The organism is Neoroseomonas lacus, from assembly GCF_014644535.1.
In the GTDB taxonomy this organism is placed as follows: domain Bacteria; phylum Pseudomonadota; class Alphaproteobacteria; order Acetobacterales; family Acetobacteraceae; genus Neoroseomonas; species Neoroseomonas lacus.
In genome coordinates this window covers 1-56,512 of record NZ_BMKW01000019.1, presented here as the reverse complement: position 1 = coordinate 56,512, position 56,512 = coordinate 1, and the positions used below count along the sequence as shown (strand labels likewise).

At 65.8% G+C, this 56,512-nt stretch carries 54 protein-coding genes and 2 pseudogenes (1 of these 56 cut by a window edge); 26 read left to right on the top strand and 30 right to left on the bottom strand.

Going from position 1 to position 56,512, the window contains the following annotated elements; genetic code table 11:
* From IEY36_RS27425 to IEY36_RS27410, 4 genes are all read right to left on the bottom strand, one after another.
* Window positions 1–819, bottom strand: the 5' portion of a protein-coding gene (locus tag IEY36_RS27425; protein WP_188973019.1) for an alpha/beta fold hydrolase. 18 nt of this gene lie to the left of the window's left edge; the window shows 819 of its 837 coding nt (coding positions 1–819); its start codon is at window positions 817–819; its stop codon lies off the left edge, out of view.
* Window positions 820–1,326: 507 nt separating this feature from the next.
* A complete protein-coding gene (locus IEY36_RS27420; RefSeq protein ID WP_188972979.1) occupies window positions 1,327–1,767 on the bottom strand; it encodes a hypothetical protein in 441 nt (146 codons plus the stop codon).
* A gap of 40 nt (window positions 1,768–1,807) precedes the next feature.
* Window positions 1,808–2,224: a hypothetical protein gene (locus IEY36_RS27415; protein WP_188972978.1), complete on the bottom strand. Its 417-nt coding sequence runs from the start codon at window positions 2,222–2,224 to the stop codon at window positions 1,808–1,810.
* A gap of 160 nt (window positions 2,225–2,384) precedes the next feature.
* Entirely contained in the window at window positions 2,385–3,596 is a 1,212-nt protein-coding gene (locus tag IEY36_RS27410; protein ID WP_188972976.1) for an NAD(P)/FAD-dependent oxidoreductase, read from the bottom strand.
* A gap of 537 nt (window positions 3,597–4,133) precedes the next feature.
* Between IEY36_RS27410 and IEY36_RS27405 the strand changes: the two genes are divergently transcribed.
* The 11 genes and pseudogenes from IEY36_RS27405 to IEY36_RS27355 all read left to right on the top strand — a co-directional run bounded on the left by IEY36_RS27405 (window position 4,134) and on the right by IEY36_RS27355 (window position 17,354).
* Window positions 4,134–4,880, top strand: coding sequence for an SDR family NAD(P)-dependent oxidoreductase (locus IEY36_RS27405; RefSeq protein ID WP_188972974.1), 747 nt, complete (start codon window positions 4,134–4,136; stop codon window positions 4,878–4,880).
* A gap of 32 nt (window positions 4,881–4,912) precedes the next feature.
* Complete coding sequence (locus IEY36_RS27400) at window positions 4,913–5,338, top strand: hypothetical protein (protein ID WP_188972972.1); 426 nt, start codon at window positions 4,913–4,915, stop codon at window positions 5,336–5,338.
* 231 nt (window positions 5,339–5,569) lie between these two features.
* On the top strand, window positions 5,570–9,826 hold the full coding sequence (locus tag IEY36_RS27395; protein ID WP_229681625.1) for a PAS domain-containing protein: 4,257 nt from the start codon (window positions 5,570–5,572) through the stop codon (window positions 9,824–9,826).
* The gene (locus tag IEY36_RS27390; protein WP_188972968.1) at window positions 9,823–10,467 is read left to right on the top strand and encodes a response regulator transcription factor; all 645 of its coding nucleotides are present in this window, start codon (window positions 9,823–9,825) and stop codon (window positions 10,465–10,467) included. The genes IEY36_RS27395 and IEY36_RS27390 overlap by 4 nt, the downstream gene beginning before the upstream one ends.
* Complete coding sequence (locus IEY36_RS27385) at window positions 10,464–10,829, top strand: response regulator (protein ID WP_229681620.1); 366 nt, start codon at window positions 10,464–10,466, stop codon at window positions 10,827–10,829. Before IEY36_RS27390 ends, IEY36_RS27385 begins: the two co-directional genes overlap by 4 nt.
* A gap of 17 nt (window positions 10,830–10,846) precedes the next feature.
* Window positions 10,847–11,527, top strand: a complete 681-nt coding sequence (locus tag IEY36_RS27380) for a response regulator transcription factor (RefSeq protein ID WP_188972966.1) — start codon at window positions 10,847–10,849, stop codon at window positions 11,525–11,527.
* Between the two features lie 371 nt (window positions 11,528–11,898).
* Window positions 11,899–12,816 carry an MBL fold metallo-hydrolase gene (locus IEY36_RS27375; RefSeq protein WP_188972964.1) on the top strand — a complete coding sequence of 306 codons (918 nt, stop codon included), beginning with the start codon at window positions 11,899–11,901 and terminating at the stop codon, window positions 12,814–12,816.
* 245 nt (window positions 12,817–13,061) lie between these two features.
* Window positions 13,062–13,611, top strand: a pseudogene (locus IEY36_RS27370) (NADPH-dependent FMN reductase).
* 269 nt (window positions 13,612–13,880) lie between these two features.
* Window positions 13,881–14,852, top strand: a complete 972-nt coding sequence (locus IEY36_RS30870; RefSeq protein WP_229681619.1) for a DUF3489 domain-containing protein — start codon at window positions 13,881–13,883, stop codon at window positions 14,850–14,852.
* Window positions 14,852–15,571, top strand: a complete 720-nt coding sequence (locus IEY36_RS27360; protein WP_188972962.1) for a recombinase family protein — start codon at window positions 14,852–14,854, stop codon at window positions 15,569–15,571. Before IEY36_RS30870 ends, IEY36_RS27360 begins: the two co-directional genes overlap by 1 nt.
* A gap of 235 nt (window positions 15,572–15,806) precedes the next feature.
* A complete protein-coding gene (locus IEY36_RS27355) occupies window positions 15,807–17,354 on the top strand; it encodes a DUF1254 domain-containing protein (protein ID WP_188972960.1) in 1,548 nt (515 codons plus the stop codon).
* A gap of 181 nt (window positions 17,355–17,535) precedes the next feature.
* On the opposite strand, the gene IEY36_RS27350 is transcribed toward IEY36_RS27355, so the two are convergent.
* From IEY36_RS27350 to IEY36_RS27330, 5 genes are all read right to left on the bottom strand, one after another.
* Window positions 17,536–17,943 carry a hypothetical protein gene (locus tag IEY36_RS27350; RefSeq protein WP_188972959.1) on the bottom strand — a complete coding sequence of 136 codons (408 nt, stop codon included), beginning with the start codon at window positions 17,941–17,943 and terminating at the stop codon, window positions 17,536–17,538.
* Window positions 17,940–18,290, bottom strand: coding sequence for a hypothetical protein (locus tag IEY36_RS27345; protein ID WP_188972957.1), 351 nt, complete (start codon window positions 18,288–18,290; stop codon window positions 17,940–17,942). The genes IEY36_RS27350 and IEY36_RS27345 overlap by 4 nt, the downstream gene beginning before the upstream one ends.
* Before the next feature lie 34 nt (window positions 18,291–18,324).
* Window positions 18,325–19,554, bottom strand: coding sequence for a site-specific DNA-methyltransferase (locus IEY36_RS27340; protein WP_229681618.1), 1,230 nt, complete (start codon window positions 19,552–19,554; stop codon window positions 18,325–18,327).
* A gap of 340 nt (window positions 19,555–19,894) precedes the next feature.
* Window positions 19,895–22,768, bottom strand: a complete 2,874-nt coding sequence (locus IEY36_RS27335; protein ID WP_188972953.1) for a hypothetical protein — start codon at window positions 22,766–22,768, stop codon at window positions 19,895–19,897.
* 71 nt (window positions 22,769–22,839) lie between these two features.
* Window positions 22,840–23,394 (bottom strand): hypothetical protein, encoded by a 555-nt coding sequence (locus IEY36_RS27330; RefSeq protein WP_188972951.1) that lies wholly within the window; start codon window positions 23,392–23,394, stop codon window positions 22,840–22,842.
* 486 nt (window positions 23,395–23,880) lie between these two features.
* Between IEY36_RS27330 and IEY36_RS27325 the strand changes: the two genes are divergently transcribed.
* The 7 genes from IEY36_RS27325 (at window position 23,881) to IEY36_RS27295 (ending at window position 34,810) form a co-directional block, all read left to right on the top strand.
* Window positions 23,881–24,390 carry a DUF2924 domain-containing protein gene (locus IEY36_RS27325; protein ID WP_188972949.1) on the top strand — a complete coding sequence of 170 codons (510 nt, stop codon included), beginning with the start codon at window positions 23,881–23,883 and terminating at the stop codon, window positions 24,388–24,390.
* A complete protein-coding gene (locus IEY36_RS27320) occupies window positions 24,387–25,742 on the top strand; it encodes a recombinase family protein (RefSeq protein ID WP_188972947.1) in 1,356 nt (451 codons plus the stop codon). Before IEY36_RS27325 ends, IEY36_RS27320 begins: the two co-directional genes overlap by 4 nt.
* Window positions 25,739–26,128: a hypothetical protein gene (locus IEY36_RS27315; protein WP_188972946.1), complete on the top strand. Its 390-nt coding sequence runs from the start codon at window positions 25,739–25,741 to the stop codon at window positions 26,126–26,128. The genes IEY36_RS27320 and IEY36_RS27315 overlap by 4 nt, the downstream gene beginning before the upstream one ends.
* A gap of 502 nt (window positions 26,129–26,630) precedes the next feature.
* A complete protein-coding gene (locus IEY36_RS27310) occupies window positions 26,631–27,887 on the top strand; it encodes a metallophosphoesterase family protein (RefSeq protein WP_188972944.1) in 1,257 nt (418 codons plus the stop codon).
* A gap of 1 nt (window position 27,888) precedes the next feature.
* Complete coding sequence (locus tag IEY36_RS27305) at window positions 27,889–31,338, top strand: ATP-binding protein (protein ID WP_188972942.1); 3,450 nt, start codon at window positions 27,889–27,891, stop codon at window positions 31,336–31,338.
* Window positions 31,339–31,866: 528 nt separating this feature from the next.
* Window positions 31,867–32,988 (top strand): hypothetical protein, encoded by a 1,122-nt coding sequence (locus IEY36_RS27300; RefSeq protein ID WP_188972940.1) that lies wholly within the window; start codon window positions 31,867–31,869, stop codon window positions 32,986–32,988.
* Window positions 32,981–34,810, top strand: a complete 1,830-nt coding sequence (locus IEY36_RS27295) for an ATP-binding protein (RefSeq protein WP_188972938.1) — start codon at window positions 32,981–32,983, stop codon at window positions 34,808–34,810. The genes IEY36_RS27300 and IEY36_RS27295 overlap by 8 nt, the downstream gene beginning before the upstream one ends.
* Window positions 34,811–36,281: 1,471 nt before the next feature.
* On the opposite strand, the gene IEY36_RS27290 is transcribed toward IEY36_RS27295, so the two are convergent.
* From IEY36_RS27290 to IEY36_RS27270, 5 genes are all read right to left on the bottom strand, one after another.
* Window positions 36,282–36,581, bottom strand: a complete 300-nt coding sequence (locus IEY36_RS27290) for a DUF1971 domain-containing protein (protein ID WP_188972936.1) — start codon at window positions 36,579–36,581, stop codon at window positions 36,282–36,284.
* A 204-nt stretch (window positions 36,582–36,785) separates the two neighbouring features.
* Window positions 36,786–39,209, bottom strand: coding sequence for a recombinase (locus IEY36_RS27285; protein WP_188972934.1), 2,424 nt, complete (start codon window positions 39,207–39,209; stop codon window positions 36,786–36,788).
* A 41-nt stretch (window positions 39,210–39,250) separates the two neighbouring features.
* A complete protein-coding gene (locus tag IEY36_RS27280; protein WP_229681617.1) occupies window positions 39,251–39,580 on the bottom strand; it encodes an RrF2 family transcriptional regulator in 330 nt (109 codons plus the stop codon).
* Window positions 39,581–39,746: 166 nt separating this feature from the next.
* Window positions 39,747–40,826: a tellurite resistance/C4-dicarboxylate transporter family protein gene (locus IEY36_RS27275; protein WP_188972932.1), complete on the bottom strand. Its 1,080-nt coding sequence runs from the start codon at window positions 40,824–40,826 to the stop codon at window positions 39,747–39,749.
* Window positions 40,823–41,197 (bottom strand): hypothetical protein, encoded by a 375-nt coding sequence (locus IEY36_RS27270; protein WP_188972930.1) that lies wholly within the window; start codon window positions 41,195–41,197, stop codon window positions 40,823–40,825. The genes IEY36_RS27275 and IEY36_RS27270 overlap by 4 nt, the downstream gene beginning before the upstream one ends.
* A 109-nt stretch (window positions 41,198–41,306) precedes the next feature.
* On the opposite strand from IEY36_RS27270, the gene IEY36_RS27265 reads away from it, so the two are divergent.
* Window positions 41,307–41,966, top strand: a complete 660-nt coding sequence (locus IEY36_RS27265; protein WP_229681616.1) for a hemerythrin domain-containing protein — start codon at window positions 41,307–41,309, stop codon at window positions 41,964–41,966.
* Entirely contained in the window at window positions 41,963–42,499 is a 537-nt protein-coding gene (gene mog / locus IEY36_RS27260; protein ID WP_188972928.1) for a molybdopterin adenylyltransferase, read from the top strand. Before IEY36_RS27265 ends, mog begins: the two co-directional genes overlap by 4 nt.
* A 23-nt stretch (window positions 42,500–42,522) precedes the next feature.
* On the opposite strand, the gene IEY36_RS27255 is transcribed toward mog, so the two are convergent.
* The 10 genes from IEY36_RS27255 to IEY36_RS27210 form a co-directional block, all read right to left on the bottom strand.
* Window positions 42,523–42,828, bottom strand: a complete 306-nt coding sequence (locus tag IEY36_RS27255) for a DUF6522 family protein (RefSeq protein ID WP_188972926.1) — start codon at window positions 42,826–42,828, stop codon at window positions 42,523–42,525.
* Window positions 42,825–43,055 (bottom strand): hexameric tyrosine-coordinated heme protein, encoded by a 231-nt coding sequence (locus IEY36_RS27250; RefSeq protein WP_188972924.1) that lies wholly within the window; start codon window positions 43,053–43,055, stop codon window positions 42,825–42,827. The genes IEY36_RS27255 and IEY36_RS27250 overlap by 4 nt, the downstream gene beginning before the upstream one ends.
* The gene (gene ccoS, locus IEY36_RS27245; protein WP_188973012.1) at window positions 43,048–43,260 is read right to left on the bottom strand and encodes a cbb3-type cytochrome oxidase assembly protein CcoS; all 213 of its coding nucleotides are present in this window, start codon (window positions 43,258–43,260) and stop codon (window positions 43,048–43,050) included. The genes IEY36_RS27250 and ccoS overlap by 8 nt, the downstream gene beginning before the upstream one ends.
* Window positions 43,224–43,892, bottom strand: a complete 669-nt coding sequence (locus tag IEY36_RS27240; protein ID WP_229681615.1) for a DUF2189 domain-containing protein — start codon at window positions 43,890–43,892, stop codon at window positions 43,224–43,226. The genes ccoS and IEY36_RS27240 overlap by 37 nt, the downstream gene beginning before the upstream one ends.
* Window positions 43,893–44,038: 146 nt before the next feature.
* The gene (locus IEY36_RS27235) at window positions 44,039–44,203 is read right to left on the bottom strand and encodes a hypothetical protein (protein ID WP_188972920.1); all 165 of its coding nucleotides are present in this window, start codon (window positions 44,201–44,203) and stop codon (window positions 44,039–44,041) included.
* A complete protein-coding gene (ccoP, locus tag IEY36_RS27230; protein WP_188972918.1) occupies window positions 44,200–45,093 on the bottom strand; it encodes a cytochrome-c oxidase, cbb3-type subunit III in 894 nt (297 codons plus the stop codon). The genes IEY36_RS27235 and ccoP overlap by 4 nt, the downstream gene beginning before the upstream one ends.
* Window positions 45,090–45,260, bottom strand: a complete 171-nt coding sequence (locus IEY36_RS27225) for a cbb3-type cytochrome oxidase subunit 3 (protein WP_188972916.1) — start codon at window positions 45,258–45,260, stop codon at window positions 45,090–45,092. Before IEY36_RS27225 ends, ccoP begins: the two co-directional genes overlap by 4 nt.
* Window positions 45,261–45,275: 15 nt before the next feature.
* Window positions 45,276–45,992, bottom strand: a complete 717-nt coding sequence (gene ccoO / locus IEY36_RS27220; protein WP_188972914.1) for a cytochrome-c oxidase, cbb3-type subunit II — start codon at window positions 45,990–45,992, stop codon at window positions 45,276–45,278.
* A 4-nt stretch (window positions 45,993–45,996) separates the two neighbouring features.
* A complete protein-coding gene (ccoN, locus tag IEY36_RS27215; RefSeq protein ID WP_188972912.1) occupies window positions 45,997–47,628 on the bottom strand; it encodes a cytochrome-c oxidase, cbb3-type subunit I in 1,632 nt (543 codons plus the stop codon).
* Between the two features lie 75 nt (window positions 47,629–47,703).
* Complete coding sequence (locus tag IEY36_RS27210) at window positions 47,704–48,135, bottom strand: Rrf2 family transcriptional regulator (protein WP_188972910.1); 432 nt, start codon at window positions 48,133–48,135, stop codon at window positions 47,704–47,706.
* 83 nt (window positions 48,136–48,218) lie between these two features.
* Between IEY36_RS27210 and IEY36_RS27205 the strand changes: the two genes are divergently transcribed.
* Window positions 48,219–48,371, top strand: a complete 153-nt coding sequence (locus tag IEY36_RS27205) for a hypothetical protein (RefSeq protein ID WP_188972908.1) — start codon at window positions 48,219–48,221, stop codon at window positions 48,369–48,371.
* A 57-nt stretch (window positions 48,372–48,428) separates the two neighbouring features.
* The gene (locus tag IEY36_RS27200) at window positions 48,429–49,664 is read left to right on the top strand and encodes an NnrS family protein (protein WP_188972906.1); all 1,236 of its coding nucleotides are present in this window, start codon (window positions 48,429–48,431) and stop codon (window positions 49,662–49,664) included.
* 124 nt (window positions 49,665–49,788) lie between these two features.
* Here the strand turns inward: IEY36_RS27200 and IEY36_RS27195 are convergent, their stop codons facing one another.
* The 5 genes and pseudogenes from IEY36_RS27195 to IEY36_RS27180 all read right to left on the bottom strand — a co-directional run bounded on the left by IEY36_RS27195 (window position 49,789) and on the right by IEY36_RS27180 (window position 52,832).
* Complete coding sequence (locus tag IEY36_RS27195) at window positions 49,789–50,250, bottom strand: PAS domain S-box protein (RefSeq protein ID WP_229681614.1); 462 nt, start codon at window positions 50,248–50,250, stop codon at window positions 49,789–49,791.
* A complete protein-coding gene (locus tag IEY36_RS27190; protein ID WP_188972904.1) occupies window positions 50,247–50,963 on the bottom strand; it encodes a 5-formyltetrahydrofolate cyclo-ligase in 717 nt (238 codons plus the stop codon). Before IEY36_RS27190 ends, IEY36_RS27195 begins: the two co-directional genes overlap by 4 nt.
* Window positions 50,964–50,974: 11 nt before the next feature.
* A complete protein-coding gene (locus IEY36_RS31195; protein WP_268238203.1) occupies window positions 50,975–51,241 on the bottom strand; it encodes an XdhC family protein in 267 nt (88 codons plus the stop codon).
* A 73-nt stretch (window positions 51,242–51,314) separates the two neighbouring features.
* Window positions 51,315–51,791: pseudogene (locus IEY36_RS31460) on the bottom strand (XdhC family protein); the annotation flags it as partial.
* Window positions 51,792–51,911: 120 nt separating this feature from the next.
* Window positions 51,912–52,832 (bottom strand): LysR family transcriptional regulator, encoded by a 921-nt coding sequence (locus IEY36_RS27180; protein ID WP_188972902.1) that lies wholly within the window; start codon window positions 52,830–52,832, stop codon window positions 51,912–51,914.
* 167 nt (window positions 52,833–52,999) lie between these two features.
* On the opposite strand from IEY36_RS27180, the gene IEY36_RS27175 reads away from it, so the two are divergent.
* The 4 genes from IEY36_RS27175 to IEY36_RS27160 all read left to right on the top strand — a co-directional run bounded on the left by IEY36_RS27175 (window position 53,000) and on the right by IEY36_RS27160 (window position 55,978).
* Entirely contained in the window at window positions 53,000–53,698 is a 699-nt protein-coding gene (locus IEY36_RS27175; protein ID WP_188972900.1) for a CBS domain-containing protein, read from the top strand.
* Between the two features lie 56 nt (window positions 53,699–53,754).
* Window positions 53,755–54,114, top strand: coding sequence for a DUF488 domain-containing protein (locus IEY36_RS27170; RefSeq protein ID WP_188972898.1), 360 nt, complete (start codon window positions 53,755–53,757; stop codon window positions 54,112–54,114).
* 542 nt (window positions 54,115–54,656) lie between these two features.
* Window positions 54,657–55,511, top strand: coding sequence for a DUF3489 domain-containing protein (locus IEY36_RS30865; RefSeq protein WP_229681613.1), 855 nt, complete (start codon window positions 54,657–54,659; stop codon window positions 55,509–55,511).
* Window positions 55,511–55,978, top strand: a complete 468-nt coding sequence (locus tag IEY36_RS27160; protein WP_188972896.1) for a recombinase family protein — start codon at window positions 55,511–55,513, stop codon at window positions 55,976–55,978. Before IEY36_RS30865 ends, IEY36_RS27160 begins: the two co-directional genes overlap by 1 nt.
* A gap of 243 nt (window positions 55,979–56,221) precedes the next feature.
* Here the strand turns inward: IEY36_RS27160 and IEY36_RS27150 are convergent.
* A partial coding sequence (locus IEY36_RS27150; protein ID WP_188972892.1) for a succinylglutamate desuccinylase/aspartoacylase family protein occupies window positions 56,222–56,512 on the bottom strand: 291 nt, incomplete at its 5' end.

Here is a 56,512-nt window from a genome sequence, read left to right as displayed (position 1 = left end):
AAGCAGGTCCGGATTGACGATGTTGGCGTGGGTCGTGCACATGCCGTGCGGGAAGCCCGCGTAGACCTTCAACGTGCTGTTCTTGAGAAGCTGAACCGCGCGACGCGCCGAGGCATCGATTGGGACAACCTGGTCGTCTTCGCCGTGCATGACGAGGGCCGGGACGTTGATGCGTCGGAGATCCTCCGAGAAGTCGGTCTCCGAGAAAGCCTTGATCCCGTCGTATTGCGCCTTCGCGCTGCCCATCATGCCCTGCCGCCACCAGTTCTCCACGGCCGCGCGGTTCATCGCCACGCCCGGACGATTGAAGCCGTAGAATGGGCCGGCGGCGACTTCCCAGTAGTACGCTGGGCGGTTCGCCGCGAGGTTCTTCCGGAAGTCGTCGAGCACCGCGATCGGCACACCGTTTGGGTTTGTGGGTGAGCGCACCATCGCGGGCGTGACGGCCCCAATAAGAACCAGCTTGGCGACGCGGCCTTCGGGCTGTCCATGCCTGGCGACATAGCGCGCCGCCTCGCCGCCGCCTGTCGAATGGCCGATATGGACCGCGCTCCGTAGGTTCAGGTGCCGAGTCACAGCAGCGGCATCCGCCGCGTAGTGATCCATGTCATGCCCGTCGCTGACCTGCGACGAACGGCCATGGCCCCGGCGATCATGTGCGATGACGCGGTAGCCGTTCGAGACGAAGAACAGCATCTGATTGTCCCAGTCGTCGGACGACAGGGGCCAGCCGTGATGGAAGACGATCGGTTGGGCATCCTTCGACCCCCAATCCTTGAAGAAAATCTCCACACCGTCGGTGGTGGTGATGGTTTCCATGCTGCTCGTCCTTTCGCTGCGAGGGGTTGTGCCGGAGGCCGGCGTGGTGGCGAGCGCGATGCCCGGCGGGGCTGCCATGCCCGCTGCCAGGCCGCCGGCGCTGGCGAACATCAGGCCACGCCTCTTGGTCCGCTGAGCGTCGAGGTCGTTCATTGAGTTCTCCATTGGTGAATGACGGCGACGAGATCGACGGTGCCCACAAGCTGACTTCCGTCCGATGTGACAGCCGAGGATTCGACAGAGCGGACGCTAGCGAAGCGTCCTGAAGCGATCGATCTGTCGGAGGATGTGGCGCGCCTAGCCGAAGGTTTGGTTCAAGCCAGACGACCGGCGAGGAGGGGGCAAACTTCGAAGAAGCCGCAACGCCACCGTCGAAGCGCTGACGGCCGATTGCACACCACGGGGCCAGTGTAGCCTGGACGCGGGGCGACAGTAGTCTTGGGTAGCGGCGGCGCCGTTCCTGGTAATGGCGACACGACGGGCCTGCCGCAGGCTTTGGCCAAGCAGTCAGATCCGCTGCCGTAGCATCTCGTCCCGGCACGCCTCACTGAAGGCGGCCAGCGGATCGAGTTCTCCGTGATGAGTAATGTTGGAGAAATCGTGCAGCTCCCTGTTTGGCGCGAAGTACGCGGCGCCAATCCGATTGAGGACCCGCTCAGCCTCGTCAACCGTTCGAGGCGATCCAAAGAGCCTCATCGTACTCATCAACGCATACAGATTCACGAGCTTCGCAGGATCTTCGAGCTCATTCTCGAACGCGTCGACGAAAAGCCGGGATGCCTCCCGGATGAAGTCTCCGTAGAGCGCCTCTCTTCGCGAGCGGTCGAGCGCACGCTGGGCCGCACGGGTCTGCGTAGCCTGGTTCAGCCAGCTCGTCGTGATCGATGCCAGTGCGCCTATCGCAGACCCAGCCAACGCCGCCATCGCGGAGACGTAAGCCCCATCCATCGGCAACCTCCTTTTCGCTCGCATTCCGACTGATCGTCGATCACTGCCCGGCCGTCTGCCGGGAGTGAATCGGATGGACGCCATGACATGCGGGCGTCGGATCCGCCTCGTCGATGCTCACGAGGCGCGAGCGGCTGAAGGCCCAGAGCGCAAGCAGGGTGCTACCAATCAGGGGAGCGAGGCCTTCGAGGACTGAAGTGGCAGCACCAATGCTCGCGGCCTCAATCCCGAGGAGCGTTGCCGCCCCGGTCCAAAGCCGAGGAAGCATGCTGGGCCTGGTCAATCCCGCCGCGAATGCGGAGGCGATAGCGATATGCACGACTGCCCCGTCGCGCATCACGTCCGGATGGCGTCGAGGATCCAGCACATCGGGCGGCGCAGGCATGCCCAGCAGCATGAGGAATGCGGGCGCCAACAGGAGCCCGATGTTCAGTCCTGCCATCAGGAGGATCGCCATGGCAGTGGCAGGGCTCCCTACGGCACGCCTCAGGGCACGCATGCCCCGACGGTGCATGGCGGATCGACGGGCCACTCCATGCGCCTCCTTTGAATCCAGGCTTCGCTTTGGCTTCCCCTCGCCCCGGCAACTGCGAAGCGGCCGAGGAGAAGACCCGGAACTACAGGTCGGTGACGCGCTCGGGGTCGGCCGAAGCGAGCGCGGCAACCCGATCGGCGCGAGGTGGGTAGATCCAAACCGTGTTGATCTCCTGCTTCATCTTCTTGGCCTCCGCACCCACGAACTCGACCGTGCGGTCCCAGCCACGGGTGAACACCGCCCCTGCCGCACCGAGATCAAGGCAGGTCACGTAGGCTTCCTGGTGGTATGTCATGAGTGGCACGCCCAGCAGGTCGGCCGCGGCGTTGTTGCCGGCGAAAGCGCCCATCCGCGTGGCGTGCTGGCAGGACATAAGGGCGAAGTTGCCCTTGTCGTCACACGCGGCCTTCGCGGCGTCGCCGGTCGCAAAGACGCCGGGCACCCCGATGACTCGCAGCTGCCGATCCACAGCCAGACGGCCGAGATTGTCGCGTTCGCCTGGAATCCGAGCCGTCAGAGGCGCGGCGCGCATGCCTGCCGCCCAGATCACGGTCGCACTCGGTATGCGGGATCCATCCGAGAGCGTGATGCCTTGCTTCTCCAGCGACGCCACGCCCACACCGAGCCGCGTCTCGATCCTCAGCTGCTGCAGCGCATCGGTGATGATCGGTCGAGGGCCGGGCCCCATGTCGGGTGCGACCGAAGAGTTCCGATCGACGATCACGACGCGCAAGGCAGCGCCGGCGCCAAGGGCAGCACGCATGCGCGCCGGCAACTCGGTCGCCACCTCGATCCCCGTGAAACCGCCCCCGACGACGACGGCGGTGTTGCGCACCTCCGATTGCGGTTCGTTCGCCAGCGCCTGGAGATGCCGCTCGAGCGCGACCGCTTCCTCCACGGTGTCGATGCTGTGGCCATATTCCGGCAGGCCAGGCACAGGCGGGCGGAACAACTCGCTGCCGATTGCGATGACCAGGCGATCATACGTCAGCACACTGGTCGCGCGTCCCGACTGGGCGACCTCAATGGTGCGTGCGACAGAGTCCACATCGACGACCCGGCCCTGGACGTATTCGACCTCGATCGCGTCGAGCAGCTGGCCGAGCGGTGCCGTCAGCGTCTCGGGATGTGGCTCGTACATGCGCGGCCGCACCAGGAGTGTCGGCTCCGGAGACACCAGGGAGATCCGCAGTTGCCCCGGCGAGACGCCCTGCGCATCGCGCAGGCGCGCTGCCGAGAGTGCCGCGTACATCCCCGCGAAGCCAGCTCCGATGATGATGATCCGCTGCTGCATGACACTGCCTTCCATCCGTTGTGGCTGACCCTCGGCAGTCAGTCGAACGTGCGAACAGACTGCATGTGGCCTGAGACGGAGAATTGTGGGATCCAACGTCCGCCAGATACTGGTCGGCCGGATACATTGGCCTGGCCATTCGGCTGACGAACCTGGGCCGAGGGCCAGGGTCCGCTCCGATTCAGGCCGCTTGCCGGCAGCCAGGCCGCTGGTGATGCGGGGACTCCGAGCACTCGGGTTGCCGTACCGCGGGATAACGCTCGACCGCGGCTGGAGGTCATCATCTCAGGGTGGGATGCGGCCTAGACCTTCGCGCAATGCCGCGACTGGTGCCCGGAGAGCCACCTGAGCACCGAGAACCGGCGGCCCGCTTCGGCCCCGACCGGCAGGAGCGAGGTCCGCGATGACACCCTTCAGAGCCATATCCCGCAGTCCGCGACCGACGACCTGAGGGCTCGTCTCGGGAGTAGCCCGTAGGCGGCCGCAGCAACATTCCGGGCCAGGGCGTCCGGCGTTTGAACAGATGGAGTTCCCGGCATGAAGCTCATTGACAAGGTCGCCGTGATCACAGGCGCCAACAGCGGCATAGGCCTCGCCACGGCCCGCGCGTTCGTGGCCGAAGGTGCGAAGGTCCTGCTGGTCGGCAGGCGCGCGGACGCCGTTGCCGCCGCGGCGGATGAACTGGGTCCGCAGGCCGTTGCGGTCGCCGGCGACGTCGCAGAGCTCGCGACGCATGATCGTGTCGCCGCCGTGGTGCGCGACCGCTTCGGCGAGGCCGACATCTATCTCGCCAATGCCGGGGTCAACCAGATCCAGGCCACGCTGGACGTCTCGCCCTCGGACTACGACGCACAGTTCATGACCAACGCCCGCGGCACGTTCTTTGGCGTGCAGCGCATCATCCCGCTTCTGCGGAACGGTGGCGCGATCCTCGTGACGAGCTCCATCGCGGCGCGGAAGGTGCTCCAGGATCACGCGGTCTATGCCGGAAGCAAGGCTGCAATCGAGGCCTTCGCACGCAACTGGGCCCTTGAACTCAAGGACCGGCGGATCCGTGTGAACGTTCTCAGCCCGGGACCAACGAACACCCCGATCATCGCCAAGCTCGGTGTCGCATCGGAAGACCTGCCGGCCTTCGAGGCAGAGGTCGCGAAGTCGATGCCGTTCGGCCGCCTGGGCGAGGCCGAGGATCTGGCTCGGGCGGCCGTCTTCCTCGCCTCCGCTGACAGCACCTTCGTGACCGGCATCAATCTCGCCGTCGATGGCGGGATCAGCCTCGCCTGAAATTCCTAGCACCGGAAGACAAGGAGATCGAGATGCAGCCTCGACATGATCCCGAGATCGACACCTTTATCGAGAGGGTCGTCGACTTCGGCAGCCACTACGATATCGCGAAGATGGAGACTCTGTATTCGGCCGACCAATCCATCCTCTTCGTCAGCGGCGAAGGTCACGTCCGGCGCGTCCCTCGCAAGGCGATGCTGGCGGAGTTCGCGGCCCGGCGTGCCGGAGGCGATGCACCCCCGTCCACCGAGCCTCGTGTGTTGCACATAGAGCAGCAGGGCGAGCACGCGACGGCGCTCCTCTATCGCAGGATGAGCCCCATCGCACCGGCGGCGCTCTACGAGCTCCGACTGCGCAAGGAGAAGCATGGCTGGCAGGTGGAGGGCGAGACGGTCCTGGCCTTCCCGCGCGCCGAGGACGCCGCTGACTTCCTGCCCAGCCGCAAGCCGTCCAACTGATCCTCGGCTCGGAGGTGCGTCGGGCGCCGGCACCGCGCATGTCCGGGCCGACAGGACGTCAGATCGTCATCCAGTCACACGCGCCGGCAAGCAATGGATTTCCATAGGGTGTCGCCCCCCTGCCTACCGCCTTACGCTTGCATCGACTGAACTCTGCGCGCCAGAAGGAGATCTCGTGTGCTGCCACGGTTGCGGGCCTATGGAACGCGACCCCAGGAGGAGAGCGTGGCGATGCGGTCCTTCGGAACCGACACTGTCGACGAGGAGCCCGCCCGGGCGGCCAAGGTGCTTGAGGCTGTGCTCGGCAACGCGTGGGCAACGGACGCCAATGGCCGACTGGTCTATCTCTCGGAAAGCAAGCGGTCCCTATGGGGCATTTCCGGGGAGGACCTGAACGGCGGCGCCGGCGATCTTGCGATCCGATGGAAGCCCCTGGTGCATCCTGACGACTATGAGGCCACCGTCGCGACCTGGCGGCACAGCCTGCTCACCAGCAGTCCCTATGACGCGACCCCCCGCGTGCTGGCTCCGGACGGAAGCTACAGGCGGGAGCGCCTGTCGGGCCGGCCGCTTCGCGGTGCTCAGGACTGTGTTGTCGGTTGGTACGGGGCATTGGTGGTCCCCGAAGCTCAAGACGCTTGGCCGCTCGACGGCGAAGCGGAACTCCGTCAGCTCGTCGACATGCTCCCGAGCCATGTGTGGCGCCTCTCGCCGACCGGGGAGCCCATTTTCTTCAACAAGCGCATGGCGAGCTATCTGGGGCGCGAAGTCGCTCGTGGATCATCAGGCGGCCTTGAGGAGCTGGTCCAATCGGTCCACGTCGAGGATGCCGCGGCCTTCCGCGACACGCTCCGCGTCTGCCTGGCCACGGGCGAGCCCTTCTCGTCGCGCTACAGACTCCGCCGGGCCGATGGTGCCTACCGTTGGATGTCGAGCCGAGCCGAGCCGCTCCGCAGCCCGGACGGCGCCATCCAGCAATGGTGCGGCGTTTGTCATGACATTGACGAATACGTCCAGGCGGAACAGGCCCTCCAGTCCCGCGAACAGGAGCTCAAGAGGCTCGTCGACACCGTGCCGGCCATGATTTGGTGCGTCACGCCGGAGGGCGAGCCCTCGTACATCAATAAGCGGCTGGCCGACACTCTGGGGATTACCCTAGCCGACCTCACCGGGCCCGACGGCTCCCGCACGCTGGCAGATGTCCATCCGGAGGATGCGGCGGCCGTCGCGGCCGCGCTCGAACACGCCATAGAATCCGGCGAACCCTTCACCATGACATACCGCCAGCGACGTGCTGACGGTGGATATCGATGGACGGAGGGGCGCTCGGAGCCTCTCCGCAGTGAAGGCGGCGCCATCCTGCATTGGTACGGCGTGTGTATGGACGTCCATGATCGCGTGGTCACCCGAGAAGCGTTGCTGGATAGCGAGCGGCAGCTCCGCCACCTCGTCGACGCCGTTCCAAGTCTGACCTGGTGCCTCTCCCCTGACGGCCAGCCATCCTACTACAGCGAGCAGCTGGTCAACTGGATGGGCGTGAGCGTCGAGGATCTCGATACGACCCGCGGCAGCCGCCTGGACTACGCGTCCGCGATGCTCATCCATCCGGACGATCGGGCTGCAGTCTATGATGAGTTGACGCGCTGCGTGGGCACGGGTGATCCATTCCTGAAGCGATACCGCCTACGCCGCCATGACGGCGTGTTCCGCTGGATGGAGGGACGCGCGCAACCACTGCGCAATGCCGGGGGCGACATCGTCCATTGGTACGGCGTCTCGATCGACATCGACGACCTCATGCGCACGCAGGAGGTTCTGCGGGGGCGTGAGCAGGAACTTTCGCAGCTTGTCGACATGGTCCCAAGCCAAATCTGGCGGATGAAGCCAAATGGGGAGCCGATTTTCTTCAACAAGCGCATGGTCGACTTCCTCGGTATGGACGGGGACGATCCGTCCCCGCCGCACCAGAACCCGCTGCAGGCAATCGTCGGATCCATCCATCCCGACGACGCCGCTCAGTTCGAGGAAACTCTCCACCGCAGTCTCACCACTGGCGAACCCTTCGCCATGCAGTGTCGCCTACGCTCGGCCCGCGGTGTCTACCGTTGGATGTCGTGCCGCGCCGAGCCGCTGCGGGACGACCGCGGGGGCATCACGCAGTGGGTCGGACTGAACCACGACATCGACGAGCAGATGCGCCTCTACGCCGGCATCGCAGAACGGGAGGCCCGAATCCGGCGACTGGTGGACTCGGACATCATTGGTATCGTCATCTGGGATCTGGATGGGACCTTGATCGACGCCAACGACGCGTTTCTTCGCATGGTCCAGATGGATCGGGACGATGTGAAGGCCGGCATTCACTGGTTCGACATGACGCCCCCCGAGTGGCAGGCAGTGCACGCCCATGAGGAGGCCGAAGAGCTCTCGGCCACGGGAAAGATGCAGCCGCGTGAGAAGGAGTATTTCCGGAAGGACGGTAGCCGTGTGCCCGTGCTGATCGGTGCCGCATGCTTCGAGGGGAAGTCCCAGCAGGGGGTCGCCTACATTCTCGACCTTACGGAACGCAAGCGTGCGGAAGCCACTCTGCGCAATCGGGAGCGTGAACTCTCCCAACTCGTGGACATGGTGCCGAGCTATCTGTGGAGGATCACACCCGAGGGCATGCCGGTCTTCTTCAACAAGCGGCTCGTCGACTACCTCGGATTGGACGTCTCGGATGTCGAGCGGCCCGACAAGAGCCGTCTCGTCGCCATCACCGAGGCCATCATACATCCGGACGATGCCGTCGCCGTAGCAATGGCATTCGAGCACTCCTTGACCACTGGCGAACACCTTTCCATGCAGTGGCGCATGCGCCGCGCGGATGGCGCCTATCGTTGGATGTCCGCCAGTGCAGAGGCGATGCGGGATGAGGATGGGCGCATCCTCCAATGGTACGGCATGTGCTACGACATAGACGACCAGATGCTGGCCGAAGACGCCCTGCGACAGAGCAAGCGCCAGCTCGAGCAAATGATCGACACGCTGCCGATCAACATCCTGAGCTTTGACCCGGCTCGGAAGCTGACCTACGCCAGCAAGCGGTATCTCAACACCGCGGGGCTCCCAAGCGAGCACATCCGGGACTTCGAGGATCTCGCTCGAGAGGTCTCTCACCCGGACGATTTCCCGGTCATGTTTCGTCGGGCGACCGTGGGATTCGCGACAGGCGAGCCGTTCACCAATCGATTTCGTCGCAAATGTGTCGATGGCATCTATCGATGGATTGAGGCACGCGCGCAGTCCCTGCGCGATGCCGCGGGCGAAATCGTGCAGTGGTACATCGTCTCCATCGACATCGAGGAGGAGATGCAGGCGCAGGAGGCCCTGCGAGAGCGGGAAGCGTTCCTGTGGCAGCTCGTCGAGACGCTGCCGGCCATGATTGACTGCGCGGCACCCGACGGCGGACCGGTGTACCGCAGCCAGCAGCTCCGGGAGTTCCTGGGTTACCAACTCGAGGACCTTCAGGAATCGGGCGGCTCACGTCTTGGGCAGACCTTGGACTCCGGCGTCCACCCGGACGACCTGGCTGCCGTGAAGAAGCACTACGGCGAGTGCCTGCTCTCGGGTGAGCCCTACGCACGCCGGCACCGTCTACGGCGTCACGACGGCGAGTATCGCTGGATCGAAACCCGCGCCGCGCCAATGCGCAAGACCGACGGGACCATCATCCAGTGGAACGTCATCTGCCTCGACATCGACGCCGAGGTGCGAGCGCAGGACGATCTCCGCCTGGCGTTGGAGCGGTTATCCCGTGCCAGTCAGGCGGCCAGCCTCGCCGAGCTGTCCGCGTCCATCGCGCACGAGGTGAACCAACCCTTGGCGGCGGTGGTTTGGAACTCGCAGGCCTGCCAGCGCTGGCTCGCAGCAAACCCCCCGAACCTGGACCGAGCCCAGACCACGGTCGAGCGGATCATCAAATGCGCCAACGCCGCTGCTGATGTCGTGAGTCGGATTCGGGCCCTGTTCCAGCAAGCCATCGTACCTCGGCAGCAAGGCTCCATCGGCCAGCTTATAGCCGATGCGATTCGGCTGCTTGCCGATCGGACGTCGCAGACCCGCGTCGAGGTTGAGACCGCCATCCCCGCACACCTTCCGCCTGTTCCTTTCGATTTCGTCCAGATACAGCAGGTGGTGGTCAATCTCGTCTGCAATGCGATCGAGGCGATGGAGGGCCATACGGCCGATCCTCACCTCGGCATCCGCGCCGATAGCGACGGTGAATTCCTGCGCATCGAGATCAGCGACAACGGACCAGGCATCCTGCATCCCGAGAAGATCTTCGACGCCTTCTTCTCAACAAAGCAAAGCGGAATGGGAATGGGCCTTGCGATCTGTCGGTCGATTGTCGAGTCCCATGGCGGACGCCTGTCGGTCGAACAGAATGACGCCGGAGGAGCGACCTTCGCCTTCACCTTGCCGATCAGGGATATCGAGACGGCATGATTTTACCGACGCCCATCGTTCTGATCGTGGATGACGACCCGAATGTTCGGGACGCCTTGAGCGAACTGCTGGAATCGCACGGCATGCGAGTTGCTGCCTATGCTTCGGCAGGGGAGTACGCTGCGGCGGGCAGGCCCGATGGACCTGCGTGCCTGCTCCTCGATGTAGAGCTTCCGGACATCAACGGGTTGGACCTGCAGGCACAGCTGGCGGGCGCCGTTCATCCACCGATCGTGTTCATCACGGGCCACGGCGACATCCCCTCGTCGGTGCGAGCGATCAAGCACGGCGCCGTGGACTTCTTGACCAAGCCCTTCGGCGACGCGGAGCTGATGGCGGCGGTCGAGGCTGCCGTGGTCCAGGACACGCACGCACGCGCTGAGCGCGGTGACCTCGAACAGCTCAAGGCGCGCTACGGATCGCTGACGCCACGCGAGCGCGACGTCCTGCCCCTGATCGTGAGTGGGTTGCTGAACAAGCAGGCCGCGGCGCAGCTCGACCTCAGCGAGGTGACGCTTCAGGTCCACCGCCGGAACGTGCTGCGGAAGATGGGCGCTGCGTCGCTGGCCGACCTGGTGAGGATTGCCGAGAAACTGAAGATTCCCGTTACGCATTCGCGTCGCGGAGAGAGGGAACCGTGAGCACCCCCACGCGTACGATCGCTATCGTCGACGACGACATCCAGCTTCTGGAGTCTCTTGAGAACCTCCTGGAGTCTGCGGGCTACGCGGTTCGGACATTCTCCTCGCCCAGGGCACTACTGCGGGCGGGCCTGTCCCATGTCGATTGCCTGATCACGGACATCGGGATGCCCGAGATGGATGGCCTCCAACTGCGTGACGCCGTCGGGAAGGCACGTCCGGGGCTCCCGGTTCTCCTGATGACCGGCCGGCACGAGATCGCCGATCAGCCAGGCAGGGCAGCCCTGGCGCCCGCCCTATTCCGCAAACCCATTGACGGCCGGTTGCTGCTTGCCGCGGTGGAAAGGACCTTCGCCGACTAAACCTGGGAGAGGTGACCATGTTCCAGCAACCATTGAACCAGACGCGGAAACCGAGGGATACGACCGTCCCCGAGGACCCTGTCGTACTGGTGGTGGATGACGACGCCTTGGTTCGTGACGGGTTGAGCGAACTCATCATGTCGATCGGACTGCGCGCAGTCTGCTTCGCCTCGACACAGGAGTTGTTGGCTTCAGGCGATCTGGACCGGCCGGGCTGCCTCATCCTCGACGTACGATTGCCTGGCTCGAGCGGGCTAGACCTCCAGCATCGCCTGACTTCTAGCGGCAACGAGAAGCCGATCATATTCCTGACCGGTCACGGGGATATCCCGATGACAGTCCAGGCGATGAAGGCGGGGGCGGTCGATTTCCTGATCAAGCCGGTTCGCGATCAGGCACTCCTCGATGCCATCACCGTGGGGATGGAACGCGACCGCTCGCAGCGGGAGACGGCTGAGATCGCGAAGCGCAACGGCGAACGCATCGAGCTTCTGACGCCACGGGAGCTTGGCGTTCTCGCGGAGGTCGTTCGCGGCCGCCTCAACAAGCAGATCGCCTACGATTTGAGTATCAGCGAGGCGACAGTGAAGCTCCATCGGAGCAACGCCATGCGGAAGCTGGAAGTCAGCACGGTCGGGGCACTCCTCCGGGTGTGGGAGACCCTGCCGGAGCGCCAGCGGGCAGCATTGGCACGCTAGCCCACCCCAGCTATCGCCCTCGACGAATGGCTTTGCGTGTTCGGACGCTGCAGCATCGGCCCTGCCGGACGCGGCCCATCGTTTGACCTTGCCCGCATCGGCCGTGCAGGCTTGAAGGCCAGGCCACGCACGTTATCGGCCGGGCGTCACGCAGGTCCAACCTCGCCCGTTGCATTCCGACCGGGGGTGATGTCCGATTGGGCCTTCGCCTAAGCCTGAGAGCATCGCGGCCAGTTCGGGCCGGCTCCGCGGATTGCACGGCCTAGACGCAGGTCGGGCGCAAACTCTCCCTCCGTCCAATCGACCGGGAGCCTGCCTCCACCGTAGCGTCGGCCATGCCTCGAGCAGGCTGAAGTCCACAGGAGACAGACATGAACCTAGCCATCATCAATCAGGCCGGCAACCATCGCCCTGAGGAGCTGGTCCCCTCGCGTTACGCGGTGCGGATCGGCGCGATCGACGTCCTGATCATCAGCGATGGGGTGCTGCCCCTGCCGACCCAGATGCTGGGACATAATGCCGACCCGGTTGTGCGGGCGGCCTGGGTGAAGGACCGCTTTCTGCCGCCGGACGCGTTCGACTGGTCACTGAATCAGGTCCTGGTCCGCAGCGGCAAGCAGACCGTTCTCATCGACGCGGGTCTCGGGATGGATCCGAACCTGAACCTTCCACGCGCTGGCCAGCTCCTCAAGCGATTGGACGGTGCCGGCATCGACCTCGGCGCCGTCACGGATATCGTTCTCACCCACATGCACATGGACCATGTCGGCGGCTTGATCGTCCCGGGGGTGCAAGAGCGACTGCGTCCGGATCTGCGCATCCATGTCGCGGCCGCGGAGGTCAAGTTCTGGGAATCGCCGGATTTCACGCGTGTCGCCATGCCCGAGGGCTTCCCGGACGCACTTCGGGCCGCCGCCAAGCGGTTCGCTGAGATGTATAGCAGCAACCTTCGGCTCTTCGACGCGGAGAAGGAGGTGGCGCCAGGCGTCATCGCGCAACGCACCGGGGGCCACACGCCGGGGCATTGCATTGTCCGCATCGTGTCCGGTGGCGACCGGCTGACTTTTGCCGGTGACGCCATCTTCGCGGTCGGGTTCGAGCACCCCGACTGGTTCAACGGCTTCGAGCATGATCCGGAGGAGGCGGCTCGCGCCCGGGTCCGCCTGTTGAAGGAACTCGCGGAGACAGGCGAGCTTCTGGTGGCCACCCACATGCCATTCCCCTCGGTCGGCCATGTTGCCGTCGACGGTGACGCCTTCCGGTTCGAGCCCACCTTCTGGGACTTCTGACCTGCCGAACTTCGGATGACGAGATCGGACTGCGAGGCCCGGCTTCGCGTCCGGCGCGTTGGTGACCCTGCCTGTCTTCGTTCTCCCGTCCAGACTTTGACGGGCTCCGCCCCCGAGGAACGACGACGTCTCCCGAGGCAGGGTCACCATCCTCAAAGCATCGGCCGCAGTTCAGTGCCGACATTCTTTGGCAGAACTGACAGGCCGTTCAAACACCCACCCCGAAAAAGCATTGGAATACCACCATGGCCAAGTATCGTATCGCCGTCCTTGTGGGCAGCTTGCGGAAGAAGTCCTTCAACGCGAGGCTCGCCGACTCTCTGGCGAGCCTCGCTCCGCCTGACATCCGTCTCGCTCGCGTCCAGATCTCCGATCTGCCGCCCTATAGCGAGGATGACGACGGCAACCCTGCTCCGGCGGTGGTCCGCCTGCGGAAGGAAGTCGCCGCGGCACAGGGGGTCGTCTTCGTCACGCCAGAGTACAATCGATCCTTACCGGGAGTGCTGAAGAACGCGATCGACCTAGGCTCACGGCCGTATGGGCAGAGTGTGGGCGCGCAAGCCTGCGGGGGTCCTCGGAGTCTCCCTGGGAGCGCCCGGTACCTCCATGGCGCAGCAACATCTGCGCAATGTGCTCGCCTTTCTCGACATGCCGACGCTCGCCCAGCCTGAGATCTTCCTACAGTTCGAGGACGGACTTTTCGATGCCTCCGGCGGCATTGGTGAGGCCAGCAGAAGCTTCCTGCAGACCTGGATGGACCGCTACTCGTCATTCGTAAGGACAAATGCCGCATAATCCCGGTCCGACAAGTCGGACCTTCAGGCCGTCTATGGCGGCCCTCCGCGACGGGCGTGCCAAGCACCCGGACTAAGTGGTTCCAGAACCTGCACGTAGGACCGTGGGCTGATCCGATCGACTACGGCCCTTGCCGCTTGGCTTCGCGCCGCTTCGGAGCGAATGGTTGTAGGGGCGATGCAGAACGCCGCGCTGCCCCGCTGAGGCTCAAACCGCGGGGCTCGGGCTGGTAGCACCCGGATCATCGGGTGCAACACCGGAGCCCAACGATGACGAAGCTTTCCGAGACCCAGCGTGTGATCCTCAGCAAGGCGAGCCAGCGTGATGACCGGCTGGCGGTCCCGCCCGAGCGCTTGCCGGCCGCTGCGCGACAGACTGTGGCGAAGGCCCTGATCAAGCGAGGACTGGTCAGCGACGAGCATGCCAGCGCCATGGACGCTCGCAATGCCTGGCAGATCGAGGGTCGGACGCGGCTGCTGCACATCACCGACGAGGGCCTGCGCGCCATCGGCATCGAGCCGGAGCCGGCCAACGCGGTGGACGAGGCGGAACTCGGCGGGCTGACGCCGGCTGAGTACGAAGAGGAGCAGACACTGGCCCAGGCCGCCCTCGACGCAGGAATAGAGCTGAGCGCCGAGGCCGCAGACGTGGAGCATCAGTCGACAGCAGGGCACACCGATCTGAAGCCCGACGCGGCCCTGCTCCTCGGAGCGGGCCTGGGAGACTCACTGGCGGCGTTTGCTCTGGCCCCGCCGCTCACCAGCGCCGAGGCCGCAGAGCGCCATCAGCGCCCGTCCGTGAGTCAGCACGGGGCTATCGGCCGCGTGGCCGCCCTGCACATGGCCGCGGCGACGGTCCTGGCAGCCTGGGACGCACCGGAGCGCGACGGGCTAGACGATGCCCTGGCAGCCCTGCGTGAGGTCCTGGCAGTCATCCCGCGGCCCGCGCGTGCCCCTCGCCCGCCGCGCGACGCTGCCGCCCCGCGCCCATCCCGCACCGGCACCAAGCAGGAGGCCGTCCTCACCCTGCTGCGCCGTGACGAAGGCGCGACCATCACCCAGGTCATGGACGCGACCGGCTGGCAGCAGCACACCGTCCGCGGCTTCCTAGCCGGCCTCAAGCGCCTCGGCATCGCCGTCGAGGTGCTGGAGCGCGTCCGCCAGGTCGGGCCGAACAAGCAGGGCGCGAAGGGTTCCTATTCGATCTACCGGATCGTGGCCGCTCCGGTGGAGGCCGGCTGATGCGCCTCCGGGCACAGGCGCCCCGTCTCGCGGTCGGGCTCACCCGGGTCTCGACCGCCGAGCAAGGGCAGAGCGGGCTGGGCCTGGAGGCCCAGCTGGCCAGCATCCGGGCCTTTGCTGCCGCGCAGGGCTGGACCTTGGTGGCGGAGTATTCCGACGTCGCGTCTGGAAAGGACGACAAACGACCTGGTTTTCAGGCGGCATTGGCTCGCTGTCGGCAACTCGACGCCGTGCTAGTCGCAGCGCGGCTCGATCGCATCACCCGCCGCGCCCACACCCTGTCGCAGCTGCTGGAGGACGGCATCTCGATCCGCGCAGCCGACATGCCCGGCGCCGATGACCTGATGCTGCGGATCTATGCGGCCATGGCGCAGAAGGAGCGCGAGTTGATCAGCGAGCGGACCAAATCTGCGCTGGCGGCCGCCAAGGCGCGAGGGAAGGTCCTCGGCGGTGACAGGGGCTACCGGCCACCAGCAGGCCCCAACGCGACGGCAGCGGCCCAGACGCGACGCGAGGGCGCTCAACGTGCCGCGCATCGGCTGTCGCTTGAACTGGAGCGCCTGCGGCTCCTAGGGGTCCAAGGCCATGCCGCCCGCGCTCGGGCGCTCAACGATCAGGGTGTCCCCACCCCGCGCGGCACCGGCGCGTGGACGCACACGACTGTCGCGAGGATCCTGGAGCGGATGGCTCAGGCGGCTGTTGCCGCGGGCGGATCGTGAAGAGCCGATAAGGGCGGGAACGGGAGCTTTCGCGTTGGTAGCATCCCCCGACGTGGGAGAGATACGCAAAGGGCGATCCTACCCGACTCGCCGCTTCCGGGCCTTCTCCGCTCGCCTCTGACCGGCCCGTGCGAAGCGATTCGCCTGCTAGCCTGACCCGGGTTGACCTGCGTCAACGACGAGGCCGACGTTTGCCGATACGCTTTTCTACTCGATCGACCGTGGGGAGCGCATTATGACCACCAGACGCGAGCTTGCCGCGCTTGTCGCCGCCGCCGCCGCTCTTCGAGGAGCATTCGGGCCCGGCGCGGTGCTGGCGCAGCCCCTCACCGGCACACCGGCCCCGCCGGTGTCCCGCTACACCACGCCGATGCCGTCCGGTGTCGTAATGCCCGCCACGGCCGAGACCGGTTTCGGCCGTCTGAACTTCTTCGACGGCGTGCCGGATGCCGACAGCACGCGCCTCATCTACGACAATCTCGATCGGCAGCGCGCCCTCCAGGCTTACCTGCTCGCCCTGCCTGCCGTGAATCAGGCGGCAAACCGGGACGCCATCCTCAGCGTCGGCCCGATCAACCTGACGGTGCCGATCTGGGAACGGCTGGTGGACAGCCGTACGGTCGAGCTGACCGCCAACAACAACACGCCCTACACTTGGTTCTGGGCAGACCTTCGGAATGGCCCGCTTGTCGTCGAGGTGCCGCCGGGCGTTCTCGGCCTGATCAACGACATGTTCTATTCCTGGGTCGCCGATGTCGGTATCACCGGCGCTGATCGCGGCCGTGGGGGCAAGTACCTCCTGGTGCCGCCGGGGCACTCTGGCCGCCTGCCGCAGCAGGGCTACACCATCGTGCGCCCGAAGACCTTTCAGAACTGGTTCGCGTGGCGCAGCTTCCCCGTCAACGGCGACTTCCGCCCCGCTGTGGATGCGGTGAAGCGCCTCACCAAGATCTATTCGCTGACCCGCGCCGCGAGCCCCCCGCGCCTGACCTTCGTGGACATGTCCGAGCGGCCCTTCAACATGGTCGGCCCGTCCGATTTCCGCTTTTGGGAGATGCTGAACGACGTGGTCCAGGTGGAACCGAGCAACGCCTCCGACCCGGTCACGCTCGGCTTCTTCGCCTCCATCGGCATCCAGAAGGGCAAGCCCTTCCAGCCCGACGCCCGCATGCGCCGCATCCTGACGGAAGCAGCGGTGTCCGGTGATGCGACCGCCCGCGCGCTGGCCTATCGGGCACGCGATCCGGAGGCGCGCATCTTCAACGACCGGCGCTGGCGCTTCGCGTTCCAGGGCGGCTACCAGTTCCTGCATCAACCCGGTGTCGCCAACCTCGACGCGCGCGCGTTCTTCTTCTTCCTGGCGACCGGCGTGACGCCAGCGATGGACACGCAGATCGTTGGCGAGGGCTCGACCTATCCCTGGACGGCCGAGGATGCGCAGGGCAACGCCCTGGACGGCGGCAAAATCTATCGCCTGCACCTGCCCGGCCCGGTGCCGGTGCGGACCTTCTGGTCCACCATTGTCTACGACACCCAGACCCGGTCCATGCTGCAGACCGACAACCGCTTCCCCTCGGTCAGCAGCCAGAATCCGGGCCTGCAGGTGAACCCCGACCGCTCGGTGGATGTTTGGTTCGGCCCGACCGCGCCGGCGGGGAAGGACAGCAACTGGGTGCAGACCATCCCGGGCAAGTCGTGGTTCATGATCCTCAGGCTCTACGGCCCGCTGCAGCCCTGGTTCGACAAGAGCTGGAAGCCCGGCGACATCGAACTCCAGGGCTGAAGCGGGCGCGGCGGCGGGCAAATGCTACGGGCGGCGCCGTTGGGCCGAAGCCGTCGCTGAGGGTATGCCCGCATAGGGTCGAGAGCGGACCATCTTGTGCTGACAGGTCGTGATCGCCTCCCCTGTTCACCACCGACCAACGGTCGTTGCTCGGTGTTGAACAGATGCGATTGGCGGCTGGTCAGAGGGCAGTGCCACGGATGAGGCGCTGGTACTGGCGCGACGCCTCCACCGGATCGTCCGTGGTGATCGTCAGTTCCGCGATCGCGATCGGCCCGTCGTCCTTGCCCGTCACCTCAAGCTGCTGCTTCTCCTGCCAACCACCGCGCGCCTTCATCCAGAATATCGCCGCCGCGACGTTGTTCTGCTTCGTCGCCATGGTGAACAGCGCCCGCGCCACCTTGCTGATCGCCTCGACCTCCGCCTGGTCGAGATCATCGCCCAAGCTCGCCTTCAGCGTCGTCTCATCCGTGCGCAGATAGACCGCGATCTGTCGGCGTGACACGCCCAGCCCAGCCATCGCCCGTGCCGTCCGCTGCTGCTCCTCCGAGAACGGCGGAATGGGATCGGGGGCTGGCTCGGCTATCATTGACCTTCCACCCCCGGCGTCCCTTCGATGATCCGATTGTAGGCCCGCCGCGGCGACTCTCCCTGGCGGATGATCGCCTCAAGCTCCGCGTCGGTCAGCGATGCGTGAGGCGTCACCTCGGGCCGGATCTCGATCTTCTCCCGCCAGCCCGCCCTGGCCTTCATCCAGAATATCGCAGCCGCGACGTTCTTGCCCTGCGTCGCCATCTGAAACAGCGACTGCGCGACCTTGGCATTGGCCTCCGTCATCCCTCGGTCGAGCTCCTCTCGGAAATGCTTGCGCAATGTCTTGGTGTCGATGCCGATGAACGGCGCGATGTCCGTGTGCGGAATGCCGAACCCCGCCATGGTCTTCACCGTGCGGCGCTGATCCGGCGTGGGTTCAAACCGACGCATGGGACGCCTCCCCGAGGCTGCTGGGGGCGTCGCCAGCCGGTCCGGGGCCGAGGCCGCTGAACGAGGCTCCGTCGCGCTCCCTGACCGCGTCCAGCCCCGTGAACGCCTCCCAGCGGGCCACCGCCACGTCGACATAAGCGGGCGAGAGTTCGATGGCGTGGCAGGACCGCCCCATCGTCTCCGCCGCGATCAGGGTGGTGCCGGAACCCGAGAACGGCTCGTACACCGCCTGGCCGGGCGAGGAGTTGTTCTCGATCGGCCGGCGCATGCATTCGACTGGCTTCTGCGTGCCATGGGGGGTCTCGGCATCCTCGCTGCGGCCGGCGATCTGCCACAGCGTCGTCTGCTTGCGATCGCCCGACCAATGGCCCTGGCCGCGCACCGCATACCAGGCGGGTTCGTGCTGCCAGTGGTAGTGGCCGCGGCCGAGGACCAGGCGGTCCTTCGCCCAGATGATCTGCGCGCGGATGTCGAAACCGCAGGCGGTGAGGCTCTCCGCCACGGTGGTGGCGTGCAGGGCGCCGTGCCAGACATAGGCGACGTCGCCGGGAAACAGCGCCCAGGCCTCCCGCCAATCGGCGCGGTCGTCGTTCTCGACCTTGCCGGTGCGCCGCGTGGTGCTGACGCCGGCGCGGTTGCGCCATTCGGGGTCATAGGCGACGCCGTAGGGCGGATCAGTGACCATCAGGTGGGGGCGGACGCCGCCCAGCACCGCGGCGACGACGGCGGGGTCGGTGCAGTCCCCGCAGGCGAGGCGGTGACGACCCAGCAGCCAGATGTCGCCCGGCCGACTGACGGGCGTCTCCGGCAGGGCGGGAATGTCGTCGGGATCGGTGAGGCCGGTGGTGGGACCGGCGAGAAACCCGGCGATCTCGTCCTCGTCGAAGCCGGTCAGGCCGAGGTCAAAGCCGAGATCCTGCAACTCGGTCAGTTCCAGCCGCAGCAGGTCGGCGTCCCAGCCGGCGTTCAGAGCCAGTTTGTTGTCGGCGAGGACATAGGCGCGGCGTTGGGCGGGCGTGAGATGCGCCAGCTCGATCACCGGCACCTCGGCGAGGCCGAGCTTGCGCGCGGCCATCACGCGCCCGTGGCCGGCGATGATGCCGTTGGCGCCGTCAGTCAGCACCGGGTTGGTGAAACCGAACTCGCGGATGGAGGCGGCGATCTGCGCGACCTGGGCGTCGGAGTGAGTCCGCGCGTTGCAGGCATAGGGCAACAAGTCAGACGTTCTGACTGTCTTGTAGGCCGGGAAGTCTCTCGGCTGAGGAGCGGGCGGCGGCATTGTGACCTCCGATAATGACGATGACGGTGTCCAGGTGTTGTCATGCCATCAGCGTGGCGGCGCCCGCGCCCGGGAGGAGACCCAGCGACGGTTCAGGGGGTTAAGGGGGTTATTTGGGTTTCTGGCGGCCCTCCCCATAAAACTGTCAACACACACACGCAGGCATGTTCGGGAAGAGATAACATCTGACAGTTTCCCCGCGTCGACTGAAAGAAACCCAAATAACCACCTTAACCACCTAACAGGACGCGGTAATTCGGATGGGGAGCTGGCGCGGTCACGCATCACGGCGACCCTCCGGCTTGATCGCGCTCAGACACCACGTGGCCACGCCACCAGTGTCCGAACCGCGTTCCAAGCGCCAGCGCCCGATAACACGGCCATTAAGTCCGGCGATCCACCGGCCGAGACTTCGACTATTGATGGCACCGGCCGCGCCGGCAACCGTCAGCAGAGCTTCCCGGAAATCAGGCCGAATGAACTCAGGTTTCGCATAGAGCGAAGCAATTGGTGTTTGCTGCTCCGACGCGAACTCGATGATCTGGCGCACAGTGACTGTCCGGTCGGCAAATACGCCCCACCACTGCGTCAGCACCGCGGTGATGGATTCCAAGCGAGGATCATCAGCGCGAATGGACTCCATGCTGGCGACCGGATCGGCCTGGCCAAGCCAGATCAGCGCGCCGCGCACCCAGTCGCTCCAGACGACGAAGGAGCCCAGCGGATCCACCTGACGCGGTCGGCCTGCGACATGGAACGCGCGCAGTACCGTCAACGCCGCCACGAGGTATGGCGCGCGGCTGGCAAGCAGCGTCGCCACCGGGTCGCTGCTAAACCGCCGCAGTTCGGGCCGCTCACAGTTCGGGTCCAGCCGGCATAGAACGGCGCGGCGGGTCATGTCTCCGATCAGCGTGAGGTTATTACCAGTGGCGGTCACCAACGCGCAGGTGGACAGCTCGGGCATTTCGGAGCGGCCGAGGATCCGCATTCTCAGGCTTGTCTGCGTCAGCATCTGGCAGACCATTTGTCCGCCAAGCGGGGCTTCGCAGTTGTCGATAGCGACAACCCGTTCACCTGCCAGAAGCAAAGCACCAAGACGTTTTTCGAGTTCCTCCTCGTTTCGACCCTGGGCTATGACGGCCGCTTCCTGACCGGTGGAAATCAGGGTCGCGATATCGACCAGTTTGGACTTGCCGGACCCTGCCACCGGGGCGTCGAAGGCGTGCAGCGGCGCGGTGGGAAGGCTCCAGCGAATTACCGCGGTCAATATCGCCGACAGCGCTACGGCCCGGTCCGTTCCGCTCACGAAGGGGAAGTCGTCAATCAGGCCGTTCAGACAACTTAGGGCGATCCGCGCGTCGTCCTGGGTCGGGTATTCCGGAACCATCGGTATTGGCAGCCGGCGTGGCTCAAGCAGCAAGCCCGTAGCAGCATCGTAGCCCGGAGCGGCGAGAATCGTACCGTCGGGGCGAAGAGTGGGCGAATTCAGGATCCCCGCGAGGACTGGCAGGCGCCAGCGCCCTACACGTTGAAGATAGGTGGTCGCCACAGCCAGCGGTGCGTCTATGTTGACCCATTCCTCGCTGCGCCCGTCGAACCGAAGCCAGATGGCAGCCCCCGTCATGGCCTCGCCAATTGCGCGATCGCCCTGCGGGATGATTTGCCGTCGCCCCGCCTGAGCCGCGGATCCGCCGTTGACGCGGACGAGGCCCGTACGAACGATGAATGCGCCGCGCTGATAGAGGCCGAGATCCGCTTGGAGCAGCGCCTGCTCGGCTTGGTCGACGACCCAGGGCAATTGGCCCGCGATGTGACGAATGGTCGGCCTGGTTGGTCTCGCCTCGCACAGGAAGCTCAGGTCGGTCAGATCAGCGATGCTGAGCCAGCGCTGCTCCAGCATCTGCTTGAGGAACAATAGGTGATCTCGGCCATCACAGTGGCTGTGCCGGCAGTGGTGAACGAACCAGCCCTTGTCGGACTGGCTGGCATTCATCACGAAGGTCGCCTGATCGTCGTCGACAGTGGTGTGGGCGCCGGCGTTGACGCACCGGAGATGGTGCTTGCCGTCCACCGACTTGCCGATGAAGGCGTCGGGCTTGCGGGCCTGGAGCGCTGTGACGATTTCGAAGCGGCGAGCGTTGTCTCTGGCCCATGAGCGCAGATCAACGATCTCGCCCGTTTCAGGGTCGGTGAAGGAGATCGGATCCGGCTGCTCCTGCTGGCCCCGGCGGCGTGATCGGCGGCCCGCGCCATCCTCGCTAAGCGTTGAGCTCTCCGTGCCTGCGCGCCTTCGGGCCTTTGGCGCCGGGGGCAGGGCGAAGAGATCGCATGGCGATCCTTCGAGAACGGCAGTCTCGGCCGGCGGCCCGTCAACGGGCCGACGCGGCAGGTAGAACAACCGCGAGGTGTCCGTGCAGGATTGGTCGTGCCGCAGGTTCAGCGCGCACGCCAGCGCCTCGATGCGTTCCTTCCAGGCGGCATTGGCAACAGCCTGGCTATCGTAGCTCTCAGCCCGCCAAGGTCGCTCCAGCGGTATGGCGATGCGAAACTTCGGGCAGGGCTGGTGCTGGAAGGTGACCTGATCGGATGTCTCGGAAGCGACGGTGGCGCCGTCGGCAACGGCCGGCAGGTAGCCCTTATCGGCGATGAGGTAGGCCTCGGCAGCACCATCGGGATAATCGTGACCGGCGCGGAACTTGTCCCAATTGCCCCGCTTAATGGTGGTGGTGCTGGCGAGATGGCTGTGGGTGGAACTGATGATCGCTGACCAACCGCGTGCGGCAATGGCGGTCTCGATATCCTCCAGCGTCGCGCCGGTGTCGCTGTCCAGGAAGGCGACATCGATTTGGTCGGCATCGGATTTGTGGCGGCGCGTGCCCCGGAAGACGGCGGGGACGATGCAGGTGCCGACCTTTGCTCCCACCGAGTGCTTAGTCAGCAGCGCGAACAACTCGTCCCATGTCAGCCGCTGAACGTCGGTCCACGCCGTATTCTGGTTGTGCAGGCCGAAAGTGAAGCCGTGCCGGGGCGGCGCCTCGGGCGTGGGTGGCGGTGCGATGTCATCGCGCAGCCCGATCCCGTCACCGTTAGATGGCGAGAAATCTGGGGCGTTTGATACGCCTGACGCTGGGGGAAGCGACGTCGTGTCCATGCCAATGGCTGTGGCATGCGAAAGCCGCGCGTCGCCACACCGCTAATCCCGCGCTTCCCGTTGTACGGGTTCTACGGGTTTAGCGGGCACGCATTTTCCGCGGCGAGTTCGTAAATCTCCGAGACATGATCGACGACCGTCCGATACGCCGGCACTTTGCGCCCCCTGTACAAACGCTTGAACTCAGCAATGAGGGCTTTAGCCTCGCCCTTATTGCTGGCATCGCGGGCGCGAGTCCGTGCGATGACAACCATCTCTGCCATCGGAAATCGCCGCCGCCCGCCATCCAAGCGTGCGGACCTCACACCCTTTGTCTCCGTGGCGGAGAGCGCCTCCGGCGGGCTGGCAGCTGGTTTAACCGTCACGTCAATGAGCAGCATATCCTTGCCGAACTTGATGGCGTTCTTTGCCCAGTCGAACTCGACGTGGTCCGCCCAGACCGACGGAACCGCGCTCAGGCTCTCGGCCGGAACCGGCTTCATGCTCAACCCCACGAGCTGAAGGCGTCCATCCGCGATGCGGCAGCGAAAGTCCGCCTCGAGAGCCTTACGCGCTCTCACAAAGGCGCCCCATCGAGACCGATGATGCTGATTCTCATCGAGCACGGCATTGATCCCGTCCTGCATATCGGGAAATGCGTGGGGAGGGCGCGGACGCCAATGCTGACGATACGTCAGCCCGGTCTTCAGAAGCCCTTCAACAAGTTCGGGGTCACACCAAGCGAGAGCGCCCTGGGTCAGGGGCAAGCGCTCTGGCGCTGCAGGGGACTCGACCGATGATTCTGTGCTCATTCTCAGCAAGAGCCCTTGTGGCAGCCCGGCCAATCTCAATGCGTTCTCATACGGCGGTCCCTCGGGCGCAGGCAAACGCGATCTGGCCCTCACCTCGTCGTTACGAAGGCGAGGTAATGAGATGACTGCGCCGCCTTCGCTTAACCCACACCTCCCGCCCCACCTGCGCGATGTCTGCGACATCCTCGCTCGCGGCCTGCTGAGGCTGCGCCGCCGCGCTGCCGAGGACTTCGACCGCGACCTCGGGGTTCAGGGAGAGAGTTCGCTACACTTCTCCGCCCACCAGAGCGTGCATGCGGACCCCTTGGAGAGGAGTTCCGCATGACCCGCCGACAGACCGCCGCTGACGCCATCGAGCCTGTTGCTGTCCCGATCACCAGCTTCCCGCGCGACCAGGTGCTCGGCCGCCTCGCCTGGATTCAGACCGCGCCCATCGCTGAGCTGAAGGACGAATGGCGCCGGCTGTATGGGAAGGAGCCACCGCCGTTCAGCCGCAGCTACATCACCAGCCGGCTGGCCTATCGGATCCAGGAACTGGCCTATGGCGGGTTGAAGCCGGAGACCCGGGCGCGCCTGGAGGCGCTGGGCGAGCAGCTGGACGGCGGCAATGTCGTGCTGCGGCGGATCCGTGCCGATAGCCGGCCGCTGCCGGGCACGCGACTGATACGCGAGCATGATGGCGTGCAGCATGTCGTCACCGTGCGGGCCGATGATTTCGAGTATGAAGGGCGGCCGTATCGGTCGCTGTCGGCCATCGCCCGGCACATCACGGGGACGCGGTGGAATGGCTGGACGTTCTTCGGGCTGCGGCCGACTGGGGGTGCGGCATGAGCCGGAAGAAGGCGCCGGCCGACATCATCATGCCGGCTACCACGAAGAAACTGCGCTGTGCCGTCTATACGCGGAAATCCACCGACGAGGGGCTGGACCGCGAGTTCAACACGCTCGACGCGCAGCGCGAGGCCTGCGAGGCCTATGTCGCCTCTCAGAAGGCCGAGGGCTGGCTCCTGGTCCGTGACGGCTACGATGATGGGGGCTTCTCCGGCGGCACGCTGGAGCGGCCAGCGCTGCGCCGCCTGCTGGCGGACATCGAGCAGGGCAGGGTCGATGTCATCGTCGTCTACAAGATCGATCGCCTGTCCCGCTCGCTGATGGATTTCGCGAAGCTGGTCGAGACTATGGAGGCGCATGGCGTGACCTTCGTCTCAGTCACTCAGTCGTTCAACACGACCACCAGCATGGGGCGACTGACGCTGAACATCCTGCTCAGCTTTGCCCAGTTCGAGCGCGAGGTCATTGGCGAGCGAATCCGCGACAAATTCGCCGCCTCCCGCGCTCGCGGGATGTGGATGGGGGGCAAGGTACCGCTCGGCTACGACGTGGTCGCCAGGAAGCTGGTGGTGAACGAGGCTGAGGCGCCGCGGGTGCGGCGCGTGTTCGAGATCTTCGCCGAGACGGGATCGGGCATCGAGACGGTGGCTCGCCTCCGGGCGGAGGGCGCCACCAGCAAGACTGGTCGGCCGCTGGACAAGGGCGACGTCTACAAGCTGCTGAACAACCGGACCTATGTAGGCGAGGCGGCGCACAAGGGGCAGATCTATCCCGGCGAGCACCAGGGGATTGTGCCGCGGGAGCTATGGGACCGCGCACACGCCGTGCTGCAGGTCAGTCCGTGCACGCGTTCCGCACAGAACCGGCAGCAGGCCCCCGCACTGCTGAAAGGCATCCTCTACGGCATCGACGGCCGCGCGCTCTCGCCGACGCACACCAGGAAGTGCGGCAGGCTGTATCGCTACTACGTGGCGCAGCGGGTGATGAAGGGGGATGCCGCTGGCGATGCCAGCATCGTGCGCCGGGTGTCGGCGGCGGAGATCGAGACGGCGGTGGTGGACCAGGTCCGGGCGCTGCTGCGGCAGCCCGAGATCGTGGTCGGCACGTGGCTCGCGGCGCGGTGCGAGGCGCCCGACTTGACGGAGCGCGAGGTCCGCGACGCGCTGCATCGGCTCGATCCGCTGTGGGAGGAACTGTTCCCGGCCGAGCAGGCACGGATCATACGGGCGCTGGTGGAGCGGGTGGTTGTCGGGCCTTCCGGTGCCGACATCCGGCTGCGCGTTGAGGGCCTGGCCGGCTTGGTCCGGGAACTCGGCGTTGTCGCGCACGCGGCACTGAGCGCAGCGGCATGACTGCCGCGACCAGCATCACGGTTCGGGTGCCGCTGAAGATCCGGCGGCGGCCGGGCAGGAAGACGGTGGTGTCGCCTGCGTTTCCGGCGAGCGATGACAACGTGATGCCGACGCGAGCTGACCCAGCGCTGGTGAAGGCGCTGGCGCGGGCGTTCCGATATCAGAAGCTGCTGGACGAAGGACGCTACGCGTCGATCACCGAGATGGCTGCGGCGGAGAAGATCGAGCGGGGGTACCTTGGTTCGCTAATCCGCCTGACGCTGCTCGCTCCTGCATTGGTAGAGGAACTGATGGAGGGAAGGGCGCGAACCGCCCCAAGCCTTCCCAAACTGCTCCAGCCATTTCCCGAGATCTGGGAACATCAGCTTGAGGCTTTGGCGCAGTAGCGTCGATGCCCGCTCGTCCGCTTTGCTCCCATGCAAGAGTTGATCGGCAACTACCATGTTGTCGTAAGCGGAACTTTGGTCGAGCGTGCCGCGCCTTGCGTGGCCGTGCGCACCAACGGCATCTCCAGGGCGCGCATGAAGATCGGTCTCGCCACACTTGCCCTAAACCCGACGCGGGTCGTCTGGATTAGCAGCAAAGCCGCGACGGCATAGGATCTGGAACCGCCGCGCCCGACACACCGGCGCCCCCAAAAGCCTCCATCAGCAGCGTGATCTCTGTGATCTCGTTGTACACGGCCGGACCATGTGCCGATCCACCGCAATAATTACCGAAGCTCGGGTTTCTGGAGGCGTCCAGTTTTGTCCAAAGTAACAGGCGTGGCGACTGTTGCGTTGCCCGCTCGCCGCAAGGGTCCCTGCGCGATCTGCACTTGACGTATTGGTGCGCAGGTAGACCAATTCTGGCTAAACTGCAGGACCACCTACAGCCCGGGGGGAGCTTTTGGCGAGCTTTAGATTTCTGCACGCGGCGGACATCCATCTGGACAGTCCGCTGCACGGCCTCGCCCGTTATGAGGGGGTGCCCTTGGATGAGGTCAGGGGCGCCACGCGGGCGAGCTTCGATAACCTGATCCAGACCGCGATCGACGAACGCGTCGCCTTCGTGATCATCGCGGGAGACCTGTTCGACGGCGACTGGCGCGACATGAGCACCGGTCTCTATTTTGCGCGCGCGATGGGCCGGCTCGAACGGACGGGGATCCTGGTTTTCATCCTGACCGGGAACCATGACGCCGCGTCAGTTGTGACGAAGAGTGTCCCGTGGCCCAAAAATGTAAGCGAATTCGGATCAAGGAAGGCGCAGACCCATCTCATCGAGAGGCTTGGCGTCGCCGTTCACGGCCAGAGCTTCGCCAATCCTTCGGTCAGCGAGAACATGGTGACTTCCTACCCAACGGCCCACAGCGGCTATTTCAACATCGGCGTGCTTCACACCTCGCTGTCTGGGCGAGAAGGGCACGCCCGCTACGCTCCCTGTGATGTCGCGGACCTGCGCGCGAAGCAGTACGACTACTGGGCCTTGGGGCATGTCCACGGCTTCGAGATCGTGTCGCGCGAGCCGTATGTCGTCTTCCCCGGTAACATCCAGGGCAGGAGCGTTCGGGAAACCGGCCCTAAGGGGGTGGTCATCGTCGAGGTTGTGGACCGTGAGGTCGTGGCCGTGGATCCGGTCGAGGTCGACGTAATTCGCTGGGCAACCGTCGACGTGGACTGCGCGGGCGCCGACAGGGACGGCGTGGTGTCCAGGATGCGCGATCGCCTGGTCGAGGCCCATGCGAGCACCTCAGGCGGTCGTCCCTTGATCGTCCGGTTGGTGCTCACCGGAGCCACTGAGTATGCGGCCCGGATCCGCGAGGATGCCTTGTCGCTGCGAGACGACGCCCGAGCGGTAGCAGAGGCGATCGGCTCTGGAATCTGGATTGAGAAGGTCCAGGTTGGACTGACCGGCGCTGCCACTCAGTCAGGCGGGCATCTCCCGGATGACCTGACCTCGCTTATTGAGGAGGCGATCCACTGCGAGGCATTGGCGACAGAACTACGCGAGGATCTAGAGGCTTTCCTGTCATCCGCTAAGGGATCGCTCGGCGGTGACGGTGATGAAGACGAAATGCGCCATGCGGCAGGAAGAGGTGAGTGGGACCGGTTGATTGCTACTGCTGCGGCGACGCTGCGCTCCCGGCTGGCCGGGGAGGCCTGAGATGCGCTTCTCGAAGCTCCACCTTGAGAAGTACGGCCGGTTCGAGAACTGCGAACTCGAGTTCCCTGCGCGCGCGGCCGATATCCACATCATCTCCGGTGGAAACGAAGCCGGAAAATCGACGTCACGATCAGGTGTGAGCGACCTCCTGTTCGGCTTCCCAGTCCGGTCGCCTTACAACTTCCGCTTCGATTACCCGATGCTGCGCATCGGTGCAGTGGTCGAGGAGGGCGGACGGGTCTTGGCGTTCCGGCGGCGCAAGGCAGCCAGCAACAGCCTGGTGGATGCCGCCGATAACCCGATCGCGGAAAGCGACCTATTGGCCATGCTCCGCGGCCAGACGCGCGAGACATTCCAGCTCTCCTTCAGCCTGGACCAGGAGGCCCTGCGAAACGGTGGGCGGGCGATGGTCTCGGCGAGGGACAACGTCGGACAGGCGTTGTTCGCTGCTGGATCGGGGATGGTCCGCGTTTCCGACGAACTGAAGCGTCTCCAGGACGAGGCTGAAGCGATCTGGGGGCCGCGAGCAAAGCAATCGCGGACCTACACGCGCGCGGAACGCGAGCTTGAGGTTGCCCTGAGGGCTATTCGGGACGGAAGCCTCAGGCCTAAGGCATGGAAGGATGCCCGCGACGCCCTCGATGCCGCGAAGGAGCATCTTGATGCCATCGAGAAGCAGCGCTCACAGCTCATCGGCGAGAGGCAGCTGACGGACAGGACGCGAAGGGTCGCCGGCAACGTCCAGCTTCGGGAGAGCCTTCTACGCCAGCTCTCCGAGGCTGCCGACGTCGTCGAGTTGGCCCCGGCAATCGAGGCGGCGGTGCTTTCCAGCATGGAGGCGGCCAACGCTGCATCCCGCGCCAAGGCCGCGGCCGAGCGGCTCCTGGTAGAGATCAACGATCGCAGGGGGCAGCAAGTGCCAGACCCTGCAGTCCTTGCCGAAGTGGAAGCGATTGAGGATCTCGTCGCCGCCTCAGGCGCCGTCGCCAAGGGGCTGAAGGACGTCGTCGATCTGCGAGACAATCGGGACGCTGTAAGCCGTAAGCTTGATGCCTTGCAGGCGGACGCAGGCACCGCATCGGGCACGATCCTCTCAGCCGAGACGGTCGAGGGACTGAGGAAGCTCTCGGCCGCGCACGCCGCCGATGTCGCTGCCCTCCAGCAGATCCGTTCGCAGCAGGAGGAGCTCGAGCTGCGGCGGGATCGGTTGGAGGCGAAGCTTGCGGCCGAGACAGACGATGGCGATCCTAGCGCCCTGATCATTGCGGTCGATGCCGCCCGTAAGCTCGGGGCGGACGTCGATGATCGCTGCTCGGCGCTCCGTCGCGCGGTAGCCCGCGCTGGCACCACCCTTAAGACGGCTCTCGCTCGGCTCTCCCTATGGACCGGTGATGCCGACGGACTCGCACGGCTCGGTGTTCCAAGTTCTGAGGAGATCGAACGGGCGAAGCTCGCCTGGGACCGTGAGCGAGAGGCCATCGCCGCCGATGACAAGACGGCGAGGCGCCTGGACGGCGAGGTGGCGCAGCTGACCCTGCAGATCGAGGCGGTCGGAACCGGCGCAGGCATCTCGCATCAGCAGTTGTTGGATAGTCGTTCCGATCGGACAGCGAAATGGCGGCCCATCCGGGCCCATTTGTGCGATGAAGGGGCCCTTGACGATCCGGCTGCGCAAGCTGCGATGTTCGAAGGTGCTGTTACCTCGGCTGATGACCTGGCCGATCACCGCTTTGCCCTCGCCGAGGCGTCGGCGCGGCTGGTGGGGCTTGAGGCAGACCGTGCACAGCGGGCGAAGGCGGCTGAGCAGGCCCGGAGTGACAAGATGGCAGCGGCAGAGCGCCTGGCCGTCCTCCAGGACGCGTGGCAGACCCGCCTTCAGGCGATCGGGCTTCCTGACCTCGATCCTGTCCAGATCGGGACCTTCCTGGAGCTGCGGACGGCGGCCCTCGGCGCCAAGGATGACCTAGACACAGCAGAGGCTGAGGCGGACCACATAGAGAGCCGGCGGGCCACCGCCATCGCAGCCCTGGTCCACGCCATGGGGGAAGTGGGCTCGCCGGACGTGTCGGAGATCGCCAGTCCGCTCGCCCGTGCCGAGCGTGCGCGTAGCGCGGTCGAAGCGCGAAGCGCGCAACGCAAAGCGAATCGGGAGAGCCTCGCGCAGATCGGGGATGACCTTGCGGCGCTCGGGCGTCGTCAGGAGACGATCAGGGCCAAGGCGGCCCTTCGTTCGCAAGCCTGGGACACGTTGTTGACGGGCACGGACCTGATGCTCGACATCGCAACCGCCGGCGCCCGCCTCTCGGCCTTCGACGCCGTGCGCCAGGCGAAGGAGGTGCTGAGCGGTCTGAACGAGCGCATCGATGGGATTACCCAGGATGCGGAGCGCTTCCATGAAGATGTCGCCGCGGTGTCGGAACGCCTCGAGGCGGACACCGCCCCTGACGATGCGGAGCTCGTGAAGCGTCTGCGTGCGCGGCTGGAGAAGGCCAACGCGACGGCGAGGGTCCTGGCGGAGCAAGACAAGGACCGTGCAGCGCGGCAGAAGGAGATCGATGAAGCGAGCGCGAAGCACGCCGCCGCCACCGAAGCGCTGCTGCCGGTTATGGAGCAGGTTGCCTGCGATGATCCGCTGAAGCTGCCGGAGGTTATCGCTCGATCGAGCGCGCGGCGCGAAAAGCGGGAGAACCTCGCGCGGGTGGAAGAAGCGATCCTCCGGGACGGGGACGGCAAGCCGCTTTACGATCTGGTCGCACTGGTGATGGCGGCCGATCTCGACTCCCTGACCGTGCGGTCCGAGGAAATCGAACGGCAGATCAATGACCTGAATACGCAGGCTTCCAACGCCGCCGCGGCGAACGGCGAGGCGAACCGTGCTTTTGCCGATCTGGAACGGGCGACCACGGCGGCCCCTGACGCTGCGTTCGATGCTGAGCAGGCCCGCGCGGAGATGGCTACGCAAGCCGAGGCCTACATCCTGAAGCGAACCCAGGCCCTTACCCTCCGTTGGGCGATCGAGCGGTACCGCGAGAGGCACCAGAACCCCCTGGTAACGCGGGCCAGCAAGATCTTCTCGACGCTGACCCTTGCGAGGTACTCGGGGCTGCGGGTGGATCTCGACGAGGCGTCGCCCCGGCTCCTGGGCATTTCGGAGGATGGCCGCAATGCGGTCGAGGTCGACGCCATGAGCGAGGGCACCACTGACCAGCTCTTTCTTTCACTGCGCCTGGCTGCGATCGAACAGACGGTTGATGCCGGCATCCGCTTGCCCTTCATCGCCGACGACCTCTTCGTGAACTTCGACGACGACCGGGCCCGGGCCGGGTTCCAGGTGCTTGCGGACCTCGCCCGGAAGACGCAAGTTCTCTTCTTCACCCATCATGCCCATCTCGCGGACATCGCGAAGTCGGTCTTGGGCGACGAGGCCTATTCGGAGTGCAGGCTCAGCTAGGCTGCGGATCGACGATGTTAGATCGGCACAAGATTGGCGCGACGAAACCCCGACGATTAGTCCTCGGGCCGCCGTTCGCGATAACTCGGCAGCCGTCGTCGAGGCGCATGCGCGCAGCGCGGGCATCAGTCTATTCATCCAACTCGGTCTCGATAACTCGTTGGAACTACGGCTACTCCGACCATCTACCCATTTCGCTCGCGTTGAGAGATACTCGCTAAACAATCCGCTCGCTGATCCGACGACGCTCGACTCGACACGATGATCGAAATACTGAGCGAGGCTGCAAACCGCATGGCCGGGCATCCTGCTGACTCACCGTGATCGCGCGTTCTGGCTTGTGGCAGGCAACAGGCTTGTAGTGACGGCACCATAACCCCCTTCCTCTTCGATCGCCGGTTTGAGGTTGCTTGACGCAGAACGGGCCGCCGATCACTCTCGTGGCAGAGGGGTGGTGATGTGGCCAGGACTGCGGAATATTCGATCAAGGGATACCTTTACCAATTCCTCCGTTACCTTTCGGAGATCTTGGTCGCTGGCGCCGACACCAAGATAACTATCGAAGGCGCGATTGAAGATATCGATGTATGTGCGTCCGGTTTCACGACCGCCGTGCAATGCAAATATCATGAGCAAGCGGACAAATTCACACTCGGGAAAATATACAAGCCGATCCTACTTATGCTTGAGCATTTTTCGAAAAATTTCACTATCACGCCAACAGTTTATTATCGCCTGTTTTGCCATTTTCCTAACCAGAGTGGCAGCCAGACATTGACCAATTCAGAACTGAAAACAGTGCTCGCAACAGAGTCTGATCCGCTCAAGACGATTATCAAACGCATCGCGCCCGGCTTCGATCGCGACGAGTTTCTCAAGCGGTTCACGATCGAGTTCGGGCAATCGACCGACGCTCTACAGCAGACGGTTTTAGAGGCGCTACGTGCCAAGGGGTTTTCAGCCGAGGATGTTGAAGCGATCATCTATCCCAATGCGATCCATCGCATAGTCGAGCTCGCGACCAAGCCCAGCGTAACAGATCGTACCGTCGACCCACTGATTTTTCTTCGCGATCTTCAAGATGTCCGGCAGGTTACTTTTACAAGGTGGACCCGAGAGCTCGCGACGCGTGCGCAGATCTTCAAGCGGTTGCGCGGCGACCTCAGGCCATCGCTTGGGCATAATGCTCGCGGCCGCACCTTCGTCCTTGACCCCTCAACGATCGAGAGGTTCGATGAGGATGTCGTGCGCTTCATTAAGAAGTTCGTCGAGCGTTACTGCTGTAAGTATCTTCATTCGAACCCACCGCTGTTCATGATCGTGGGGAACTATGACGTCAACGGATTGGAAACGAGACTTCACGATGCGGGTCTGCGTTGCGCCAATGGGTTCGTTGGTACTTCTTTTCGGTCCGAGGAACTCTTCCGTCGGCCGATGGTGAAGCGGTCGCCCTTCGCCATTGAGTTCAGCCTCCGGCTCGCGGGTCGGGCCAACGTGACCGAGAATCCACCGAAGCGACCAGATGAGCTGTTCCTGGTCAATGTAACAAATGACCCTTGGGAGAACCCCGACGTCAACATCCATCGCTTCGAAATCGAGCACCTCTCCGACCTAGAATATGTTCTGCAGTTGAGGAATAATTATGCCTGACCTTGGGAATCCGATCGGGAGTGTGACCGACAGCTCACCGTCCCTAGTGCGCATCGAGATAAGCAGCGCCGAAGAGTTCGAGAAACATAAAGCAAAGCTCGGCGTTGGGCAGTATCTGCTCATAGCTTCGGGTAACAATCTCTATCTTCTCGCCACGATCGTAGCGGTCAGGGCGTCCCACATCGATCGCTCGAAGCGCTGGGACGCCGAGGCCGGCGGTAGCGGGGACGCTGACTCCGTGGCCTTCCGTTTCCAGATCGACACCCAGCCGATCGGCACGCTCTCGGAGGAGGGTAAGTTCACCCGCGGAACACCCGCTCTGCCTGTGCCTACCGAATATGCGTACGTGACGCCAGCGGCAGTTCTGAGCGACATCTTCTCCAAAGGCATCAAGTCACCGTTCTCGTTCGGTACGCTTAGCGTCGCCCCCGACGTGAAGTTCGAAGTGGATGGCGACCGCTTTTTCAGCAAGCATGTCGCAGTGGTCGGATCGACCGGGTCGGGCAAATCCTGCGCCGTTGCAAAGATTCTACAGACCGTTGTCGGCATCGAGGGGAAAGCGAACGCGAACAAAGCGGCGCAGAATAACGCGCACATCGTGATTTTCGACATTCACGCCGAATACGCCGCCGCATTCAGGCTCGCCGAGACCGAGAATTTCACGCTCAATCTTCTCGACGTCGATACACTCCGGTTACCGTACTGGCTGATGAATGCCCAGGAACTCGAGGAGATGTTCATCGAGAGCCACGAGATCAATTCGCACAACCAGGTATCCCAGTTTCGGCATGCCGTCGTGCGCAACAAGTGCCGCCACAATCCGGAGTTGGGAAACATCTCCTTCGACACGCCCGTCTACTTCTCGATTGACGAGGTGGTCACCTATCTCGAAAACATGAATGCTGAGGTGATTGGGAAGCTCGCGGGCGAGGGGAAACCTAAGCTTGCTAACGAGACCTTGGTCGTCGATCGCGACAGCTGCTATTTCGACGCTATCCAATCATTCGTGGTCCAATCGACGGCCAGGGAAACGAAGGCCAGCAACGGCCCGTTCCATGGCGAGTTCGACCGCCTGATCCTGCGGCTGCGCACGCGTCTCGCGGATCCTCGACTCCGCTTTCTGTTCTATCCCGTCAAGCACGACGGGGCGCCGCTTGCAACGAGCGATTTCGCGGACGTTGTGCGCCAGTTCATTGGCTATCTAACGAAGTCGAACGTCTCGATCGTCGACCTGAGCGGCATCCCGTTCGAGGTGCTCAGCATCGTGGTCAGCCTGATCTCTCGAATGATCTTCGACTTCGGCTTCCATTACTCGAAAAACCGTCATGTCGGGGGCAATGTCAGTGACGTGCCGGTCATGCTAGTCTGCGAGGAAGCACACAACTACGTCCCCCGCGCGGGCGGGGCACAGTATGACTCATCCCGCAAGTCGATCGAGCGAATCGCCAAGGAAGGCCGCAAATACGGCGTCACGCTCATGGTTGTGAGTCAGAGGCCGTCCGAAGTCTCCGAGACGATTTTCTCGCAATGCTCTAACTTTATCTCACTCCGGCTGACAAACGCAGTCGACCAGAGCTACATCAAGTCGCTGCTTCCCGATCTATCCGCTGGGATTGGCGACCTGCTCCCCAATCTCGGCGAAGGTGAGTTCCTCACTGTTGGCGATGCGCCGCTAATGCCAACCGTCGGTCGATTCGAGCGTCCAGTGCCGGAGCCGCATTCGCGTAGCGTAAACTACCTTCAGGAATGGAACGCAGATTGGCGCGAGGTGAATTTCGATGATGTGATCAATCGCTGGCGCGGTAAGATACTTACCAGCTGATAGGGGACGCCCCTGGACCTTTGCTGCAAGCTCCCGCGGGCCACGCCGTAATCCGCGCTCACGCGAGTGTTTACCGAGAGTTGCTCTCGACTGACGGCCAATTCAGACCATCCCACGACTCGCTCGAGTAACGTCTGTTTCTCGGCCCGCCCGCCCGTAAGCCGCCAGGCAGCTATTGGCCGATTTCCGACGTTGCAGAGCGGTCCGCCCGATCTACCCGCAGCCTGAGCACGTCATAAGCCCGCGCTTCTCCCGCGCCGGCTCGATCGCATAGCCGCAGCGCATGCAGTTCGCGCCGTCGTCGGAGGCGTCGAATGGGTTTGCAACGCGCCTGGTACGCGCGCTGGTCGGCTGTTTGCGAGGCCGCCCTTGGTCATCGACCGACACGACGACAGGCTCCTCAGCGCGCGCTGCGCCGGCCGCTGCCGCTACTGACTTGCGAGGCCGCCCGCGGCCCCGGCGCGGCGTGGCAGGCTCTTCAGCGTGCGCTGTCTCAGCCGTTGCCGCGACGGGCTGCCCAACTGGATGCTTGCGAGGCCGCCCTCGACCGCGACGTGGCGCAACGAAAGGCTCCTCAGCAGGGGCCACATCAGCCTCCGTCGCCGCTGGCTCCCAGGCAGGCATGACGTGGGTGACCGGCTCTGCGGCCTCAGGGGCTGTCTGCTCGATCAGCATGGACGCGCGGGGCGTCTGCCTTGTCGGGAAGCCACCGTCCCAGGACGCCGCGCGGACGTACTGATCCTGGCGCTGCGGCCTGTCTCTTACGGCGCCGCCCGATCGCACGTGCACCACCTCAACGGACCTGCTTCCCGGTGCGCCAGCGCGTCGGGGGATGTTCAACGTCTCACGCCGATCAGCCGACGCCGGCTTGTCGTCCTTGAAGCGGGCGAAGACGTGGTCTTTGTCGTCCATGTCGATCCGGTCTCTGAAATACCTGCGGCGGTGCTGCAATTTGTTGATTGTAAGGATGGGGGCGGATCAACAGTTTGCATTAACTAAGCATTGAGAGGCGATCGGGTTACTGAAATCTGAAGATAACCCCGGGAAAAGACCGCCTAATATCAATAGTTTAAGCTTGAGGGTAAAATCGGCCTACCCTCAAGGTTCGGAGACCTTCCGCTCTCTGCGGCCCGAATTCGGCGGTAGTTGCGGTATCGAACCATCAAGGTCCACGCGCAAACCCCGGCCAAACCTGCGCCTCAGCGCGGTGCACCGTGTGGGAGAGACAGGTTGTGAGAGAGAAGATTGGAGCAGCGGTGGGAACCGGAATCCAACCTTCTCTGGGGCGTAGACGCGGCCGCGGGGCGGTCTCGGGATCGAACTGTTGCAGTGGCGCCCGGTAGATCGATGCAAGACGGAGACTATGCCGTAGGAGTTCCGGCGTGCCACGTCCTGGCCGGATACCTAAAGTTCTGGCACTGACGGATCCCAAGCAGCGCCGCGCGTGACGGCCGGCCCATTGCTGGCACAGCTACGCGTTCGGTGTCGGATGGCGCTCCGGCGGATAATGGAATTCCAAGTAGAAGCGGACCACGCCGAGTGGCTCCACGCGGTGCTTCACCTCCGGTTCGATTTCGCCCGGCCGGCCCGGTTCCAGGACGGTCTCCGAGGCGGGGCTGATAGTGCAGTAGCGCAGCCTGCCCTCCAGCACATGGATGACCACCCAGGTGTCATGCGTGGTTTCATGTGCCTGCCGCAGCGCAGGCGGAATGGTGTCCTGCGTGAACTCGGGACTGCGTCGGGTAGAGACGTGTCCTTCGGGAATCGGCATTGCTGGCTCCGTCTGCGTCTGCGTCTGCGTCTGCGTGTGTGTGTGTGTGTGTGTGTGTGTGTGTGTGTGTCGGCCTGCACCGCGCCCGGATAATCTGACATTCTGGCACACCAAGCGGTGCGGCCGTCGGTCATATCGACCGGGGCGCTGCTGGATTGCCGCGTGCCGCTCGGCTGGACCCGAGCGACACGCTCACGATGGCGCTCAGAGCGGACACACACCCGATGCGCAGGCCAGGTGCGTCATGTCCACCGCCTCGTGCAGCGCAGCATCCCTGATACCGTCGACGATCGCCGCGAAGCGCGCGGCATGCACCTCTTCCTCCGGCAGGTATTCGTAGCCGAGTTCCTTGTCCGGGCGGCTCGGCAGGATGGCGCAGCAGCGGATCTCCGGCTGGTGGCGCAGCACCAAGTCACGGAACGCATCGAGGTCGTGCCGGTCGGTGAAGATCTTCAGCGTGTAGCTCACCTGGTTGCCGCGCGCCGCACCGATCCAGTGGCGTTCCAGCAGGCCAAGCCAGCGGTACTGCTGCGCCGGGGTCGCCTGCGGCGCGGTCACCAGGCGATCGCCGATGCCAAGGCGCTGGATCAGCGGCAATGTCGGGAAGCCGACAATGGACATCCCCGGGAAGCTCTGCAGGCCGCGCACCGGATACCCGCGCGCCTCGTAGTCGCCCAGCAGCGGGTCGGCGTCGCGCGCCCAGCCGGCCTCGGCCTTCACGCCCTTGAACTGCACCCAGCGCAAATACTGGCGGCGCGCCGGCAGATGCGCGCCCTCGGTCAGGCCGAACAGCTTGCTGGTGGTCCCGGCCGGCTTGACGGTCGTGACCGTGAAGGGCGCCGGCATGCCGAGTTCCGCGGCATAGGCTTTGCCTTCCTGTTTCGCCGCTTCGGACAGGCGCGCGAGCGCCTCCCAGAAGGGGGCGCTGCACGCCTCGTCCAGCAGGTCCTCGAAGCCGAAGCCCCAGCGCATCCAGGCCCATTCGTGCAGGCCGGTCGGGCCGATGCCCATCCGGTTGGTGCGGCGCACCTCGTCGGCGTAGAGCGCATCCATCGTGTTCGCGCGCATCAGGAAGCGCACGCCCAGGCGCACGCTGTCCTCGACGCGGGCATCCCATTGCGCCGCGACGTCCTCAGGCACCTCGCCCGGCGTCATCGCCGCTAGGTCGCGCGGACAGGCGAACAGCGGCGCGAAGTCGGCGATGACGCAGTACCCGCCAGTGACATGCAGCGTGATCTCGCCGCAGGGGTTGGTGGTGGCGGGGAAACGCGACTGCGCCGCGCGGCGGCCGAGCTCCGCCAGCAGCGGCACGGCATGGTCCGCGGCATAGCGCGCCGAGCGCAGGTCGCGCCCGTCGGTGTGCACGGGCTTGGCCCAGGCGGTGCCAGTGCGGTGGTCCTCCAGCCGGTCGCCGTTGATGAAGCCGGGCTCGCCGTTGATGTAGCCGCAGGCGGTCGCTTCCTCGAACACCGCGAGGGCATGACGGTCGAGCGGTGCGTCGCTACCCGCGCGCGCGGCGCGTACGCCCTCCCAGAATTCGGCATCGACCATGACGGAGTTGTTGGCGGTCCACAGCCCGCCCTCGGCTTTCAGGCGGATGAAGCGGAAGATGCCCGGGTCGCGCCAGGATTTCGTGGCCATGCGCGCGGCGCGCCGTGCGCCGCCGACCTGCACCTCGACCGAGAGGTGATGGTCCACCAGCAGCGCCTGCTCCCACGGCGCCAGCGCCTCGTCGGCCGGGCCGCGGTGGCGCGCCGGCTCGATCACGTGCTGGCGCAGGTTGAGGAAGGCCCGCAGCAGCGAGAGCGGTCCCGAGGCCGGGCGCCCCTGCATGCCGGCGATCGGCGCGCCGCAGCGGCGGATGGCGGAGAAGTCGAGCACCAGCGTGCGGTCCGCCGCCCCGGCGAAGGCCAGGCTTTCCAGGCGTTCCGCAGCCTTGCCCCACCCTTCGCGGCTGTCGGCGATGGCGTGGTGGATGGCACCGGGCGGCGCCGCGGTGGCGTCGCGCAGGATCTCACGGGCGATGAATGCGCGGATCTCCGCCTCCTGCGCCTCGCTCATCGCCGCGAGGGTGGTGCCCCAGGGCAGCAGCGCGAATTCCGCGCCGAAGCGGTGGATCTCGTCGCGCGTGTCGGGGAAGTCGGGATGGTCGGCGGACAGGTGCAGCAGAAGCCGCGGCGCATGGCCCCAGTCCACCGCGACCAGTTCGTCGTCATAGGCGCGGCCGACGCCGCTGCCGTTCAGCAGCAGGTAGAACAGCGCGAAGGAGGTGATGGCCGTCGCGCAATTGGTGAAGACCTCCATGTTGCGCGTGGGCTGCGCTGCGTCGCCGTGCTGGAGGTGGCGCCCGGAGGTGATCAGCGCGCCGGTGGCGATGGCGTTGCGCAGCCGCGCCTGTTCGGCGGCATCGGCGCGATCGCCGAGCAGCGCCATGTTGCCGGCGGCAACGCGGTCAGCGACGCGGCCGAAATCCTCGGCATCTCCGGGGCGGAAGACGGTGCGGCGCGCCACCGCGAGGCCCATGCCAGGGTCAACAGCGCGGGCCGGTAGAGGTGCCTCGCCGAAGCCGGCACCGGGCAATGCGGGGAGAATGTGACGCTGACGCGCGGCGGCGAGCGAACCGTCCATGGGACACCTTCCACTCCGGCCGCAGGAGGTGCGACTCGGACCTATCCCAGGATATGGTATTCATCGGCCTTCGTCAGCCACCATATGTGGTGTGACAGCGAAGCAGGCCGCCAGCCTTGTCGCATCCAAGACAGCCATGAAGCCGTCCTGCGCCCGCCCCAGCACGCCTGCCAGCCGGCAGGTCGGGGAGAAGCAGCAGGCCCCGCCATCGCGCGAAAGCATTCGACGAGCGCCTGGCCGGCTTCGAGCCGACGCACCACCTCCCCGATGCGGATCGCCTCCGGTGGACGAGCCAGCACCACGCCACCGCCCGCCCCGCGCTGGGTCTGCACCAGTCCCGCCGCGGCCAGGTCCTGCACGATCTTCTGCAAGTGGTTCCTTGGCACGCCGATGTCGGCAGCCAGGTCCTCGGTCGAGCGCCGGCGCTCAGGGGCACCCCAGCGTCAGCAGGACGCGCAGCGCGAAGTCGGTGGAGGCGAGCAGCCGCATTCCAGGCCCCTGAATTGGAGAACAAAATGTCTATTTCTGCTCGCTCTGTCACCTCCGCCGGCAGGCCCGCAGCAGCGTGCCGCCGATTCGCCCCAGCAGGCCGAGAAAGGTCAGCCCCCAGGCTAGCACCGCGAGATGGATGAAGACGCCCGGTACGACCGTCAGGAAGGGTAGGTCCAGCGCGCGCGACAATTGCAGCGTGCCGGTCGTGTACATCCCGAGCGGAAAGACCATGCCCCACAGCGTCGGCTCATAGCGTAGCGGTTCCCGCCGAACTAGGTAGCGCCACAGCGTAAGCGCGAACAGGAGCGGGATCCACCAGGTCGCCGCCGCCCAGAAGAACAGCGTGAAGCCGCGCAGGAACGGCACGAAATCCGCCAGCAGCGGCCAGGTCGGGCTGCGCAGCAGCAGGATCGAGCCGGCCAGCGTGCTGATCGCCACCGCGCCCATGTTGATCCAGTAGGGCGGGCCGAAATCCAGCGCGCTGAGCCGCACGAATGTCAGGCGATAGAAGATCAGTGGAATGATCGCGAGGTAGAGCATGCAGCCGATCATGAAGAAGGCGAGGCAGATAAACTGCACCTCGGGCGGCGGCACGGCGGCACCCAGCGTACCCCTCAGCACCACGATGGATTGCGTCGCCACCGCCGCGATCAGCCAGACGCCGTTGATGCCGGCCGCGAGGGTCGGCTTGCGCGCGCGGATCATGACTGCGGTGAAGAAGGCGTACATCACTACGAACCACAGCCCGAGGCCGAAGTACCAGAGCCACGCGGCGACGCCCTGCGCGCCGGTGACGACCGAGGTCTGCGTGCCGAGCACGCAGGTGCTCGCGACCACGGTGAAGAAGCCGGGCGCGCGCTGGTGGTTCGAGAGGTCCTCAACGATGCGGCGCGGGAACAGCACGAGCCGCGCGAGTGTCAGCCCCCAGAGCACTAGGTAGGCCGTCCAGGCGATGCCAACGAGCGGCTGGGCGATCAGCCGCAGGCCGAGCAGATGGCAGGCGATCGAGACGACGCCTGTGGCCATGACCAGCGCGAAATAGCCGGGGAACAGATCGCGCGCCGTCTCCCCGATCAGGATGCGGAAGGCTGAACTCGTCGGCGTCGCATGAGTGAGTGTGGTCATGATGCGCCGCCTCCCGCCCATAGCTCGATCAGGTCGATCTGGAGGAACAGCAGGAGCAGCAGGGTGTTGACCGCCCAGGCTACGGTGAGCGCACGCGCCACGACGCCCCATGGCGGCGCCGCGTGGTCGGCGCACCGCCACACCGCTACCAGGATCGCCGTGGTGTAGGCTGAGAAGAGGATGAGTAGGATCTGCTGCAGATCGGCGCGCCCGGCCTCCCGCGCCAGCAGGAACAGCAGCGCCAGGCCCGCGCTGACCAATACGCCATAGACCCAGAACACGCGCCCGAGCGCCGCCTGCCCCGTCAGCGCGCGCCATTCTGGCTCGAACAGCAGGAGCAGCAGGAGCAACAGCCTCTTCGACCAGGTCATGGATATAGGCGCCGTCCCTCAGGGTTCTGCGCCGGCGGCAGGGCCCTCGATATTGGCATTAACGATACCATAATTCCGCCTGATCTTAATTGGTATCGGAGGCACCAAATTGAACGCCCACCCCGAAACCCCCGAACGACGCGCCGCCCTCAGCCAGCGCCTGCGTGTCGCGACCGGCCTGGACGAGGTGACCCTCGAAGCCTTCCAGCGGGCATTCTACGGCGCGGCGCGGCAGGATCCCCTGCTTTGCGCGGCCTTCGCCGGCGTGGCGGACTGGGACGCGCATATCGTCCGCCTGACGCAGCTCTGGTCCTCGGTCGCGCTGATGACTGGCACCTATCACGGCCAGCCGATGCAGGCGCACGCGCATCTCGGCCTCGGCACCGCGCATTTCGCCCGCTGGATGGCGCTGTTCGAGGAGACGGCGGTGCACCGCGACCACCCCGACGTTCCGCGCGGCCTGGCCGATCTGCTCACGCGGATCGAATGGGAGTTGAGGGAGCACATGCAGAAGGAGGAGCAGGGTCTGTTCCCCATGCTGCGCGTGGGCCACGGGCCGCCGATGGCGATAGCATTGATGCGCGACGAGCACGATGACCACGGCGCCCACCTGCGCGAGCTCGCGGCGATTACGCACGCCCACGAGCCGCCCGAGGATGCCTGCAATTCCTGGCGCGCCCTCTATGCTGGCACGGCGCAGTTCGCCGAGGACCTGACGCAGCACATCCACCTCGAGAACAACGTGCCGTTCCCCCGCTTCGGCGCATGAACGCGACGGTGCCGGTCGGCGTGGTCACCGTGAGCGACCGCGCCTTCCGCGGTATCTACCGGGATGAGGGCGGTCCAGGCATCGAGGCCGCGCTGGCGCGCATCCTTGCCACGCCCTGGAGTGCGATTCGCCGCATGGTGCCGGATGAGCAGCCGCTGATCGAGGCGGCGCTGGTCACGCTGGCCGACGTGGAATCCTGTGCACTGATCGTCACCACCGGCGGCACCGGGCCTGCCCCGCGTGACGTGACGCCGGACGCGACCGAGGCCGTCTGCGACCGTATGCTGCCGGGCTTCGGCGAACTGATGCGCGCCGTTTCGCTCCGTGCAGTGCCGACCGCGATTTTGTCGCGCCAGACCGCCGGCACGCGCGGGCGCAGCCTGATCGTCAACCTGCCAGGCAAACCCTCCGCCATTGCCGAATGCCTGGATGCGGTTTTCCCCGCCATACCCTACCGCATCGAATTGATCGGGGACCCGCGGCTCGAGACCAACCCCGCGATCTGCACGGCGTTCCACCCCAAAGGCGCGTGAAGGCGCTGTTGCGGCACCGCTGGCTACCCAGCATCTTTCGTCCACGGCCCGGTATTCTCGCAGTGGCGGACAGGCGGCGGGGGCGCGTACATCATGCGGGAGAGGATGGCGCCGTCAGCATCCACTGTCAGTCGCAGGATGCGCTTCTCGTGCGTGAAGACCAGGCGATGACGCCCCGCGTGCTCATCGATGCCTTTTTCGCATCGGCTCGTCATGGCGCCCTCCTGCAACTTGCGAAGAACCTCGGTCGCGTCCAGGCCAAAGCCACGGGCGAGTTCGTCTGCATCGACGACGAAGTCCCCGCCATCAATGTGAACGGCGCGCCTCATGACCCACGCCAATGTTCATTGGCGGCCGCAATGGTTGCGAAGTTCGTCGCCACGACCTGCGAGTCAGCAATCAACGAATCCGCGTCCTCGGCATAGTCCGAGCGCAGCCGGTCCCGCACAGTTGCGTCGGGTTGCGCGGATCTGATGGCCATGCAGGAGAGCATGACCGCAAGTTCACGGCCCTCCGTCGGTGTCGCCGTCATGAGGGTTGGCAGCCAATTATCCATGGTCGTGTCCTTTGGGGTGAGGCGGGCGGTCTGAATGAGTGGCGGTGAACAGGATCCGCGATGCGGCGATTGCCGCATCGTCGACCGGGCCGTGCTCCAGCGCCCAAACGAACGCGCCATGGCCCACAAGACCGAAGCCGATCGACATTGGCCTAAGGATGAAGGAGGTCACGACCGGGCATTCCCGGCGCCAATCGCACACCATGCGTGCCACGTGCCGTACCCAAGCACCGGAAACACGATGATGAGCCCAAGCAGTCCCGTCGCAGCCGACAACGCCAAGCCAGCGGCGACGATCGCCCCCCATGCGAGGGCCGGCCTCAGGTTCTGGACCGTCATCGCGAAGCTCATGCCCATGGCGGTCAGCGCATCCCGGCGCTCGGCCAACATCATCGGAATCGAGAACAGGCTGATGGCAAAAGCGAAGGCGGCGAAGAGCCCGCCAACCGCGCTTCCGACGCCGATCAACGCCCAGCCCCGCGGTGTGGTCAGGACATTTCCAAATGCCTCCACCGCGCCTGGAAACGGCGCGAGCCCGAAGAACAACGCATAGAGCAGGTCGGCCGCGCGCAGCCAGAACAGCACCAGCAGGCCGAGCATCAGCCCCGCATAAGCGATCTGCGCGCCGGATGCCGGACGAACCAAGACCATCCCCCGCAGGCTGAGTGCGCGACCTTTCATGCGGGCGCGGCTCTTCGCGTAGAGCCCGAGCGCCAGAAACGGCCCCACGATCAGGAAGCCGGCAATCGCCGGAAGCGCAAGATAGAGCAGACCGATCGCGTGGAGCACGGCGAGCAGGAGAAGCGACAGCGTCAGCAGGAACAGCCCGTAGGCCAAGCTCGGTCCTGGCGCCGCTCGGTAGTCCGCCCAACCTGCCGCCAGCCAGCCGAACGCCGCGCTTGCCGGCACGTGCCGCGCAAATGCCAAGGGCGGGCGCCGCGGTGGATTGAGGGTCGGCAATGGCCTCAGCATCGGGCTTCCTTTCAGCAGACGGAGCGCGCCGGTGCCTTGCCGGGCGACGGCTGCACGCAGTCGGGCATTGACGTGAAGGCCACCGCGACGAGATGGGCATTCGCCGCCAGGATCAGGCCTATGACGATCACGGCGGTCAGGATGGCGAGATGCTTCTGCGCACGCGGTCGGATCATGGTGCCTCCGCGTGCTGGTTGTTTGCACCGAGACGGGCGACGTAGACCGCGAGGAGGTTGATCTCGGCCGCGCTCAGCCGGCCTGCCCAGGACGGCATCACCCCCTGCCGGCCGCCGTGGATCGTGGCGAGAACCTTCGCCCTGTCGCCGCCGTAGATCCAGCGGGCGCCGACGAGCGATGGTGCACCGGTCCCGAGGCCGCCATTTCCGTTCTCCCCGTGGCACGCGACGCAGTTCTCCGCGAATACCTGCGCGCCGGCGCTTTGAGCGTCGGCAGCGCTGCCCGGCAGCGCGAGCACGTAGTCGGTAACGGCCTGCACCGCCTCGCGCGACAGCATCCCGTCGCGTCCAAAAGCAGGCATCTGGGAGACACGGGTGTCGGGATGCCCGCTGTTGATGCCGACGCGGAGCGTCTCGGCGATCGTGTCCGGCGAGCCGCCCCACAGCCAGTTGGCATCGGTCAGGTCAGGAAAGCCGGGTCCACCCGTGCCGTGGGTTCCGTGGCAGGCGGCGCAATTGTCGGCAAAGAGCCGTTGCGCCGCAGGCATCGCGCGCGCCATCAATGCCGGGTCGGCAGCGAGCGCGTCGAGATTACCTGCCGCGAACGGCGCCATCCAATCATCGCGGCCCCTCTCCAACGCCGCATAGCCCTGCATGGCGATCTGTCGCTGGTCGAGACCGAGGACACCGCGCGTGAAATCGCGCCCGATCGGCCAGGCCGGCAGAAGGATCCAGGCGATCATCGAATACAGGAAGGTCAGCGCCAGCGCCCAAATGACGATCCGCGGGAAGGGCGTGTTGAGTTCCCGGATGCCATTCCAGTCATGGCCGGTCGTCTCGTAGCCTGTGGCGGGATCGATCTCCGCGCCGTGACGTTGGTCGGCGGTCACGGGCCGTGTTCCGGTCTGCCGCTGTCGATGAGGATTGAGCGTCCGATCCGCTCATGCGCCGCTTTGCGGCTTGGCCGATAGGCCAGCACCACGACGACGGCGAAGAACCCCATCATCCATATCAGGCCAAAGGTCTTTGCGATGAACACCAACGTGTCGTGCGTCATTGCGGTCTCCCCTGGCTACTGTGGAACGTAGGGCGCCGTGGTGAGCCGGCCGAGGGATTGCAGATAGGCGATGACAGCATCCATTTCCGTCAAGCGCGCCGGGTCGCCGCCGAATGGGCGGACCGCCACGCGATCGCCATAGCGCGCCACGAAGCCCGCTCCGCCCGCGCCGTCGGGGCGCGCCTGCGCCAGCGCGTCCGCCGCGGCGTTGGCGATCCTCTCCGGCGAATAAGGGACGCCAAGCCGTGCGAGCGTCGCCAACTGCGCCGAAAGGGTCGAGATATCGAGCGGCGTGGCCGCCAGCCACGGATAGGCTGGCATGATGGAGGCCGGTACGACGGCGCGCGGATTCACAAGATGCGCGGCATGCCAGACGTCCGAGTACTTTTCGCCCACCCGCGCCAGATCCGGGCCGGTGCGCTTCGACCCCCAGAGCATCGGATGGTCGTATGCCGATTCCGAGGCGAGAGAATAGTGGCCGTAGCGGTCGATCTCATCAGCAAGCGAGCGGATCATCTGGCTGTGGCAGGCGTAGCAGCCTTCGCGGATGTAGATCTCGCGCCCGGCGAGTTCGAGCGGCGTGTGCGGGCGCAGGTCGGCCGGTACCTCGACCGTCTCGTCGATGGTGAACAGCGGCGCGATCTCCACCAGTCCGCCGATCGAGGCAGCGACGATGATGCCCGCGACCAGACCCATCGAGATGCGTTCGAGATTGTAATGCAGCCTCAGCATCGCATCACTCCGCCGGCTGAGTGAGAAGCGGGCGGTCCGACGCGCCGGCGCCCACCGGGGTCGCGAGCATCGTCGCGCGGACGTTCAGTGCACACAGGACGGTGCCGGTGAGAAACAGCGCCCCGCCGATCGTACGCAGCAGATAATAGGGAGCCATCGCCATCACTGATTCCAGGAAGCTGTAGGCGAGACCCCCATTGGCGTCGTAGGTCCGCCACATCAGTCCTTGGGTGATGCCGGCGTTCCACATCGAGACGACATAGATGAGCGTGCCTGCGATGGAGAGCCAGAAGTGCCATTCGATCGCCTTTGGCCAGGCCATCGTCGTCCGTCCGGACAACTGTGGCACCAGCGTGTAGATGGCGCCGAAAATGATCATCGCCACCCAGCCCAGTGTGCCGGAATGCACGTGCCCGACGGTCCAATCCGTGTAGTGCGACAGGGAATTGACCGGACGGATCGCCAGGAACGAGCCCTCGAAGGTCGAGAGTCCGTAGAACACCGCTGCGACGAACATGAAGCGCAGCGTCGCGTCATCGCGCACCTTGTGCCAGGCGCCGTTCAAGGTCGCAATCGCATTGCCCGCCGAGGCCCAGGAGGGCACGAGCAGCATGACGGAGAACGTCATGCCCAACGTCTGCACCCAATAGGGCAAGGCTGTATAATGGAGATGGTGCGAACCAACCCAGACGTAGAAGAAGACAATGCCCCAGAAGCTGACGATCGACAGCCGGTAGGACCATATCGGCCGCTCGGCGCGCACCGGCAGGAAGTAATAGAGCATCCCGAGAAAGCCTGCGGTCAGGAAGAACGCCACAGCGTTGTGCCCATACCACCACTGCACCATGGCGTCCTGGACGCCGGACCAGACAGGGAAGCTCCGCGCGCCCGCGAAGCTGACGGGCAGCGCGATGTTGTTGACGATATGCAGCATCGCCACCACCAGGATGAACGCTAGATAGTACCAGTTGGCGACGTAGATGTGCGGTTCGTTGCGACGCGCGAGCGTGCGGAGATAGAGCACCAGATAGGCAACCCACACCACTACGAGCCAGATGTCTGCATACCACTCGGCCTCGGCGTATTCCTTGGACTGCGTGCTGCCCATCAGATAGCCGGTCACCGCCCAGGCGCAGAACAGATTGTACCCGATCAGCACGAACCACGGCGATACGGAGTCCGCCAGACGCGCCCGCGACGTGCGTTGGAGAACATGCAGCGAGGTGGCTATCAGCGCGTTGCCACCGAAGCCGAATATCACGCCCGTGGTGTGCACCGGGCGCAGTCGGCCGAAGCTGGTGGCGGGCCAGAGCGGCGTCGCTTCTGGCCAATAGAGTAGGGCTGCGACCCACACGCCGACGCTCATCGCGACCACGCCCCAGATGAGCGTCAACATGAGCCCGAAGCGGGTCGGTTCGTCGTAATAGCGAGCCGCGCGTCCGCCTGGCGCATCCGGATCGAACAGCGATCCAACAAGCGAAAAGGCGAGCACGATACCGAGCGCCAACGCCATCGCCCCGTGCACCGCCATGGGCCCTTCCTTGGCGGCTCCCAGCATGATGAGGCCCAGTATCGCGACGCCGATCGTGAGCATCAGCCCGACCTGGCGCTCGTTAATGCTGAGTGAAGCAATCATCGATGCATCCTCATGCGTGAATCGCGTTTAGCATCACGCAACGTCCCCTGCGCAATGACGATGGTGTGCGTCCGTTCATGCCGCGATGCCCAGCAGTTCTTGCAAATGGCCTTCCGATTGCGCGAGGTCAGCGACCGATGTCGCGTCCAGCACCGCAAGGAAGGCTGCGCGCGCTTCATGCATCGTGCGCTTGAGGCGGCAGGCCGGCTGGATGGCGCAGGTTCCGCCAACCAGGCAAGGCACGACCGCCATATCCGGTTCCATCTGCCGCACCACGTCGCCGACCGCGATCTCGGCCGCGGGCCGCCCAAGCGCGAGCCCGCCGCCTCGCCCGCGCACGGTGTTCACATGGCCCGACTGCCCTAGCAGGTGCGCAACCTTCATGAGATGCGCCTCCGAGATGCCATAGGCCGTCGCAACCTCGGCGATGGTCGCGCGTCCGCCCGGCTTCACCGCCAGATGGATCAGCATGCGGAGGGAGTAATCGGTCAGGACGGTCAGGCGCATGGATAAAAGATACATCTTCTATATTGCTTTTCAAGATCCATGCGCCCATAAGATGGATAAGACATCGACCTTAAGGGGCCGCCATGACACCGCTCCGTCTCTTTCTCCTGCCCGGCGACCTTGTCAGTGACGCCCTGCACGTCGCCGATCCCGACAGCCGAACGATGCTCCGCTCGCTCGTGAACATGCTGGTTTGGAACTTCGTCGGCGTCATGGTGGTGCTGCCTTTCATCTGATCCATCGTCGCCGGGCGACACCATCCGCGCCCGGTTGTCCTGAAGGCAGGCCTGCCCATGAGTGCAGCATCGAACCGGCTCGGCCGTGGCGCGGGTTCCGTCACTGGTCGGCACCCCGCGTCCCGCTTCGCCCCACTGGCCCAGGGCTTTCGCCCCTTCTTCATGCTGGCGGGGCTCTGGGCCTTGCTGGGCGTGGCACTCTGGTCATGCGCACTGGCCGGGGTGCCGGTCCCGGACGGGCCACTTCCGCTCGTCCGATGGCATGGCCATGAGATGCTGACCGGCTTCGTCGGTGCCGCGATGGTCGGCTTCCTGCTGACGGCCGTGCCGAACTGGACCGGGCGGCGCGGCCATGCCGGCGCACCGTTGGCACTCCTGTTGATGGTCGTGCTTGCCGGGCGCCTCGCCTTGCTGCCGGGCTCGCCGCTTTCGACAGGTGTCGCGGCGGCGATCGCGCTGGCGGGGTTGCCGATGCTCCTGCTCCTGCTGCTGCCATCCCTCGTGAAGGCCGGCCAGCCGAGATTGTTCGGCCCGCCCCTCATCGTGCTTCTGTTCTGGGGCGGCGATCTCCTGATGCTGGGTGGGGCCGCGGGCTGGTGGGCCGCGGATACCTGGCGGCTGGGGCAACTCCTGGCGGCCAATGCCGCGCTGGCCCTGGTCGGGCTGATCGGTGGGCGCATCATCCCATCCTTCACGCTGAATGCCCTGCGCAAGACGAGCAGGCCGGCCGAGCCGAAGCCGCTGCCGGGCGTGGATCGCGCCGCCGTGCTGTCGCTGCTGGGCGTGCTGCTGACCGACCTTGTCCTGCCGGACAGCGTGGTGGCCGGCGCCGTCGCGGCTCTGGCGGCTGTCCTGGTCGGGCTGCGGCTCTCGCGCTGGCACGGGTTGCGGACGCTCCGCCAGCCGATCGTCTGGGTGCTGCATCTGGCCTATGCCTTTGTGCCCCTGTCGCTGGCCACAAAGGCGGTGTTCCTGCTGTCGGGCGCGCCATGGGCGATGAACTGGCTGCACCTGCAGGGCGCCGGCGCGCTCGCGCTGATGATCGTGGCGGTGATGACCAGGGCGGCGCTGGGCCACACGGGACGCGACCTGGTCGCCGCCCCGGCCACCGTTGCGGCCTATGTGCTGATCGCGCTCGCCGCCTTGATGCGCGGCTTCGGCCCACCGCTCACCGGCGAGGCCTTGGCGTCGCTGATGGTCGCCGGGGCGCTCTGGGTTGCCGCCTTCGTGCTGTACCTTGTGGTCTATGCGCCGGTGCTGCTGCTCGCCCGGCCGGACGGCAAGCCGGGGTGAGGGCCGCGACCGGACACGGCATCCGGCCAGGCCGCTCACCACATCGCGGCGTGAATCCCGGACGCCGGGATGGACAGGCCAGCGCTCCGTGAATGCCTCCCGCCGGCGCCATGGCCGGAGCGCGTCAGGGTTGCTCGTCGGCATTCTGCGCTTCCTTCAGGCGCCGGCGGGCGTCGCGCAGCGCCTCGAAGCGCTCTGTCACGTCGCGCATCACGGCCGCCATGCCGTCCATCCGCCCATCGGGTCCCCGCATCGGCATGATGGTGAACTCGACCGAGATGCGTCGGCCGTCCTGGCGCAGCGCCGGCACGGCGAGCAGGTCGCCTTCCGCGTAATGGGTGTGCCCGCTGGCCATGACGCGCTGGAAGCCGTGCCAATGCCGCGCGCGCTGCGCTTCCGGGATGATCATGTCGAGGGACCGCCCGAGCGCCTCCTCGGCGGAGAATCCGAAGATCCGCTCGGCGCCCGGATTCCAGAAGCGGATCAGGCCGTCCCGGTCGCAATAGAGGATGGCATCCCCGGCAGAGGCCAGGATCGTGTCGGCGAGTGCCGCTCGCCGCGCCGCGGTCATCGGGGCGAGTGTCATGGTGTCGGCTCTGCCGGTCCGCTGCCCGCGCCGATGCCTGTCGCCCCTGCCTCGGTCACCGTCAGATCCATCCGCACGTCGTGCGGCTGCGGATGGATGGTCGCGAGGCGCCCATTCTCGAAGCCGATGCCGATGGCAACCGGTCGCGGCGCCATGGCGGCGAGCGTGCGGTCGTAATACCCACCGCCATAGCCGAGCCGGTAGCCTCGCGCATCGAACCCGACCAGCGGGACCAGCAACGTGTCGGGTGTGACCTCCTCGCCCTGGGCGGGGATGGGAATGTTCCACACCCCCTGCATCATGCGGGTGCCGGGCCGCCATGCGCGGAAGATCAGCGGCCGCCCTTTCGTGGCGACCATCGGCAGCGCCAGCCGGGCCCCTTCCCGGTGAAGGGCACGCGCGAGGGGACGCGGGTCGTACTCGCCCTTGAACGGCCAGTAGAAGCCGACATGGCGCCGCGCGAGGTCCGGCACCGCCGCGCGCACATGAACGGTGATCGCATCGTCGCGTTCCAGCCGCGCCGCCACGGGCACCGCGAGCCGGCGTGCGATCAGCGCAGCGCGCTCGGCCCTGCGCCAGGCCCGAATCTGTTCCCAGGAGAGAAGCCCCAGCCACGCCGGATCCAGCTCATGCATGAAGCAGGGCGGCGAGGCGCACAGGATCTCCACATTCGGGTCTTCCTCGGGTGAAGCGATGCCGGGGCGCTGTGTCATCCTGCCGTCCCTTAAGGTGCCTCTGCCATGGCTGGCGCCATGGTGGCGTCGCGGCGCGGTCCGCCGTGGCCGCCGCGCTGGCGCATGACGATCTCGCCGGCGATCGACAAGGCGATCTCCTCCGGCGTGTGAGCCCCGATGTCGAGCCCGGCCGGGGCACGCAGGCGCGCCAGTTCGTCGGCGCTGAAGCCTTCGTTGCGCAGGAAGTCGCGCATCAGCCCGGCGCGCTTGCGGCTGGCGATGATGGCGACATAGCCGGCCGGCGATGATGGCGACATAGCCGGCCGGCGATCGCAGGGCGCGCACCGCGGAGAGGTGGTCCCCCTTGTGCTGGGTCGCGATCACCACGGCATCCCCATGGTTCGGCCGCAGGCGCGCGAAGGCGTCGTCGTCGCCGATCAGCTCCACCGTGCCCGGATAGCGCGCCACTTCGGGCGCCGGCGTGTCGCTGACGATGACATGGAGGCCCAGTTCCACCCCGAGGCGGCTGAGACTTTCCACCACCCGCCCATGCCCGACGATCCACAAGCATGGTGGCGGCAGGAAGGGCTCGACGAAGACCCGCATCGCACCCCCGCAGGGCATGCCGACGCCGAGCACCTCGTCATCCAGGTCAAGTCCGATCAGCCGTGGCTTACCATCGGCCAGGCAGTCCAGCGCGGCGTGTCGAACGGTGCCTTCGGCACATCCGCCGCCGACCCAGCCGGCGATGACGGCGCCCGCCGCGTCGATCAGCGCCTTGTCGCCAGCATGGGCGGAGGTGGAGCCCACCGCCTCGACCACGATGGCGAGGGCGTGCGGTTCTCCGCGGCCGGCAAGGGCCGCCATGCGTTCAATCAATGTGGTTCCGTCACGCATTCCGGCCCGCGCCCCTGATCGACCATGGCCGCCGATCGCCTGGCGGCAGCGTCGATACTGGTCGCGCAGGGCTGGCACGACAAACGCGATTCATTGACCTTTCAATGCTGTTTTCCTGCATTGTGGGGTGCGGCGGCGGGGGGCCTGGTCGGCCGACGCCGTGCCCGGCAGGCTCCGCGCCAATTGGCGCAGGCCATTGAGCGCCGCCTCGATCAATCCCGGCTCGCCGCTGTTCTCGCTGAAGACGGCATAGCCCGGGTAGAGGAATTCAGGCGTATCGGGCACCAGTTCGAGACGCCCGCTCTCCAAATGCGGCCGCGCCGCGCCGAGACGGAAATACCCGGTCCCGCCGGCCTCAAGGATGTAGCCGAGCCCCAGCGGCCCGAGATCCACGACCAGGCCGGGATCGCCATAGGCTGCCCCGGCCGTCGAATAATGCAGGGCGAGGTCGGGACCCCACTCCACCTGGACGTATTCCTTCGGTCCTTGCCCGGTCCCGCCGGGGGTACGGACCATCACCAGCCGTTCCTCCATCAGCAATTCGATCCGCAGCCCGGGGCGATGGCGCGGCGCATAGACCACGCCGATATCGATGATGCCGCCGGCCACCTGCTCGACCACCGTTTCGGGCAGGCCGACATGCGCGCGCAGCGCCACATCGGGCAGCGCACGGCGCATCCACAGCAGCCAGCGCAGCAGCAGCGGGTCCCACAGGCTGTGTTCGGCGCCAATGCCGAGGACGGCGCGCCGCCCCTCCGGTATCGCGACCTGGTGCCGCGCGCGTTCCCACAGCTGAATCAGCGCCGGCGCATGGCGCAGGAACTGCTCGCCGGCCGGGGTCAGGCTGGCGCCAGCCTTGTTGCGGATGAACAGGCGACGGCGGAGCTGGTCCTCCAGCGTGCGGATGCGTGCGCTCACCGTCGTCTGGCTGACATGCAGGCGGTCCGCCGCACGCACGAAGCTGCCGCTGGAGACGATGGCGAGGAAGGTGCGGACCAGTTCGGTATCCATGGGCGCCTCTCAGTGCAACTTATCCGCATTCAATAGTCATTAAAACTCAATTGTCGGGATGAAATCGCGGGAGCAGGCTCCACCGCAGCCGCCCAGGTCCGGGCCGTGGGTCAAGGCACCGCTGCGGGGCGGCCCGCGCATTCTGGGCAGGGGCAGGGAGAAGGACCATGACGGAACCGACGGCTCGCGACCTGATGACCCGCGCTGTGATCACGATACCACCCGACATGCCCGTCATGGGAATCGTGCAGTTGCTTGCCTACCGCGGGATCTCGGCCGTGCCCGTAACGCGGGCCGATGGCAGGCTGCTCGGCCTGGTCAGCCTGGCGGACCTCACGGCAAGACTGTCCGCCTCCGCGCCGGAACACCGCTCCTGGCTGCGCTGGCTGTTCACCGATCCGGTGAGGTCGGCCGATCGGTACGCGCGTATCCATGGCTTCGTTGCCGAGGAGGTGATGGCGACAGACATCGTCACCGTCCCGCCCGATGCGCCGGCCTCCGAGATCGCCGCGACGCTTGAACGGAAGGGGCTTCGGCGTGTCCTGGTGACCGTGGGCGACCGGTTGCAGGGCGTGGTCACCCGCTCGGACCTGCTGCCCGCTGTGATCAGCCGGGAGACGGAACCGGCGGACCTGCCCGACACACGCATTCGTTCCGCCATTCTCGCGGCCATGCGGCGCGAGGACTGGGCCGATCCCTTCTACACCCATGTCGAGGTCCATGACGGGATCGTCGAATTCTTCGGATTCACGCCAGGCCCTGCGGTGCAGCGTGCGCTGCGCGTGCTTGCCGAACAGGTTCCCGGCGTGAAAGGCATCCGCGATCGCACGGAGATCATGCTCATGTCCGACCAGGTGATGTTGTGACAGCGGCAGCCACAGGGCAGGCGGCGATGGCTCCGGGGCCGCGCAGCGTGGGTGGAATGGCGCGCCAGGTAGTCAGGCTGAAGCGCATCTACGATGAGGCCGCGCCGGATGACGGCGCGCGTGTGCTGGTGGACCGGCTCTGGCCACGCGGCGTCAGCAAGGCACGCGCGGCGCTCGACCTCTGGTGCCGCGACGTCGCGCCCAGTACGGCGCTGCGCCGGTGGTTCAACCATGATCTGGTGCGCTGGGACGCGTTCCGCAGGCGATACCGCGCTGAGTTGCGAGGCAACGACGAGGCCATCGCCCCGATCCGCAAGTTGCTCGGCAAAGGACACGTTACGCTACTCTTTGCAGCGCGCGACAAACAGCACAACGAAGCCGTGGTTCTCCGAGAATTTCTGATCGAGGCACTCTGAAACCGAGCCATTGCTAGGGTGACGTTCAACCGCCGGCCACTGACGAATGCCCACCACGCGTCGAGACTTCCCCAATTGGGAAGAAAGTGATGCCGGATTCCGCCATGGGCGAGAGCGTTGAAACCCGACAATCATGAACCATTGCCTTCACCGCTGTGACGATGCTGGCGCTTACGGCCCGCACGGCGGAGGAGGAGATCTGCTGCCAGCTCCGCGACTCCGCCTCTCCGCCTCGATCCTTCATAAATCGAAGAAGCAGTTCGCCGGGATGGGGGTGCCGCCGAGCAGCGCCGCGTGGCCGCAGGCAGCCCTGAGAGGGACAGGTCCTCGAGTTCGATCGGCCCGTGGAAGCCGATGATGCCGATCTGCGTAAAGGCCACGGAAAGCAACATTTCAATCGCGACCTTCGCTTGGCTTCGCTGTGGTTCAGAGCGAATGGTCGCTGAAGCGGCGAAGATCGCTGCGCTGCCCCGCTGAGGCCCAACCCGCGGGGCTCGGGCTGGTAGCACCCGGATCATCGGGTGCCGAACCGGAGCCCGACGATGACCAAGCTTTCCGACACTCAGCGCGTGATCCTGAGCAAGGCGGCGCAGCATGTGGCGCTGCTGGCCGAACCGCCAAAGCACCTGCCTGCCGCGGCGCGGCAAAGCGTCCTCCGCAGCCTGATGGCGAAGGGCCTGCTGGAGGAGATCGCCGCGCCGCGCGAATATATCGATCTCGCCTGGCGGCAGGACGAGGACGGTGCTCCGCTCGCGCTGCGGATCACGGCGGTCGGCCTGGCAGCGATCGGGGTCGAGCCACCCCAGCACCAACTGGAAGGTCGTCAAGAGGCGCCTGACCAGCCGGCGGAAGCTGCCATCTTCCCCCTGGCGGGCCAGGGGGACTCACCGGCGGCTTTTCCGCCCCCGGCGCTGTCTGCTGCCAGCGAGACCGCCCAGCGCCCTCAGCGCCCGCCTGTGAGTCAGCACGGGCCCACGGGCCGCGCAGCCGCACTGCGGATGGCGGCTGTGACCGTCCTTGCCGCCTGGGATGCCCCAGAGCAGGCGGGGATCAACGACGCCATCACGACCCTACGCGACGTGCTGGCCGCAGCACCGCACGCATCCCACTCGCCGCGCGACCCCACCGCCCCGCGCCAGCCCCGCACCGGCACGAAGCAGGCGGCCGTGCTGGCCCTGCTGCGCCGGCACGATGGCGCGACCATTGCCCAGATCATCGACGCGACCGCCTGGCAGCAGCACACCGTCCGCGGCTTCCTCGCCGGCCTCAAGCGCCGCGGCATCACCGTCGAGGTGCTGGAGCGCGTCCGGCAGGTCGGGCCGAACAAGCAGGGTGCCAAGGGCTCCTATTCCATCTACCGCATCGCCGCCGCGACCGCGCCGGTGGAGGCCGGCTGATGCGCCTCGGTGCACAGGCGCCCCGTCTCGCGGTCGGGCTCACCCGGGTCTCGACCGCCGAGCAGGGTCAGAGCGGGCTGGGCCTGGAGGCCCAGAAGGCCAGCATCCGATCCTTCGTCGCGACGCAGGGCTGGACGCTGGTGGCGGAGTATTCCGATGTCGCGTCCGGCAAGGACGATCGGCGACCGGGATTCCAGGCGGCCCTGGCTCGCTGCCGGCAGTTGGACGCCGTGCTGGTAGCGGCACGGCTGGATCGCATCACGCGCCGCGCGCACACGCTGTCGCAGCTGCTGGAGGACGGCGTCTCGATCCGGGCGGCCGACATGCCCGGTGCCGACGACCTGATGCTGCGGATCCACGCCGCCATGGCGCAGAAGGAGCGCGAGNTGGGGACCGCGGATACCGGCCTGCTGCCGGCCCTGACGCCGCCGCAGCGTCTGTGGCGCGCCAACGAGCGGCAGAGCTGACAGCGCACCGGCTGAGCCTCGAAGTTGAACAGCTACAGGCCCGTGGAATAGTCGCGCAGGCGGCGATGGCCAGGGCGCTGAACGAACGTGGTATACCGACACCGCGAGGCTCGGCCACCTGGACCCATACGACGGTGGCACGGTTGGTGATGAGAGTGCGGCAACTGGTCCCATCTACCGGTCAATTTCCGAGCGGATTCATTTCCCTGAAGCAGAACGCCACCGGCCTCCCACCCGGGCTGGTTACTCAGGATAGATCTCACCGCCGTCCGACGTCGTCTTCTGGAAAAGGATGAATGCAAGGGGATTGCCGGGCTCGGCCATGGCGTCGCTACGCTGCCCAGTGATCCGACCAGCCACGCTGCTCGTATATTCCGCAACCACTTCGCCGAACCCGTTGCGCTGGACCGCTATCCTCTGTCCGGCTTCGACCCGGTCATCAAGATTCACAAGGTGCTCAACGAGCCCGCCTTGGGTTGCAAGGACGGGGAGCGCGCTATTTCCCATGAAGACGCTGACATCCTTGCCTGTGCG

Bases quoted from the DNA above. Each gene is read 5' to 3' on its own strand.
- IEY36_RS27420 (WP_188972979.1), bottom strand. From the start codon at position 1,767: ATGGATGGGGCTTACGTCTCCGCGATGGCGGCGTTGGCTGGGTCTGCG.
- IEY36_RS27415 (WP_188972978.1), bottom strand. From the start codon at position 2,224: ATGGCGATCCTCCTGATGGCAGGACTGAACATCGGGCTCCTGTTGGCG.
- IEY36_RS27410 (WP_188972976.1), bottom strand. From the start codon at position 3,596: ATGCAGCAGCGGATCATCATCATCGGAGCTGGCTTCGCGGGGATGTAC.
- IEY36_RS27405 (WP_188972974.1), top strand. From the start codon at position 4,134: ATGAAGCTCATTGACAAGGTCGCCGTGATCACAGGCGCCAACAGCGGC.
- IEY36_RS27400 (WP_188972972.1), top strand. From the start codon at position 4,913: ATGCAGCCTCGACATGATCCCGAGATCGACACCTTTATCGAGAGGGTC.
- IEY36_RS27395 (WP_229681625.1), top strand. From the start codon at position 5,570: ATGCGGTCCTTCGGAACCGACACTGTCGACGAGGAGCCCGCCCGGGCG.
- IEY36_RS27390 (WP_188972968.1), top strand. From the start codon at position 9,823: ATGATTTTACCGACGCCCATCGTTCTGATCGTGGATGACGACCCGAAT.
- IEY36_RS27380 (WP_188972966.1), top strand. From the start codon at position 10,847: ATGTTCCAGCAACCATTGAACCAGACGCGGAAACCGAGGGATACGACC.
- IEY36_RS27375 (WP_188972964.1), top strand. From the start codon at position 11,899: ATGAACCTAGCCATCATCAATCAGGCCGGCAACCATCGCCCTGAGGAG.
- IEY36_RS30870 (WP_229681619.1), top strand. From the start codon at position 13,881: ATGACGAAGCTTTCCGAGACCCAGCGTGTGATCCTCAGCAAGGCGAGC.
- IEY36_RS27360 (WP_188972962.1), top strand. From the start codon at position 14,852: ATGCGCCTCCGGGCACAGGCGCCCCGTCTCGCGGTCGGGCTCACCCGG.
- IEY36_RS27355 (WP_188972960.1), top strand. From the start codon at position 15,807: ATGACCACCAGACGCGAGCTTGCCGCGCTTGTCGCCGCCGCCGCCGCT.
- IEY36_RS27350 (WP_188972959.1), bottom strand. From the start codon at position 17,943: ATGATAGCCGAGCCAGCCCCCGATCCCATTCCGCCGTTCTCGGAGGAG.
- IEY36_RS27345 (WP_188972957.1), bottom strand. From the start codon at position 18,290: ATGGCGGGGTTCGGCATTCCGCACACGGACATCGCGCCGTTCATCGGC.
- IEY36_RS27335 (WP_188972953.1), bottom strand. From the start codon at position 22,768: ATGGACACGACGTCGCTTCCCCCAGCGTCAGGCGTATCAAACGCCCCA.
- IEY36_RS27330 (WP_188972951.1), bottom strand. From the start codon at position 23,394: ATGCAGGACGGGATCAATGCCGTGCTCGATGAGAATCAGCATCATCGG.
- IEY36_RS27325 (WP_188972949.1), top strand. From the start codon at position 23,881: ATGACCCGCCGACAGACCGCCGCTGACGCCATCGAGCCTGTTGCTGTC.
- IEY36_RS27320 (WP_188972947.1), top strand. From the start codon at position 24,387: ATGAGCCGGAAGAAGGCGCCGGCCGACATCATCATGCCGGCTACCACG.
- IEY36_RS27315 (WP_188972946.1), top strand. From the start codon at position 25,739: ATGACTGCCGCGACCAGCATCACGGTTCGGGTGCCGCTGAAGATCCGG.
- IEY36_RS27305 (WP_188972942.1), top strand. From the start codon at position 27,889: ATGCGCTTCTCGAAGCTCCACCTTGAGAAGTACGGCCGGTTCGAGAAC.
- IEY36_RS27295 (WP_188972938.1), top strand. From the start codon at position 32,981: ATGCCTGACCTTGGGAATCCGATCGGGAGTGTGACCGACAGCTCACCG.
- IEY36_RS27290 (WP_188972936.1), bottom strand. From the start codon at position 36,581: ATGCCGATTCCCGAAGGACACGTCTCTACCCGACGCAGTCCCGAGTTC.
- IEY36_RS27285 (WP_188972934.1), bottom strand. From the start codon at position 39,209: ATGGACGGTTCGCTCGCCGCCGCGCGTCAGCGTCACATTCTCCCCGCA.
- IEY36_RS27275 (WP_188972932.1), bottom strand. From the start codon at position 40,826: ATGACCACACTCACTCATGCGACGCCGACGAGTTCAGCCTTCCGCATC.
- IEY36_RS27270 (WP_188972930.1), bottom strand. From the start codon at position 41,197: ATGACCTGGTCGAAGAGGCTGTTGCTCCTGCTGCTCCTGCTGTTCGAG.
- mog (WP_188972928.1), top strand. From the start codon at position 41,963: ATGAACGCGACGGTGCCGGTCGGCGTGGTCACCGTGAGCGACCGCGCC.
- IEY36_RS27255 (WP_188972926.1), bottom strand. From the start codon at position 42,828: ATGAGGCGCGCCGTTCACATTGATGGCGGGGACTTCGTCGTCGATGCA.
- IEY36_RS27250 (WP_188972924.1), bottom strand. From the start codon at position 43,055: ATGGATAATTGGCTGCCAACCCTCATGACGGCGACACCGACGGAGGGC.
- ccoS (WP_188973012.1), bottom strand. From the start codon at position 43,260: ATGGTGTGCGATTGGCGCCGGGAATGCCCGGTCGTGACCTCCTTCATC.
- IEY36_RS27235 (WP_188972920.1), bottom strand. From the start codon at position 44,203: ATGATCCGACCGCGTGCGCAGAAGCATCTCGCCATCCTGACCGCCGTG.
- IEY36_RS27225 (WP_188972916.1), bottom strand. From the start codon at position 45,260: ATGACGCACGACACGTTGGTGTTCATCGCAAAGACCTTTGGCCTGATA.
- ccoO (WP_188972914.1), bottom strand. From the start codon at position 45,992: ATGCTGAGGCTGCATTACAATCTCGAACGCATCTCGATGGGTCTGGTC.
- ccoN (WP_188972912.1), bottom strand. From the start codon at position 47,628: ATGATTGCTTCACTCAGCATTAACGAGCGCCAGGTCGGGCTGATGCTC.
- IEY36_RS27210 (WP_188972910.1), bottom strand. From the start codon at position 48,135: ATGCGCCTGACCGTCCTGACCGATTACTCCCTCCGCATGCTGATCCAT.
- IEY36_RS27205 (WP_188972908.1), top strand. From the start codon at position 48,219: ATGACACCGCTCCGTCTCTTTCTCCTGCCCGGCGACCTTGTCAGTGAC.
- IEY36_RS27200 (WP_188972906.1), top strand. From the start codon at position 48,429: ATGAGTGCAGCATCGAACCGGCTCGGCCGTGGCGCGGGTTCCGTCACT.
- IEY36_RS27195 (WP_229681614.1), bottom strand. From the start codon at position 50,250: ATGACACTCGCCCCGATGACCGCGGCGCGGCGAGCGGCACTCGCCGAC.
- IEY36_RS27190 (WP_188972904.1), bottom strand. From the start codon at position 50,963: ATGACACAGCGCCCCGGCATCGCTTCACCCGAGGAAGACCCGAATGTG.
- IEY36_RS31195 (WP_268238203.1), bottom strand. From the start codon at position 51,241: ATGTCGCCATCATCGCCGGCCGGCTATGTCGCCATCATCGCCAGCCGC.
- IEY36_RS27180 (WP_188972902.1), bottom strand. From the start codon at position 52,832: ATGGATACCGAACTGGTCCGCACCTTCCTCGCCATCGTCTCCAGCGGC.
- IEY36_RS27175 (WP_188972900.1), top strand. From the start codon at position 53,000: ATGACGGAACCGACGGCTCGCGACCTGATGACCCGCGCTGTGATCACG.
- IEY36_RS27170 (WP_188972898.1), top strand. From the start codon at position 53,755: ATGGCGCGCCAGGTAGTCAGGCTGAAGCGCATCTACGATGAGGCCGCG.
- IEY36_RS30865 (WP_229681613.1), top strand. From the start codon at position 54,657: ATGACCAAGCTTTCCGACACTCAGCGCGTGATCCTGAGCAAGGCGGCG.